Annotated in this window: 52 protein-coding genes, 1 tRNA gene and 4 pseudogenes (1 of these 57 running past the window's edge); 34 read left to right on the top strand and 23 right to left on the bottom strand. The window is 54.1% G+C overall.

The window, feature by feature from the left end:
- Positions 1–234 carry the 3' portion of a winged helix-turn-helix transcriptional regulator gene (locus ACYX34_RS12935; RefSeq protein WP_462076980.1) on the top strand. The gene continues 207 nt to the left of window position 1, outside the view, so 234 of the gene's 441 nt are visible here — the last part of the coding sequence; the start codon falls outside the window, past its left edge; it ends in the stop codon at positions 232–234.
- 56 nt (positions 235–290) lie between these two features.
- Here the strand turns inward: ACYX34_RS12935 and ACYX34_RS12930 are convergent, their stop codons facing one another.
- Genes ACYX34_RS12930 through ACYX34_RS12920 form a run of 3 tightly spaced genes read right to left on the bottom strand, consistent with a single transcriptional unit; the run spans position 291 to position 3,592 of the window.
- Positions 291–1,058 (bottom strand): DUF3047 domain-containing protein, encoded by a 768-nt coding sequence (locus ACYX34_RS12930; protein ID WP_462076979.1) that lies wholly within the window; start codon positions 1,056–1,058, stop codon positions 291–293.
- 56 nt (positions 1,059–1,114) lie between these two features.
- Positions 1,115–2,698 carry a mercuric reductase gene (locus ACYX34_RS12925; RefSeq protein WP_462076978.1) on the bottom strand — a complete coding sequence of 528 codons (1,584 nt, stop codon included), beginning with the start codon at positions 2,696–2,698 and terminating at the stop codon, positions 1,115–1,117.
- Positions 2,699–2,740: 42 nt separating this feature from the next.
- Positions 2,741–3,592, bottom strand: coding sequence for a TVP38/TMEM64 family protein (locus ACYX34_RS12920; RefSeq protein ID WP_462076977.1), 852 nt, complete (start codon positions 3,590–3,592; stop codon positions 2,741–2,743).
- A 242-nt stretch (positions 3,593–3,834) separates the two neighbouring features.
- Here ACYX34_RS12920 and ACYX34_RS12915 point away from each other — a divergent pair, with 242 nt between their 5' ends.
- Entirely contained in the window at positions 3,835–4,536 is a 702-nt protein-coding gene (locus ACYX34_RS12915; RefSeq protein WP_462076976.1) for a Crp/Fnr family transcriptional regulator, read from the top strand.
- A 97-nt stretch (positions 4,537–4,633) separates the two neighbouring features.
- Here ACYX34_RS12915 and ACYX34_RS12910 read toward each other — a convergent pair whose 3' ends face one another.
- The 9 genes and pseudogenes from ACYX34_RS12910 to ACYX34_RS12870 form a co-directional block, all read right to left on the bottom strand.
- Entirely contained in the window at positions 4,634–5,731 is a 1,098-nt protein-coding gene (locus ACYX34_RS12910; RefSeq protein WP_462076975.1) for a transporter, read from the bottom strand.
- Between the two features lie 689 nt (positions 5,732–6,420).
- Entirely contained in the window at positions 6,421–6,606 is a 186-nt protein-coding gene (locus ACYX34_RS12905) for a DUF2934 domain-containing protein (protein WP_462076974.1), read from the bottom strand.
- Between the two features lie 276 nt (positions 6,607–6,882).
- Entirely contained in the window at positions 6,883–7,743 is an 861-nt protein-coding gene (locus ACYX34_RS12900; protein WP_462076973.1) for a TVP38/TMEM64 family protein, read from the bottom strand.
- Positions 7,676–7,870 (bottom strand): NAD(P)H-hydrate epimerase, encoded by a 195-nt coding sequence (locus ACYX34_RS12895; protein WP_462076972.1) that lies wholly within the window; start codon positions 7,868–7,870, stop codon positions 7,676–7,678. The genes ACYX34_RS12900 and ACYX34_RS12895 overlap by 68 nt, the downstream gene beginning before the upstream one ends.
- 113 nt (positions 7,871–7,983) lie before the next feature.
- Complete coding sequence (locus tag ACYX34_RS12890; protein ID WP_462076971.1) at positions 7,984–8,664, bottom strand: tetratricopeptide repeat protein; 681 nt, start codon at positions 8,662–8,664, stop codon at positions 7,984–7,986.
- Positions 8,665–8,919: 255 nt separating this feature from the next.
- Positions 8,920–9,912: a DUF3179 domain-containing protein gene (locus ACYX34_RS12885; protein WP_462076970.1), complete on the bottom strand. Its 993-nt coding sequence runs from the start codon at positions 9,910–9,912 to the stop codon at positions 8,920–8,922.
- Between the two features lie 34 nt (positions 9,913–9,946).
- Positions 9,947–10,462 (bottom strand): hypothetical protein, encoded by a 516-nt coding sequence (locus ACYX34_RS12880; RefSeq protein WP_462076969.1) that lies wholly within the window; start codon positions 10,460–10,462, stop codon positions 9,947–9,949.
- Positions 10,463–10,727: 265 nt separating this feature from the next.
- Positions 10,728–11,249 (bottom strand): annotated as a pseudogene (locus ACYX34_RS12875) (IS3 family transposase); the annotation flags it as partial.
- 63 nt (positions 11,250–11,312) lie between these two features.
- Positions 11,313–11,534: pseudogene (locus ACYX34_RS12870) on the bottom strand (transposase); the annotation flags it as partial.
- A 798-nt stretch (positions 11,535–12,332) separates the two neighbouring features.
- On the opposite strand from ACYX34_RS12870, the gene ACYX34_RS12865 reads away from it, so the two are divergent.
- The 23 genes and pseudogenes from ACYX34_RS12865 (at position 12,333) to ACYX34_RS12755 (ending at position 33,600) form a co-directional block, all read left to right on the top strand.
- A complete protein-coding gene (locus ACYX34_RS12865) occupies positions 12,333–12,839 on the top strand; it encodes a JAB domain-containing protein (protein WP_462076968.1) in 507 nt (168 codons plus the stop codon).
- 691 nt (positions 12,840–13,530) lie between these two features.
- The gene (locus ACYX34_RS12860; protein WP_462076967.1) at positions 13,531–14,139 is read left to right on the top strand and encodes a type IV toxin-antitoxin system AbiEi family antitoxin domain-containing protein; all 609 of its coding nucleotides are present in this window, start codon (positions 13,531–13,533) and stop codon (positions 14,137–14,139) included.
- Complete coding sequence (locus tag ACYX34_RS12855) at positions 14,139–15,053, top strand: nucleotidyl transferase AbiEii/AbiGii toxin family protein (RefSeq protein ID WP_462076966.1); 915 nt, start codon at positions 14,139–14,141, stop codon at positions 15,051–15,053. Before ACYX34_RS12860 ends, ACYX34_RS12855 begins: the two co-directional genes overlap by 1 nt.
- A 374-nt stretch (positions 15,054–15,427) precedes the next feature.
- The gene (locus tag ACYX34_RS12850; RefSeq protein WP_462076965.1) at positions 15,428–15,664 is read left to right on the top strand and encodes a hypothetical protein; all 237 of its coding nucleotides are present in this window, start codon (positions 15,428–15,430) and stop codon (positions 15,662–15,664) included.
- An 897-nt stretch (positions 15,665–16,561) separates the two neighbouring features.
- Positions 16,562–16,876 (top strand): hypothetical protein, encoded by a 315-nt coding sequence (locus tag ACYX34_RS12845; protein ID WP_462076964.1) that lies wholly within the window; start codon positions 16,562–16,564, stop codon positions 16,874–16,876.
- Complete coding sequence (locus tag ACYX34_RS12840) at positions 16,860–17,105, top strand: hypothetical protein (RefSeq protein ID WP_462076963.1); 246 nt, start codon at positions 16,860–16,862, stop codon at positions 17,103–17,105. Before ACYX34_RS12845 ends, ACYX34_RS12840 begins: the two co-directional genes overlap by 17 nt.
- Positions 17,106–17,391: 286 nt before the next feature.
- A complete protein-coding gene (locus ACYX34_RS12835; RefSeq protein WP_462076962.1) occupies positions 17,392–17,721 on the top strand; it encodes a hypothetical protein in 330 nt (109 codons plus the stop codon).
- On the top strand, positions 17,702–19,582 hold the full coding sequence (locus tag ACYX34_RS12830) for a type IV secretion system DNA-binding domain-containing protein (RefSeq protein WP_462076961.1): 1,881 nt from the start codon (positions 17,702–17,704) through the stop codon (positions 19,580–19,582). The genes ACYX34_RS12835 and ACYX34_RS12830 overlap by 20 nt, the downstream gene beginning before the upstream one ends.
- Before the next feature lie 12 nt (positions 19,583–19,594).
- Positions 19,595–21,253: a MobF family relaxase gene (gene mobF / locus ACYX34_RS12825; protein WP_462076960.1), complete on the top strand. Its 1,659-nt coding sequence runs from the start codon at positions 19,595–19,597 to the stop codon at positions 21,251–21,253.
- On the top strand, positions 21,187–22,290 hold the full coding sequence (locus tag ACYX34_RS12820) for an AAA family ATPase (RefSeq protein ID WP_462077007.1): 1,104 nt from the start codon (positions 21,187–21,189) through the stop codon (positions 22,288–22,290). The genes mobF and ACYX34_RS12820 overlap by 67 nt, the downstream gene beginning before the upstream one ends.
- A 159-nt stretch (positions 22,291–22,449) precedes the next feature.
- Positions 22,450–22,623 carry a helix-turn-helix domain-containing protein gene (locus tag ACYX34_RS12815; RefSeq protein ID WP_462076959.1) on the top strand — a complete coding sequence of 58 codons (174 nt, stop codon included), beginning with the start codon at positions 22,450–22,452 and terminating at the stop codon, positions 22,621–22,623.
- Between the two features lie 31 nt (positions 22,624–22,654).
- The gene (locus ACYX34_RS12810; RefSeq protein ID WP_462076958.1) at positions 22,655–22,873 is read left to right on the top strand and encodes a helix-turn-helix domain-containing protein; all 219 of its coding nucleotides are present in this window, start codon (positions 22,655–22,657) and stop codon (positions 22,871–22,873) included.
- Positions 22,864–24,009 (top strand): tyrosine-type recombinase/integrase, encoded by a 1,146-nt coding sequence (locus ACYX34_RS12805; protein ID WP_462076957.1) that lies wholly within the window; start codon positions 22,864–22,866, stop codon positions 24,007–24,009. The genes ACYX34_RS12810 and ACYX34_RS12805 overlap by 10 nt, the downstream gene beginning before the upstream one ends.
- Positions 24,000–24,076: transfer RNA gene (locus tag ACYX34_RS12800), tRNA-Arg, on the top strand. Before ACYX34_RS12805 ends, ACYX34_RS12800 begins: the two co-directional genes overlap by 10 nt.
- A gap of 267 nt (positions 24,077–24,343) precedes the next feature.
- Positions 24,344–24,424 (top strand): annotated as a pseudogene (locus tag ACYX34_RS12795) (hypothetical protein); the annotation flags it as partial.
- Positions 24,425–24,433: 9 nt separating this feature from the next.
- Complete coding sequence (locus ACYX34_RS12790) at positions 24,434–25,222, top strand: type I secretion C-terminal target domain-containing protein (protein WP_462076956.1); 789 nt, start codon at positions 24,434–24,436, stop codon at positions 25,220–25,222.
- A 643-nt stretch (positions 25,223–25,865) separates the two neighbouring features.
- Positions 25,866–26,975 carry a YecA family protein gene (locus ACYX34_RS12785; protein WP_462076955.1) on the top strand — a complete coding sequence of 370 codons (1,110 nt, stop codon included), beginning with the start codon at positions 25,866–25,868 and terminating at the stop codon, positions 26,973–26,975.
- Positions 26,976–27,311: 336 nt separating this feature from the next.
- A complete protein-coding gene (locus ACYX34_RS12780) occupies positions 27,312–28,952 on the top strand; it encodes an N-6 DNA methylase (RefSeq protein ID WP_462076954.1) in 1,641 nt (546 codons plus the stop codon).
- Positions 28,952–29,863 (top strand): XamI family restriction endonuclease, encoded by a 912-nt coding sequence (locus tag ACYX34_RS12775; protein ID WP_462076953.1) that lies wholly within the window; start codon positions 28,952–28,954, stop codon positions 29,861–29,863. The genes ACYX34_RS12780 and ACYX34_RS12775 overlap by 1 nt, the downstream gene beginning before the upstream one ends.
- Positions 29,864–30,029: 166 nt before the next feature.
- Entirely contained in the window at positions 30,030–31,058 is a 1,029-nt protein-coding gene (locus tag ACYX34_RS12770; protein ID WP_462076952.1) for a P63C domain-containing protein, read from the top strand.
- A gap of 548 nt (positions 31,059–31,606) precedes the next feature.
- Complete coding sequence (locus ACYX34_RS12765; RefSeq protein WP_462076951.1) at positions 31,607–32,404, top strand: hypothetical protein; 798 nt, start codon at positions 31,607–31,609, stop codon at positions 32,402–32,404.
- A gap of 150 nt (positions 32,405–32,554) precedes the next feature.
- Positions 32,555–32,992 carry a hypothetical protein gene (locus ACYX34_RS12760; RefSeq protein ID WP_462076950.1) on the top strand — a complete coding sequence of 146 codons (438 nt, stop codon included), beginning with the start codon at positions 32,555–32,557 and terminating at the stop codon, positions 32,990–32,992.
- A 14-nt stretch (positions 32,993–33,006) separates the two neighbouring features.
- Positions 33,007–33,600: a toll/interleukin-1 receptor domain-containing protein gene (locus ACYX34_RS12755; RefSeq protein ID WP_462076949.1), complete on the top strand. Its 594-nt coding sequence runs from the start codon at positions 33,007–33,009 to the stop codon at positions 33,598–33,600.
- A gap of 56 nt (positions 33,601–33,656) precedes the next feature.
- On the opposite strand, the gene ACYX34_RS12750 is transcribed toward ACYX34_RS12755, so the two are convergent.
- Both ACYX34_RS12750 and ACYX34_RS12745 read right to left on the bottom strand, forming a co-directional pair.
- Positions 33,657–34,946, bottom strand: a complete 1,290-nt coding sequence (locus tag ACYX34_RS12750; RefSeq protein ID WP_462076948.1) for a relaxase/mobilization nuclease domain-containing protein — start codon at positions 34,944–34,946, stop codon at positions 33,657–33,659.
- Complete coding sequence (locus ACYX34_RS12745) at positions 34,943–35,341, bottom strand: plasmid mobilization protein (protein WP_462076947.1); 399 nt, start codon at positions 35,339–35,341, stop codon at positions 34,943–34,945. The genes ACYX34_RS12750 and ACYX34_RS12745 overlap by 4 nt, the downstream gene beginning before the upstream one ends.
- Positions 35,342–35,937: 596 nt before the next feature.
- Between ACYX34_RS12745 and ACYX34_RS12740 the strand changes: the two genes are divergently transcribed.
- Complete coding sequence (locus ACYX34_RS12740; protein WP_462076946.1) at positions 35,938–38,892, top strand: DUF748 domain-containing protein; 2,955 nt, start codon at positions 35,938–35,940, stop codon at positions 38,890–38,892.
- A gap of 52 nt (positions 38,893–38,944) precedes the next feature.
- Here ACYX34_RS12740 and ACYX34_RS12735 read toward each other — a convergent pair whose 3' ends face one another.
- On the bottom strand, positions 38,945–39,307 hold the full coding sequence (locus ACYX34_RS12735; RefSeq protein WP_462076945.1) for a pentapeptide repeat-containing protein: 363 nt from the start codon (positions 39,305–39,307) through the stop codon (positions 38,945–38,947).
- Positions 39,308–39,530: 223 nt separating this feature from the next.
- Between ACYX34_RS12735 and ACYX34_RS12730 the strand changes: the two genes are divergently transcribed.
- Together ACYX34_RS12730 and ACYX34_RS12725 are read left to right on the top strand one after the other, a co-directional pair.
- Positions 39,531–40,166: a peroxiredoxin gene (locus tag ACYX34_RS12730; protein ID WP_462076944.1), complete on the top strand. Its 636-nt coding sequence runs from the start codon at positions 39,531–39,533 to the stop codon at positions 40,164–40,166.
- A 511-nt stretch (positions 40,167–40,677) separates the two neighbouring features.
- Positions 40,678–41,952: a hypothetical protein gene (locus ACYX34_RS12725; protein ID WP_462076943.1), complete on the top strand. Its 1,275-nt coding sequence runs from the start codon at positions 40,678–40,680 to the stop codon at positions 41,950–41,952.
- Positions 41,953–42,072: 120 nt separating this feature from the next.
- Here ACYX34_RS12725 and ACYX34_RS12720 read toward each other — a convergent pair whose 3' ends face one another.
- A complete protein-coding gene (locus ACYX34_RS12720) occupies positions 42,073–44,247 on the bottom strand; it encodes a B12-binding domain-containing radical SAM protein (protein ID WP_462076942.1) in 2,175 nt (724 codons plus the stop codon).
- Between the two features lie 133 nt (positions 44,248–44,380).
- Positions 44,381–44,734, bottom strand: a complete 354-nt coding sequence (locus ACYX34_RS12715; protein ID WP_462076941.1) for a flagellar basal body rod protein FlgC — start codon at positions 44,732–44,734, stop codon at positions 44,381–44,383.
- A 210-nt stretch (positions 44,735–44,944) separates the two neighbouring features.
- Between ACYX34_RS12715 and ACYX34_RS12710 the strand changes: the two genes are divergently transcribed.
- On the top strand, positions 44,945–46,876 hold the full coding sequence (locus tag ACYX34_RS12710; protein ID WP_462076940.1) for an ATP-binding protein: 1,932 nt from the start codon (positions 44,945–44,947) through the stop codon (positions 46,874–46,876).
- Between the two features lie 77 nt (positions 46,877–46,953).
- The gene (locus ACYX34_RS12705) at positions 46,954–47,541 is read left to right on the top strand and encodes a DsbA family oxidoreductase (protein WP_462076939.1); all 588 of its coding nucleotides are present in this window, start codon (positions 46,954–46,956) and stop codon (positions 47,539–47,541) included.
- A gap of 115 nt (positions 47,542–47,656) precedes the next feature.
- Here ACYX34_RS12705 and ACYX34_RS12700 read toward each other — a convergent pair whose 3' ends face one another.
- The 5 genes from ACYX34_RS12700 to ACYX34_RS12680 form a co-directional block, all read right to left on the bottom strand.
- Positions 47,657–48,571, bottom strand: a complete 915-nt coding sequence (locus tag ACYX34_RS12700) for an NAD(P)-dependent oxidoreductase (protein ID WP_462076938.1) — start codon at positions 48,569–48,571, stop codon at positions 47,657–47,659.
- 36 nt (positions 48,572–48,607) lie between these two features.
- Positions 48,608–49,774 carry a hypothetical protein gene (locus ACYX34_RS12695; protein ID WP_462076937.1) on the bottom strand — a complete coding sequence of 389 codons (1,167 nt, stop codon included), beginning with the start codon at positions 49,772–49,774 and terminating at the stop codon, positions 48,608–48,610.
- Between the two features lie 263 nt (positions 49,775–50,037).
- Positions 50,038–50,457, bottom strand: a complete 420-nt coding sequence (gene msrB / locus ACYX34_RS12690) for a peptide-methionine (R)-S-oxide reductase MsrB (protein WP_462076936.1) — start codon at positions 50,455–50,457, stop codon at positions 50,038–50,040.
- Positions 50,458–50,659: 202 nt separating this feature from the next.
- A complete protein-coding gene (locus tag ACYX34_RS12685) occupies positions 50,660–51,208 on the bottom strand; it encodes a hypothetical protein (protein ID WP_462076935.1) in 549 nt (182 codons plus the stop codon).
- A 286-nt stretch (positions 51,209–51,494) separates the two neighbouring features.
- On the bottom strand, positions 51,495–52,724 hold the full coding sequence (locus ACYX34_RS12680) for an NAD(P)/FAD-dependent oxidoreductase (protein WP_462076934.1): 1,230 nt from the start codon (positions 52,722–52,724) through the stop codon (positions 51,495–51,497).
- Between the two features lie 428 nt (positions 52,725–53,152).
- Between ACYX34_RS12680 and ACYX34_RS12675 the strand changes: the two are divergent.
- Positions 53,153–53,353 (top strand): annotated as a pseudogene (locus ACYX34_RS12675) (transposase family protein); the annotation flags it as partial.
- A gap of 315 nt (positions 53,354–53,668) precedes the next feature.
- The gene (locus tag ACYX34_RS12670; RefSeq protein WP_462076933.1) at positions 53,669–54,397 is read left to right on the top strand and encodes a hypothetical protein; all 729 of its coding nucleotides are present in this window, start codon (positions 53,669–53,671) and stop codon (positions 54,395–54,397) included.
- Between the two features lie 29 nt (positions 54,398–54,426).
- On the opposite strand, the gene ACYX34_RS12665 is transcribed toward ACYX34_RS12670, so the two are convergent.
- A complete protein-coding gene (locus tag ACYX34_RS12665; protein ID WP_462076932.1) occupies positions 54,427–55,533 on the bottom strand; it encodes a Rieske 2Fe-2S domain-containing protein in 1,107 nt (368 codons plus the stop codon).
- A gap of 213 nt (positions 55,534–55,746) precedes the next feature.
- On the opposite strand from ACYX34_RS12665, the gene ACYX34_RS12660 reads away from it, so the two are divergent.
- Positions 55,747–56,373, top strand: a complete 627-nt coding sequence (locus ACYX34_RS12660) for a hypothetical protein (RefSeq protein ID WP_462076931.1) — start codon at positions 55,747–55,749, stop codon at positions 56,371–56,373.
- 240 nt (positions 56,374–56,613) lie between these two features.
- Positions 56,614–56,945, top strand: a 332-nt coding sequence (locus ACYX34_RS12655) for a PAS domain-containing protein (protein ID WP_462076930.1), incomplete at its 3' end; no start/stop codon positions are given.

Genomic DNA, 56,945 nt, shown 5'->3' with positions numbered 1-56,945 from the left:
ATTGTGTCCAAACGGGTCGATCCGAAGGATCAGAAGAAGTATCTCTATCAGCTGACGAACAAAGGGGAGGATCTGTTACCGGTGCTCCTTGAGGTAATTCTTTGGGGAGCCACGTATGACCCGAAGACCGCAGCCCCCAAGGCCTTCATTGACCGGCTGAAGGCTGATCGATCAGCCGTGATACAAGAAACGCTGGCTCAGTTGCGAGCCAAAAAGCCCAAAGAGTCGAAGTAATTCCGGTGTGACATGCCGTTCGCAGCTAAAGACGCAGCGGAAGAACACGCTGTAGGTCAAGGAGACAGTTTCTTGAGCACGATGTCTCCGTAATAGGCTTCCGCCGATTCGCCGGTGTTGTCGGTATCTGTCATGATGGCGATGCCGGAAATCATCGGGGGCTCTTCCCCGAACGCACGCTTGTAGTCTTCATAGACGTTGCGCTCTTCGGTCATCCAGGTGTTGAGCTTAGTCGGTCCACTTTCCACCACAATCATGTGAACCTGTTCGGTGTAGGGGTTGGGCACAGCCATCCCCACCGGCGCCCGACTCTCCCAGATGTAATTGATGGCGCCGAGCGGCGGATAGCGCCCATAGATGAGTTTGGCTGCTTCATACTTCGCCTTGCCGAAAAGACCCACTTTCGCACTGTCGTATTGAAAGGTGACATAGATGCGAGCCGGATAATCATCGCCCTCTTTTTTCGCCACATTGCCGGCCTTCAAGATATTCGACACTTTCCACTGCCATTGGATGATGGGATACACCTTGGGATCGATCAACATTTCTTTCGTATAGCCCGACGAGGAGGCCTGACTGGCGGCCTTGACGGCGACGCGATCGCCGTCGTGTACGAGACTATACGTCGTGTGTTGGGCAATTTTAGGAAATGTGAGTGGTTTCCAGCCATCCGGCCACGGACCATTCGGATCCGCTGTTGAGAAGGGACCGATCTCTACGGTGGTGGGGGAAGCGGCCTGGAGCGGGTTCGGATCACCGAGGAGCATTCCACCCAGCTCAAACAACGCGAGAGCAACGATGACGAAAGAACGATATGGTGCCATATGTCTTGTCCTTTCAGCGCCACGTCGTGAACCCTCTTGGGTCCTGACGTGCCGCTCTATCGCCTCATCCAGGTAAACAATTTGATCAACAGATTCTTGGTCCTTTGCGTGAAATGCGCTTTTCGCCAGAGATTGACGACTTTTTTATTGACCTCAGCTTGTGTGGGATAAGGATGGATGGTCGCCGCGATTGTCTTGGCTCCGGCTCCCGCCTTCATGGCAACGGAGAATTCGCTGATCATGTCACCCGCATGGGCGGCCACGATCGTCGCGCCCAGGATCCTATCCGTCCCTTTTTTGATGTGAACCCTCGCAAATCCTTCGTTTTCCCCATCCAGGATCGCTCGATCAACCTCGTCCAGTTTGTACGTATAGGTTTCGACTTCGATCCCCTTCTCCTTCGCATCATGCTCATACATCCCGACATGGGCAACTTCCGGCTCGGTAAAGGTACACCACGGCATGATCAGCGAATCGACACTCGCATAGCCTAACCCAAGCGGGTGTGGAAACAGTGCATTCTGGATGACGATTTGTGCCATGGCATCAGCGGCATGAGTGAACTTGTAGTGTGAGCAGACATCTCCGGCCGCGAAAATCTTGGGATTCGTCGTCTGTAACCTAGCGTTTACCTTGACCCCGTTCTTGTCATAGTCCACTCCCGCTGCCTCTAACCCGACCCCCTCCACGATCGGTGCCCGTCCGACTCCGACCAGGATTTCGTCGACGGTCACGTCATACTGCTGGCCATGCGATCCGACGGTCAGACGCTTGCCGTTTTCTGTCTTCTCGACTTGCAACTGCTTGCCACAGCACAGTAGCTTCACGCCATCGCGCACCATCTGTTGCTCGACGATATCTGCCGCATCGCGATCCTCGTTCGGCATGATGCCATGCGCCGCTTCGACCAAGAAGACCTGGCTTCCGAAACGGGCAAACGACTGGGCCAGCTCGCATCCGATGGGACCGGCCCCGATCACAGCGATGCGTTGTGGCAGCTCCGTCAGGGAAAAAACGGTGTCGTTCGTCAAGTACCCGGCCTCCTGCAGCCCCGGTGTCGGAGGAGCCGATGCTCGCGCACCGGTGCAGACAGCGGCTTTCACAAAGGTCAGTACACGATTGCCTGCCGGTCCTTCCACCTGGATGGTATCGGGTCCGAGAAAGCACCCGCTGCCAACAAAGACATCCACGCCGAGTTCGGCATAGCGATGAGCTGAATCGTTGTGACTGATCCGCGCCCGGAGTTTCCGCATCCTGGCCATCGCCACGCCAAAGTCATATTTCACGCCGGCTGGGATCTCGAGACCGAACTTCTTGGCATGCCGGAGATCGGCCCAGGCCCTGGCTGCTCGGATCACGCCTTTGGACGGTACACAGCCGACATTCAGGCAGTCCCCACCCATCAGATGTTTTTCGATCAACGCAACCTTGGCTCCCAGGCTTGCGGCAATGACCGCCGTAATCAGTCCCGCCGTGCCGGCGCCGATGACCACGATGTTGTAGCGACCGGTCGGCTCAGGGTTGACCCAATTGGGAGGATGGACATTGGCGACAAGTTGCTGGTTGTACTTGTCATTTGGAAGAACCAACGATTGCTCGTGCTCACTCATGGCAACGGTTCCTGGAAGAGGCTTCATCATCGCGTCGCACCATTCGTTCTGAGTTATCGGTTGATCGATGACCTATGTATTTTCTGCCGCTGGTTTGTTGGGCGCAAATCGTTTATAGACGATCGGGACCAGAGCGAGGAGCCCCAATAGCACAAAAGCGCCGATGACGTTGGGCGATGCGATTTCCTTGAGTGAGCTAATGGTCACCAGCTGGCGTCCCGCATAGGCGTAGACGAATGAACCGGGAATGATGCCGAGCGCCGTAGCTCCGATGTACGTTCCGGCACTCACGCGGGTCAGTCCTGATACCAGATTGACCACGAAGAACGGAAAGAGCGGAATCAGTCGCAGCGTCAGCAGGTAGCTGAAGGCGTTCCTGGCGAAGCCTTCCTGAAACGGTCTCAGCGACTTCCCGAATTTCTGTTCCACGCTATCCCGTAACAGATATCGGGCGGTCAAAAACGCAAGGGTCGCGCCGATCGTCGCCCCGAGATTCACGAACAGCGTGCCAAGGGCGGCACCGAACATGAACCCGCCGGCGAGCGTCAGAATGACCGCGCCAGGCAATGACAAACCGGTAACGATCGCATAGGCCACAATGAAGATACCGACTGCAACGATATAGTTGGCGTCCGTAAACGCCAAGAGATGATCTCGATTCTCCTTCAGGGCGTCCAGCGATAAGAACCGGCCAAGGTCCAAATAGAAAAAGGCCCCGATTCCCAGTCCGATCATGACCGCGATGATGACCTTGCCGGAAGGATATTCCTTCGCAGAGGGATCAGGGATCGGATGGGTGGTATCACCCTGATGCCCGTCGTCACGCAGTGTTTCCATCGATGAGACTCCCTTCGTATGGCTGAGTGAAACCTGATGGAGGTTCTCCTGCACATCAGGCTTTCTGGAAGCATCTCCTCTCGACATGACGTCACGATACCTCCCTTGCCGTTGAGATTCTGTGAGCCAGGTCACAGTATGTAGATAGAGGACAGCCAGGAGAAAAGCCCCCTAACACGCCACGATTGCGTTGTTATTTCACGTGAATGCATAAGGTAATTAACCCTTTCTCGAAAAGACAGCGCGACCTAAAGACATGGCATCGAGAGACATATTGCCTCATGGGGTAGGAACCATTAGACTATCGCTCTGACTCACGGGGGAGTCTCATGGAACAACCTTCTTCCTCCACAAATAAGCTGTGGTACCTGAAGCACATTCGCTTGTTCGACGGTATCTCTTCATCCGATATGCAGGAGATGGAGAAGATTACCCGTATGGAGGAAGTCAAGAAGCGACAGCCGCTCTATCTTCCCGGTGATCCAAGCAGCAGTGTGTATTTGCTGAAAAAAGGGCGCGTCAAAATTGCCAACACCGCCCCCAGCGGGAAAGAAGTCACCTTTGAGATTCTCGAGCCAGGTGAAGTCTTCGGTGAGCTGGAGGTTTTGGAAGATGCTCCCCGCTCGACCTCAGCGGAAGCGCTCGATGACACACTCATCTGCGTGATCCCGCGCAAGGATTTCGACCAATACCTTGCGATGCATCCAAACGTGACGGTGAAGCTGACCAAGCTCATCGGTCTGCGGCTTAGGAAAATCCAGAGCCGCGTCGAAGATCTTGTCTTTCGCGATGTGCCGGCCCGCCTAGCGCACCTCCTTGGTGAGGTCGCGAAGACTGATGGCGTCGCGGACAAGCAGGGGATTCGTCTGAGAGCCAAGTTGACCCATCAAGAAATGGCCAACCTGATCGGCTGCAGCCGCGAAACCGTGAGCACCATTATGGGACAGTTTCGAGATCAAGGGCTCATCCACATGGATGGACGAACGATCACCCTTCTGAAACCGGACGCACTGTCTCACCTCGCTTCCTGACTCTTGTCTTCTGCTTCTCAGTCAGCCGACTTCTCGCAGGTGATGGGATCACAGTCTGCTCCCATCGCCTGCAAGGACGTGGGCCCGTCGCCCACGATTAGGATCGAGGTTTCAGAAGTTGAAGCGAACGGGTGATGCCAAAGACGAAGCTGGTTCCCTGCGCAAGGTTGTTGTTGGCATCCCGCGCCACGGGGATTTGGGCCATCACATACACCGACGTCCCTTCCGTATATCGAGACGTGAAGAGTTGCCCAATGTCGAGTTGGAATCCTGGCGTATAAGCAAAGTAGGTCGATCCGGTATTCGGCACTCGGCGATCGAGGATACGAGGATCGATCACCGTCGGTTCCTCCCCTGAAAACGGTGTGGCCGACTGCTCCAGATTGGCCGTGACGTTGTCCTGCGTGAGATAGCGGAAGTTGAATTGATTGATCAATACAAGCCAGGGGGTCGTGACCAGATTCACTCCCGCGTTGAACTGGTATTCGTCTCCGAATTGATACCCATCTCGATTGCGGAAGGTATGGCGATAGCTGGCGAAGGCAAACTGGCTCAACCGATGAGGGATCAACTCATAGGTCTGATAGATCGAGCCGATGAGACCAACCTGGCCGCGCCCCAGTTGCCCAGGGGATTCTAAGATCTGTCCTGAACTATCACGTGCCTGGGTGTCCCCGGTCGGTAATTCAAGGCCGAACCCCATGACCACCGTGTGGCGCAGCGCCGGCAATACGTTGTACTTGGCGGTAATCCGGACATCGCCGAAGCCGTTGTCCGAAAAGTTGACCGGCTCGCCAGCCTCGGTCGCCGACTCGCCCAGGCCATCGATGTGCAGATGCTTACGCTTGAGGTACGGCACAGTCAATTGAAGGGCAAGCCGGTCCGTGACGCCATAGTTCAAGTCGAGCGTATAGGTCTGTGTAATGGTTCGAGCTTCCTGGTGGTGATCTAAAATCAACCGTTGCTGGGCCTGATTCGCCGCCGGAATAATCCCTGTAGCGCCGCTGAGCAACCGCATCGGAGTATAGTTATAGATCCCACTCACCGTCAGCAGGCCTTGTTGTGGGATCTGTTGCTGTGCTCCGATGACCACAAAGCAGCTGACGGCACCACACGAGGCAGGCGCCTCGGATCTCATCAACAAAGTGGAAAGTGCCAGAAAGAAGAGAAATGACACGTGACGAGCAAATCGCATGGTATTGCTCCTTCAATAGTCGGCTGACGTCTTCCGTCAACACGAAGACCTACCGAGAGAATGACGAGAGCGCCCGCTGACGATCCTCTCTGTGTGGACGTGCCAGGGGCACGGATACGAGTCCATGCGAGGTCGCAATCGGGCTGATGAACAGATGTGGCTGAAACCGATCAGACCTCGGAGGGCGGCCCTCGGGTGAACGGGTGAGACGGCGGGACATTCCGCGTAGGGGACTGATGATTGGAGTCGAGAACCTCTGACTCTGCAAGCTGAGCGGCAATAGGGGAGAGGGAAGTATCCAAAGCCTGACCGGCTGCACAGAACCAGGCACAGAGTGGACTCGAATGGCTGTTCGAGTGATGGTTCCCGTGATCGAACTCGTGCACGATAAGGTGAGGACTGGCCAAAACGATCGATGTGAGCAGCACCCCTGCCAGTAGGATCATGAGAGGCAATCGGAATTGAGCGCGCATAGGCTGAGAGTCCCTTTATCAAAAGTGCGTGTTCACGAGAAGGGAATCCATTGGCTTCTTATCGTTTCTGTTGCTGTTCTACGAGAGATAAAAGAAATGAACTGTGAGGTGGATTACAGTTTCGGACCAGCCGCAACCTATTTGCACACCCATCCATGAGCCAGCGGAGAGCGGTGCGAGTATTGTTTCGTGGGCGACGATCTGCGAGATTTCTCCTCAATTTCCCAGATGCTGTGAGAGAACCCGTCGTTCTGCTTCCAGCCAATGCTCGACATCGTGCCCATGGGCGCATCCACACTCACAGAAGAGTTGATAGGCGAGAGCGCGGATTTCTTCTTGAGTCGCCTCACGGTTTGTCTCGGACGAGTTTCCTTTGTTGGCTCCTTTTTTTTCTTTGCTCATACCCCCTCCTTCTTGGTGTCGGGTGGTCGGGATGTTTCCGCTTACTTATCTTTTTGCCAGCTTTTTCAAGCCACCGCTGTAAGCCACCTCACAACCACCACAAGATTTCACCAACGGAAGAGTTCGGTGCGCGCATCGAGGTGGCCTGCAGAACGGTTTGCCGAATCGATGGCTGTCGGGGGCAGGGTGTGCAGAGTAGGGAAGCGCCGACAGTGGAGAGGGGCGAGTGTAGTCAAGGACTGTCTGATGAAGCAGGAACGGAGCCCACCGACAACCTTAGCTCAAGGGTCCTCCGCAGGAGTCGCATCGTGAAGAACTGTCAGGACCAGAAGTTACTGGCTGAACGGGAAGAATGGGGAGGGGTGTCGCGACCGGCATATCGCCACGCAAGAGACGAACCCAGCGAGCGGTGGGGTATCGAAGGACCAGCTTTGGGACGAGCAGGAACACGACCACCATGCCCAGGCCCAGCACGATCAACAGCCACTCCCCAGAGATCACGGTACTGCCTGCGTAGGTCAACGCGAAAGTCGGTGGAATCATCCCAGCGAAAGTAACCAGGGCGAATGTCCTAAGAGACATGTTCGTCAAGCCGGCACCGTAACTGATCAGATCAAAAGAAAACAGCGGGATCAATCGAGACAAGAATACGAAGATCGCCAGATGGCGGTCCGAACATCGTTCGCAAAACACAACATTGGCACGCAGCAGTTTGGTTAGGATCTCCTGCCCCAGTGTTCGTCCGATGAGAAAGCTTACGATCGCGCCGATCTCCGCGCCGATCACCGAATAGGCCGTTCCCATTGTTGTCCCGAATGCGGCGCCGCCGGCGATGACCAGGGGCAGATCGGGAAGCGGGCTGATGACAACGGCGGTCACCATCAGCGCCATGAACAAGATCGGCCCGAAGGGGCCGGCTTTGCGTAATTGGTCGGCTACCTGCTCCGGCTTCAGCAGTTCTCCGAGGTCAAGCCAGGATGCCGCCGCGTAGGCGCCGGCAACGACGACAAGAAGTGCTCCCAGTTTCAGCCAACCGGTCTGTGTAGCCGCCATGCGCTCTACCGTATCCTCAAAAGACTCCAGTGGAGTCCAATCCAGACGGAACGTCGAGTGCCAGAATCGGCGCTTCTGTACCATTTGCCCACTGAATCAATTGAGCGACCGGACTCATGGTGGCAGAACGGAATCCGTACTCGATCAGGCTGTTGCGGATCAGATCAACTGGTTCCACGCTCAAGGATCGCTGTATCGACTTCTTTGCCATGTGTAGACCGAAAGCTGCGCCCCTGAAAAATCGCAGGCTGTTCACTCCAGCCGTCATTCGCTATATCAGCAACCGCGCGCCGATGATCAGGATAAGGATTCCCCAGGCTCGTGTCATTCAGATACCGCCGTTTCCGCAGAGATCGCCTGCCGCGTCTCTAGGAGATGCATAATGGCAACAGCACCCCGCAGTAGCCCTCCGTTCCAACGACGAATGAGACGAAGATAATTCACATCCCCATAGCTAGGATCCAAGCGAATCGCCTGGCGGTAGTTTTGGAGCGCCTTGTCGACGGAGCCAGAGGAGAAGCATCCTAGCCCCAGGCCAGCCCAGGCACTGGCGATGGAAGCATCCTGGCTCACCGCGGTCTGCCATTGCACGATGGCAGACTCCAATTCCCCGAGTTCGAACAAGGCGAAGCCGAGATTGCTCTTGGCTACGGCATTGTTCGGGCTCAAGCGGACGGCGGTGGAGAACTCCCCAATAGCACCAACGTAATTCCCTTGGGTATGCAGGACCATCCCCAAATAATTATGTGGGGTAGGGCTTTCTGGATCGAGTCGAATCGCCGCTCGAAGCTCCTCGGAGGCTTTGGGGAGATCTCCCAGCAAAAACAGCAGCGCCCCCAGTTTGTTATGCAAGTTGGCTACTTCGTGTGGGCCGTAGATGACGATTGTCTCCCCACGATGAATCACGAGTTGGTCGGGACTTGATACGTCCAAGCGGGGCGCACACCCGACACTGATCAGAGACAGTCCCGCAAACGCCGATGCGGCAATGTGAAATTTCATCATATCGAACTCCTGTCGGTCACCTGCCTGAAGTCGGTCAGGTTTCTTGGAGTTGCTCAACAATCGCGAATTCCTCAGTGGAAACAATGGCTCTTGTTCTGTGACATTTCGGCCAAATGAAAAATCTGATCTGCACTCCCGTTTCAAAATTTCTCACTCCGTTCGAAATGACAAAGCAGGTACGGCTGATCGTCTGATTTCTCAACGGGGTGATGCCTGGTGTCTGCTTTGGATGTCGTTTCAGCAGAGCTTCACTCCTCAAGGAGGAGTAAACACCTGTGTGCCCGGGTGAAACGCGTACCATGCAAACCAGAAAGCCATCACGGTGGGGATCGGCTTCCCCTGTTCGTCAATCACCGAAGCACTGCGGGACTGTGCGTTGAAGCGCACGGTTATCCGCCGCCCGTTCACCTGGTCGGCTACGGGTGACGACACTTTTATCAGTTCCGGAAAGGGATAGGCTTTGGTGACGCCGTCGATCTCGATGCCGACCACCCATTCCTTCGGGTGATAGCGCGAGTCGAAATGGGTCGTGTCGAAAAACAACTCGGAACTTTCGTCATATCCTGCGTAGGGATTGCGATCATAGTCTCGGACCGAGCCGGTTTGTGTCGATAGGACGACTGTCGAAGGATGGGTGGTACGCCATTCCCCCCACGTCGTATGTTCCAGGACAATCGGCGAGAGCTTCTTTCCAGTCAGCGGGCCTGCAACCGCATGCATGCCGACTTGTGACCAGAGGCTCTCCGTCTGATGGTCGTACATGAGCAGGTCGCTTTGATAGAGCAGGCCGGAGACACCGAAGGTATGTCGCTGCCCCTGTGCCTCAGCCTCGAAGGCCATGCCGGTACCGCAGAGAGGGCAATAGGTGACGACGACGGCCTTCCCGCCGATCACGTCGTTGACAATTTCATGCCAGTTGAGAATTTTTACCGGGTACGCCTTTGCCTCTGGACTGGCTTGGAGTCCCAGCACTCGATTGTCATCGCGGAGAAACGTGGCGTCTGTTGCCGAAACGAACTTCGGATTCAGGATGGCTGGTATCCCGTCCTTCCCGGGGCCCCCGTCAACGAGCTGATCCAGTGGGACGATATGACGTGTCAGATCGAAGGTAGTGGTCGGGATCTTTCTGAATCCCAGCCAGGCGGCGAGAATCAGTACGGCGCCTCCGGTGAGAAGCAAGACCCAGCGCCACTGTGGAGAGGTGAGGCGCAGCCACCAAGCATTCGTTAGGGACGAATTTCCCGTCATCAGTGCCCCACAATCTATTACTCAAACACATGACTCATTTCGGTCGTCTCGTCATATGAAGAGTGGGCACAACAGTCATTCCGGATGTTGGTATTGCCGGGGCGTGAACAGGCGCAACGTCGAACAGATAGCACTCGAAAGCGTGAATCATTCGAATGATCGATTCAATGGTCTCGCATCGTCTTGGGCCCACAGGACTCAGCCGGAAGGCATGCGGTAATGCGGCAATCTGGTACGTGCCACTCTCGTTCGTGGTGATGGCCAACGCCACGATTCGCCTGGTTTGAGCGTCAAGGGCTTCAAGACTGACCTCGTCCCTGAAGAGTTCCCAAGTCGCCTCGAGATAGGCTGGCTTTCTCTCCAGCCCGGCAAACAAGTCGGGTATGAACGTAGTTCCCAATGTCCCGGTAATCTCACTCAAGACCGTCTGTGCGGTCAGGTAGCGCGAGCGTTCAGCATCGTAATGGGACCGTTCTGACTGCTCGACTGCTGTCTGGGAACACGAGGAGTTGACGGACTCCACCCTCTGTGCATTTGCCGTCTTATTCATAGGTTGCACATCCGAATGGTCTCCAGGAGCCATTCCCTGCTCGGTGTGCCGAAAACAGTTGGCACACCGTTGATCGTGATAGCCGGCAGAGCGTTGAAGCCCATCGCCTTTACTTCATCATCCCAAAGGGGGTGAACGGTCACTGTCCATTCTGGATATGCCGTTTCCACCTCTCTCGCGAGTTGCATGATCGACTGCTGTGACAGGCAGCTGTTGTGGAAGTAGAAATCGACTCGCCGCATGAGCGCAGCATAGGCCGGTCTGTTCAGGGGAATCTGTAAGCTGGATCACAAGGCAGAAATTGGACTTCCCAGACTTTTGCGGACACCTCAGTAAGCTTGACTCGCAATGGCTTCAAGGCCTCCGGACTGACCTCGCGGAGATGGCTGTGACGCCGGGTGCGATGATAGAAGGTCTCGATGTACGCGTCGATCTCGGCCGTCGCCTTCGCCCAGGTGATGTAGATGCGCTTCTTGATCCGCTCCTTCTTCAAGCTGCTGAAAAATGATATGGCCACCGCGTTGTCCCAGCAGTTGCCACGTCGGCTCATGCTGGGCTCCAGGTGATGCGCCCGGCAGAAGCGCCGCCACGCATCACTACCAAATTGCGACCCTTGATCGGAGTGAATCAGGACAGGCTGAGGTTTGCGTCAGCGCACCGCCATGAGAAGTGCGTCCAGCACGAGCTCTTGAGCCAGCGTGGGCTTGGGAGCCCAGTCAACAATGCGGCGAGAGTACAGGTCCATCACGACGGCCAGATAGAGCCAGCCTTCCCAGGTGCGCACGTGACGCGCCAGAACGTTCTCCTTATTGCGTGTCTACTGCTCAGGGGAGCTTACACGCCGTCCTGGATCTGACAGATTGAACCACTGTTGCAGACAATGGAGGCGCAGCATGCGTTCGACGCCGACCGGTGGACGCCCGGGCCCCTCAGCCTTGGGATAGACCGGCTCAATCACCGCCACCAAGTCCGCCCAGGGCGCCACACGATTCATTTCGTTGAGGAACTGCTCGCGACGGGTGGGTTTGAGATACTGTTCGAATGTGACCTCGGCAAACGTCTGTTGGTGCATGGGGGCGCCCCCCGTTCAGTACTGCGCTACCGGTAGCACATCCCGCGAGAAGAATAAATCAGACCTTCCTTAGGTCAATTCTATCTTCCCAGCTCTGGTGGGTGGCCACTCCGTTGCCATTTATTAGCCTGAGAGGGAGGGGAGTTATTGGGGCACTTCTCGATTGCAAAATCCGATGGGAAGATAGCGATTTTCGGCGACTCAGTGACATTCGGCGATCTCTTTTCAAGTTATGAACTGAAGACGATCATGTCACGGCTCAAGCGACCAGAGATCTGCGGGCCGGAAACGTACCAAGAACTCATCCGGACACCCAATATGTAAGCGCGGGTGCTCACGTTGGGGCTCTGGAAAAAACCTATCAGTGATCCGGAGCGACGAAAGGACGAAGTGGCACGGCTCTTGAGGGGCTATGATCGGACAGCCCTCTACGATCAAGTGCGGTCCAGACCGGTCTCTGAGGTCTCGAAGTCGTATAGCATTTCGGGTGTGATGCTGGGAGAGGTCTGCCGAAAACTCATGGTGCCAGTCCCGCCGCGTGGTATTGGGCCCGTGTCAAGAATGGCCAGAAAAGAAAGAAGCCCTCCTTGCCCAAGCTGAGTTGAATATCACGTAGCTTTCTCCTCTTTAGCGTTCTCTGGTGGCTCGCCATCGCTGAGGAGCATCGGCACAGGCCTTCCCGCGAGAAAGCCGTCCACGCCTATCCGCTGCGAGAGCGCTGTGCTCGCGTTCTCCTTGTGTGTCCCACCCCCGGGTGTTGTGCGGGGTGGGACAACAATCAAGCAAGGAGAAACAGCGATGCAACAGACTCTGAAGCAGCAGACAGTCAAAGCGAAACGGCGTTTCGAACAGCCAGAATTGGCTCTTGCCTATCGAGCGCCTCGGTATCGAGTCACATTAGTCTGTGAAGAGGCAGGAGAAGAATATGTGATGGTTCACAATTCAACGGCTGCTGCGTCACTCTTGCGCCCACACCTTTCTGGCCTTGATCGAGAGCATTTCCTCGTTGTCGGGCTGGATGCAAAGAATCGTGTGATCGGGATCAACCTGGTGTCGGTTGGCTCATTGACAGTGGCGATCGTCCATCCTCGTGAGGTCTTCAAGCCGTTGATCCTGATGAATGCTGCGGGATGGATCTGTGCGCATAACCATCCGTCCGGTGACGTGACGCCGAGCCAAGAAGATCGTGCGCTGACGAAACGGCTGCGAGAAGCCGGTCAGCTGCTAGGCCTCAATCTGTTGGATCACCTCATTCTCGCCGAAGAGACCTGTTTCAGCTTTGCGGATCAAGGCTGGCCGATATAGTCAGCTCTCTATTTGCCGAAACAATTATCAGCTCATGAGGTGCTCTCCAGCTTGGGGAAACCGTATGTGTGCCCGTGATTTCTCCAGCAAATATCGGTATTCTGCAACCCGAGGCCTCGCCTTTATCCTGGACCGAAACCGCATCAACTTGACCACTGCGAGAAGCTTCTATCGCTTGATAGATAAGGTCAATAGCTCAACCTCTTCAGTGGTGCACAATCAATGGAGAAGAAGCAAAGGGTCCAAAAGATATAAAGGGTTGCCCATCTCGAAGGCTCCAGGGCAGAAAAATGGGACAGGCTATTTATCGGAAGTCAACATGTCCCGAATGGCATTCCTCTCTGCCGGATAAGCCGTGTGAGGGGGGGGCGTCATCAGAGCACGTGCCAGATGATGAACACCAGGGGTGTATAACAATATGTCCTAATGGACAACTCAAAGTGGTCGGGTACCTCTAGCAAGCACAAGCGACCTGCTGGCTGATCGGATGCTGTTTAGGGCGATGCAATGAGTGGTCAGAAAGGCAGAGCTTGTTGTGAGCCTCTTTCAACGTTGGGATGGGATTATTATTATCCAAGATAGCCAAGCTCGCGTGATCGCTCGCTTGATGTCATGCGACTTTCGGACGGGTGATTGGGCGGATACAATTGTTTGCATTTATCTGTAAGTGCATGCATAAGTATCCAGACATATGAAGCGCGTTGACCTGGAACGTCGAGCTGAAGCTGTTTTCCGCCGCCATCGAGGTGTGCTTCGGACCGCTCAGGCGCTGAAGCTGGGGATCCATCCACGCATTCTCTATCGCCTTCGTGACGCCGGGCGGCTTGTCTCTGTGACCCGGGGAGTGTACCGGCTGGCCGAACTGCCGGAGCCGAGCCATCCGGATCTCCTGGTCGTGGCGCGTCGAGTCCCTCAGGCGGTGATTTGTCTCATCTCGGCGCTGTCCTTCCATGATCTCACCACCCAAATTCCACACGAAGTCCACATTGCGCTGCCTCGGCGGACCCGGTATCCACGGCTCGATCACCCTCCGCTTCGTGTGTTTCTGATGACGGGTGCCGCGTACGCTGAAGGGATCGAAACGCATTCCATCGATGGGGTCTCGCTTCGCGTCTATGGCCCAGAAAAGACAGTGGTGGACTGCTTTAAGTTTCGGAACAAAATCGGCATTGATGTGGCCGTCGAGGCGCTGCGACTGGCTCGTGAGCGGAAGCGCGTGACGCCCCGTGGGCTGCTTCGGTATGCCCGCCTCTGCCGAGTTGAACGCGTCATGCGCCCGTATCTGGAGGCGTTGACATAATGGCCGGACCTCTGTCCAATCTTCCGGCATCGATTCATCAGCGGTTGCTCAATCAAGCCAAGGAGCAGGACCGGCCTCTTCAAGAGTTGCTCCAGTATTTTGCCATTGAACGATTCCTCTTCCGCCTCAGTCAATCGCCGCATGCCACCCGGTTTTATCTCAAGGGGGCGCTCATGCTTCGGCTCTGGGATGCGCCTCTGTCGCGTCCGACGATCGATGTCGATCTGATGGGGCGGCAGGCGCTATCCCAGGAGGAGCTGGCGCAGGTCATCAAGGACGTGTGTGTCCAAAATGTGCTGGATGACGGATGCCTTTTCGAAGCCGCAACCGTGCGAGTCCAGCCCATTCGTCTTGAGGATCAGTACGGGGGCATCCGTGTCACCTTCATTGCCCATATCGGAAAGATGCGGCTCAACATGCAGGTGGATGTAGGGTTTGGTGACGTCATCGTTCCAGGGCCGATTCCGATTGATTTTCCAGCGTTACTGGATTTTCCGTCACCCCATCTTCTGGCGTACTCTCCTGAGAGTGCGATCGCGGAGAAATTTCAGGCGATGGTGATTCTGGATTCAGCGAATAGCCGCATGAAGGATTTTTATGACATTTGGCTGCTGGCCAACGCGCGTCCATTTGATGGTTCTGTCTTGAGCCAAGCGCTCCAGGCCACGTTTACACGGCGACAGACGACATTTCCGGATGAAATCCCCACCGCTTTGACAGATCGCTTTGTGAAGGATCCCATTAAACAACAGCAGTGGAAGGCCTTTGTTCGGAAAGGCCATCTTGTGGCGCAACAGGTGTCACTCAGTGAGGTCCTGGAACTACTTCGAGGTTTTCTCCTGCCTCCCATGCGAGCGGTTGCCAAGAGGGCGATGTTTCACTGTCATTGGCCAGTCGGCGGGCCCTGGACGTGACGTCGTGGCTCAACGTTCGGGCCACACATCAGAACAGATCATGGAGACGGTGTCGGGCGAGAAAAGAGCTTCATACATCATGTAAGTGGAACGATAGAAGAGGGAGCCAGGTTGCAGGATTTCCAATCAGTAGTAGCTGTTCGTTGTGGTGATTGAGGGGCTGAGCAGCAGGGGCTCTGGCAGCAAGATGAAGACGGTCTGGCATGAGAATCTTTCACCAATCTTCGGTCTGCCCGTCAGAACACCATCCCGACCTCTTTTGCAATCCCCCTGGTCAACAGGCCGTACGGAGGTTGGCTTCTACAGAGAGACTATTGACGTCCTGCGTCGTGGAGAGGGGGCTAAAGGGTGGCCGGATTCAGCGGAATATGTAGGTGACTTCCAGCCTGGCGAAAATCGCCTGGAGCGGTGACACTCCGGCTCAAAAGTGGATGAATTTTTATACAAAAGTGCTGTCGAAATTCACAGCCGGCATGGGTCTGAAATTGACGCTATGGGTCGAAGTTAACTCCGAAGGCGGTATCTCAACTCAGAAGGTTGATGAGACCAAGGTTGTCCTTCGGGAGCTGGGATTGCCGGACACTATTGAATCGTCTGTGGCCAAGAAGTAGGGGCCTGGAGTCCCTCTTTCTCGCAGATAGCCCACTACGCTGGAGTACGCTTTCCCGGTTTGACTGCTTGACGAGGGAGAGCAATCTCGGCATCATGAGGCGCATGAAAACGTTGTTCGATATGCTCTTGAGAATTCTGCCAGCAGAGAAACCTGTCGGGCAGGGTTTCTCAATTGCCCAGCATGTTCTTTGGGTTTTGTTCTTCATCGCTTTCTACTACTTTCTTAACCATCACGCGGGTCATTCCATATTGGCAGAATTCATAGTGGAGGCTGGCCTTACCGGCCTCGGATTCGCTATCTGGCGCCCAGGAGTCTTGTTCTCAACTGAATTAGTCGATGATTACAAGAGCTTCCTGCCGCATTGTGCGAAACATTGCTATAGGGATCTCACCCAGTTCATCGCCCTTCTCCGCGATCACATTTCTCGTCTCCGCTGTTTATGTGTTTCTTCTCCCGGAAACCCTCTGCGCCCTTGCGTTTCATGTGAGGACGCCGCTCATGATTCCGTTCGATTACAGCACTTCATCCTTTCGACCACTCATGTGCTCCGTGCGCCTCCGTCCTTCGCCTAACCTCGTTCTCGCTTAGTTCCGCCACAACGAAATAACGCGAACGAATTCTCTAACGGAGGTGTCCGTATGTGTGCATCTGTGAGCTCGAGCCATTTGAGCGATGAAGAATATGACAGCATTAAACTGCTCGATAAGCGTGTTGTCGCTAGCGCGCTTGGTGTCAGTGTGAGGACTGCCGAGGGATGGGCGAACGGGCGCCCTGGAGGTCCGGAATGCATCAGAGTCGGTGGTTGTGTGAAATGGCCACTCACCAAAATCCGGCAGTACATCAAGGCTCGTCTTGAAGAGCAAAGGGCCGCACGCGACCTGCGACGGAGGCGGCGATGCAAAAGGAAATGACCGTGCTCCATGAAATAGATCTCAAAGTCTTGGTCGATTCTCTAGAACCACCAGCCTGGTTGGCCCAGTTATGGGTCGAGCACCCCGACATGATGACAGCCGTATACCTTCTTGTCATCGCGGGCATTCTTGGTTTGGTTGCGTCATTACGGGTGTTTGTGTGGCTCCTCACAACGGGCCGTATCCCAAATCTTGAACGCAAATTGAACGAGTGGGACAGGCGCCGAATGCAGAAAAAGGACCATGCGAACAAGCCAACTAAGACCGACAAGGAGACCCGCAATGATGATCCTCAATGAAGTGGTGCGTCAGATGGAACGGCAGAAAAAGAGCAAACGCATCAAAGTCGCGTTTGCACTCGATGGCGACGATGCCGAGACGTTTCTGGAGGCCTATCAGTCAACCGTGAAAGACAATGCGTTGAGTCAGGGACAGTTCGCGGGGCGGATTCTTATTGTCGCACTGGAGCGCGAACTGGGGGGCCGTCCACGGCGAAAACGATCGCAGGGAGAGAGCGCTAGCTCGTGATTCTCATGCGCGATTCGGAGCAGGCCAGGCTGGATAGGTACGCGGTTTTTCTATTCACACCCATGCAACCCATCCAGGCATGGGTGTGCGAGGGATGCGAGCCGGTCGGGCTGGATCAATGAGTAGGCCAGGCAATGAGTTCGGGGAAGAAATGGCTCCGCTCTGTGCCTGGCCCGCATCATGGAGATGAGCGTCTCACATGGTGGACGCTCCAACACAAGAAGCCAATGAATTGCCTGAACAATAGATGACTCAGATCCCGTGACAGAGGAAAGGAAGAATCGAAATGCAAATCAGAGTGAGGTTGAGTGAACAGATGGGCGCAGCCGTCAGACAGCAAGCCGGGCAGCGGCGAGTTCATGTGCATGATTATGTGCGTCATCTCCTGGAGCGGGGACTGTTTGTCGATGTGATCGCCTTGGCGCGCGTGGCCCAGGGACAATCACAGCCAATGTCTCAGCAGATTGTTGAAGCGATGTTTGAGACACGCAACCTCCTGCGCTCGCTCGTATCGGTGCGTGATCAACAGACGGTACATCGTGCGCAAGCTGAGGCCAAACGTGAGGCGGATGTGTGCTTCGAGAAAGGAGGGGGCCATGCCTCTTCTGCGTCCTAATTTTGGTGGAAATTTCACCAGAGGATCAGACACTGCCGCCACACACATGCGGCTCATGACGAAAGGCATGTTGTATTGTTTCGGTGTGTTTCTGATGACATCCGTGGCCCTGACCGTATGGCTGGTGCGTGAAACGGTGGATCGTGCGGAATGGAATTGGCTAACCGGAGTGTTCTTGGCGAATCGAGCCTGCCCTGTTGAGCACGATCCTGCCTGCCGACTGATCTTCGGCCTTCCCTCGTCCGATGGTCCGATCGCAATGACGGCTGAGGAACTCGTGAGGCTCTCTCGTACCCCTGAAGGCGAACAACGTCTGACTGGGGTGCACCAGAAGCTGCTCACCGCGGTTGTCTTCGCGATGATGGCCGGATGTCTCACCGCGACCGCAACCCTGTTGTATTTTGAGTTCAGGGGGCGTCGGTTGAAGAAAGCCGTGCAAGTCTCTGGGCTGTCTCTCGTTCCGTCGTGGATGTTGTCTGGGAAGTTACGGATCACCCGGCACGCCAGCCCGCATGTGATTGGAGGCCGATGGCCACGGGTGCCATGGAATTCTGGCGTCCCGATGGTGCGTGCCTCGGAGACGTTGCACAGTGTCTACATCGGCGCCACCGGTGCGGGCAAAACGCAACTCATCCATCAACGGCTTCAGACGGCCAGAGCGCATGGTCAACATGCCGCCATTTATGACGATGGAGGGATTCTGCTGTCGCATCACTTCAAGTTGGGAGACATCATTCTCAATCCGTTCGATGCCCGCAGTGCCTACTGGACTCCGTTTGCGGAAATCCAATGTGAGGCTGACTGTCGAGCCGTGATGGAAAGCTTGTTCCCCATCAGCGAGCGGACATCTGATCCCATCTGGATCAACTCTGCTCGTGTCTGGGGGACCGACATTCTCTGGAAACTGTATGGCGAGGGCTGTCATTCGAATCAAGCGATCTATCACACGATGAAGGCAAAGTTGGACGAGCTGATGATGCGATTCGAGGATACGGTGGCCGGATCCCAAATGGCCGTCGATCGTACCGGTGAAAGTATTCGCGCGGAGCTCTTGAGTCGAGCGGAGATCTTCAGATTCTTACCGGATCCGCCCCATGGTGTCCGTAGCTTCTCCATTCGCAACTGGGCGGCGAATCCAGAAGGCTGGCTATTCTTCCCGGTTCAAGAACGATGGCATGCGCTCCTGAAACCGCTCTTGAGCGTGTGGGTAGACCAGCTGTGTCTGTCTCTCTTTTCCCGTCCTCCCCACCGGCCAGGCCCTTGTACCTGGCTTGTGCTGGACGAAGTCGGCAGTCTGCAGCGTCTGCCGACTCTTGAACGACTCTTGATGAAGGGGCGGAAATTCAATTGTGCGGTGCTCCTCGGCATTCAGACATTTGCTGCCCTTCGAGCCGTGTACGGCGTTGAAGCGGCGACCAATCTACTGGGGAACTGTCACACCCGTGTGGTGCTGTTGCTCACCGATGCAGAAACTGCGGAAGAGGCCAGCAAGCTGTTTGGCGAGATCACGGTCATGGAACCGGATGAGTCCCTCTCGATGGGTCCTCACCCCATGCGAGACGGCATGACCTTGTCCCGTCGCGAGGTCCGCCGGCGACTGATTGCGCCGGAGCGCTTTCTGAGTCTTCGCCGGCTGACAGCCTACGTCAGGTTGCCCGAGGATATGCCTGCCACTCGTATCCGGTGCCAGTATCGGCAGTGGCCGATGATTGTCCCTGCGTGTGTTCCATTCTCGTCTGTTGACGAGATGTCCGATGGGTCTGGCCCTGGTGGTGTGGATACGGATCACGGCGCATTAGCTGAGCTTGCACGTGAACTGGCAGAACCGGTCACTCATTCACCTGAAGGTGAAGGCCGATAGGGTCGCTCGATCATGATGAGCATCACAAGAGTCACGCGTGCCAGTGCGCAACAGTACTATAGCCGTGAAGATTACTACAGCAAGGACGCCGAGACGCGCGATGCCTCGGCCTGGGTTGGGGAAGGCGCGCAGCGCCTGGGTCTCGTCGGACCCGTGGAGACTGAGCAGTTCCAGAATGTACTCGACGGACGGATGCCAGATGGAGGTGATTTGACGTGGAATGGAGGAGATGGCCGTCGAGCCGGATTTGACGCGACGTTTAGCGCGCCGAAATCAGTGAGCCTGTTAGCGGAGATCGGCCAAGATATACGGATCGTCGATGCCCATCGTGAGGCGACGGCAGTTGCGCTGACGTTTCTGGAACAGCATGCAGCCTATGGCCGGATCACGGAGAAGGGTGACACGCGGACTGAACACACGAGCAATCTGGTTATCGCCACATTTGATCATCACACCAGCCGGTCGGGCGATCCGCAACTCCACAGCCATTCTGTGATCATGAATGTGACCCAACGAGAGGATGGAGCGTGGCGAGCGTTAGCCGGAGAAAAGTTGTATGAGGCCAAGATGGCAGCCGGAGCCGTCTACCGTGCCACGCTGGCCCATGAACTCCAAGATCTCGGGTATCACATCCAGGTTACCCATGCGGATGGCAGATTTGAAGTGGCGGGCATCACAAACGCGCAGCTGGATGAGTTCAGCCAACGTTCGCAAGACATTCGCCAAGCGATGGCGGACTATGGTCTGTCTGGCGCGAAAGAGTCAGAACGAGCGACGCTGCTGACTCGCGAGTCAAAGCAAGACAGAGATCTGGACCAACTCCGACAGGAGTGGACGGCACGCGCTCAGGATCATGGATTGGATGTGAAGGGGCTGGTCCTGAGTGCTCAGGAAAGGGCGGACCTTGGAGGAGAACGAGCGGCAAGTAGCCTTTATGCTCAAGAAGCGGTTGAGTGGGCGATCGAGCATACAACGGAACGGCAGACCGTCGTCAAGAGTGTGGACCTTCAGCGGTTCGCGGCTGAGCGAGCGGTGGGAAAGGCGAGCTTCAGGGATGTTCAACAGGCGCTCGCTCGGGAAGAGCGGGAGGGATACCTCATCCGTGTCGGAGATCGCTATACGACCCTGCAAGCCTTACGGGTGGAGCATCAGATCATTGAGAAGCTGAAAGACGGTCAGCATAGTCTAGTTCCCCTTCTGGATCGGCAACAGGCGGAGCAGGCGCTTTCAGGCTATGGACTGACAGGAGGGCAAGAGCGGGCCGCGAATCACATTCTTACGTCCTCGGACCGATTCATCGGCGTTGAAGGATGGGCTGGCACTGGAAAGACCACGATGTTGCAGCGCGTGCGAGACGCCACAAGCGATAGCCGAGTGGAGTGGCGGGGACTCGCCGTCTCCGCCTCGGCCGCACGAACGTTGCAAACCGAGTCGGGAATTCCATCCGAGACCGTGGCGCAGTTCTTACACAATCCGAGAACTGCGCCGACCACTGCGGCACCGAATGGCGTGCAGCGTGTGTATGTGCTCGATGAAGCATCATTGCTTGGCACACGGACGGCGTATGCGGTGATGGAGCGGGTGAACAGGAGCATGCGCGCGCGATTTTTGTTGGTGACCGCAATCAATTATCGGCCATTGAGGCGGGAAAACCATTTGCGGTACTCGTGAATCACGGAATGGAGACGGTCCGTATGGATGAAATCCTACGGCAGCGAGATCCGGAATTGAAGTCGCTCGTCGAGCTGGTGGCCCAAGGGAAGACGGTGGACACCGTTGGTCACCTCGAAGAAACCGGCCGAGTCGTCGCCATGGCGGATCGGACGGAGCGGTTGAACTGGGTGGCGCACGAGTATCTTGGACAGAGCCCAGCTGCGCAACAGACGACCCTGGTCCTCACGGGCTCTCGCGCCGATCGCGCGGCGTTGAATGAGTTAATTCGAACCGGACTCAAAGAACAGGGCGTCCTCTCAGGCAGGGAGATTCGCGCGGACGTGCTCGTTCCGAAAGATCTCACCAAGGCGCAAATGCGAGAGGCGTCATCGTTTCAGGCGGGGGATGTCGTCCGGTTTGGGAAAAGCTATCAAGGATTGGGCATTGAGAAGGGGGAATATGGGTCCGTTGAAGCTACCAGTCTGGATCGCGGTACCGTCTCGTTGCGGATGCAGGCGGACGGACGTGCGGTGGAATGGCAGCCACAGCAACGTGTGATGGTTGAGGCATATCGGAATGAAGAACGAGGGTTGCAGGACGGCGACCTCATCCGATGGACGCGAAACGACCACGGGCAGGATCGACGCAATGGTGAACTCGCCAGAGTCAGCATGGATGCAGAACAGGGCACGGTGGTCGTACGTGATCACAAGGGGAATGAAACGGCGTTGGACCTTAAGGGTGAGCGACATTGGGATCATGGTTACGCGGTTACGGTTCATGCCAGCCAAGGACGGACGGCCGACCGCACCGTCTTCTTGGCCGAGAGTCAACAACTCGCCACAAACAAGGAGGGATGGTATGTGGCGGTGTCGCGGGCGCGGGACGATCTGCGTGTGGTGACGGATGATGTTGCCGCATTGAAGGAAGCGGTCGGGGAAAGTCGTGTGCAGAGTAGTGCGATTGAAGCGGTGGAGCGGTATCGGTCGGAAGAGGTACGGGAGCCTGTTTCGGACAGACTCAGTTCTGGTCGGCAGATGGAGATTGAACGGTAGGACAGATTGGGGGAAGTCTTTTGCTACGTGGAACCACGCCACGTCTGCAACGACATCCCCCAGGCCCCCTGGCAGAGCGCCGGCGTACGCCCGCGCAGGAAGGAGACTTATGACTGACAAAGGAAAGACACGAGCAGCCGTATGGTAAGGGGGCGGCCGTTGCTCAACATTCAAGAGGCGAGTCAGTACCTTGGGGTCTCGCCCCATACGCTGTATACCATGGTGAGTCAGCGTCGTGTTCCGTTTGTGAAGGTCGGGCGGTTAACAAAATTTGATGTGGTCTTGCTGGAGGAGTGGCTGAAGAAGCATACGGTGATGCCGAAGGCCTCTTGAAGCGCGTGCTCACATGTGAGAACATGCGCACGTGACGAGACTTCGAGTGATCCGCGAAAGAAAGGGGGTGAGTTTGCGGGCTCTTGCCGGGATGTCCGGTGTCGCCTTGGCGACCCTCGTGAGGATTGAGGGCGGGGGGTACGATCCGCGACTCAGTACGTTGAGGAAGTTGGCCAAGGGGCTTGAAGTCACTGTCACTGAATTGATTGGAGAGGAACGACGCACGAAAGGAGGGAGGCCGTGGGACTGACGAAACGGAAAGACAGTTACTACGTCGAGTTCCCAGTTATGGAAAGTCCTGACGGAAAGACCTTGCAACTTGCCCGAGGGGTTCCTGGGGCTCGACTGAAGCGCTGGAAGGTTGGTTGCGCGAGTAAGCAGATCGCGAAAGAAATGGAAGCCAAGATCAAAACCGATTTGTTGATGGACAAGGTGAAGAGTGAGCAGGCCAAGCCCCTGCTTTTTGGGGAATGGGCGCAAGTCTATCTCGATTTGGAAAGGATCAAACAGCTACGCTCCTATGTTGGCAGGTCCCATAGTATAGAGAAGCATTTAATTCCGTTTTTTGGCCGAAAGCTCATCACTGAGATCAAGCCGGAAGATATTGAGAAGTTTAGAGGGCAAAGAAAGCGAGCCGATGGCAAGCCAGCAAGTGTCCAAACCGTCAACCATGACCACATTGCCCTCAAGCATTGTTTGAACATTGCAATCCAGCGAGGGCTGCTCGGGACCAATCCTGCATCGAGGGTTCCGATGCCCAATCCGAACAACGAGCGTGACCGGGTGCTCTCTGCTGAGGAGTGGGATAGCTTGTACCGTTCGGCCAAACCCCATTTACGGCCGGTCTTACTCGTGGCGTATCAGTTGGGACAGCGATTCACCGAGATCACAGAGCTGACGTGGGATCGTGTCGATCTCAAGCGCGGATTCATCACGCTGCGAGCGATTGATACGAAGACCAGGGTTCCTCGGCAGGTCCCGATGACCCCTGATGTACGGATGCTTTTTCAACGGCTGGCAAAGGTCAGAAGTCTGGTAACGAAGCACGTCTTCTTGTATAAACAGAGGCCACTGAAGCGGATCAGTCGGTCCTTCAAGACCGCTTTAGAAGATGCAGGAATCACAGATTTCCGGTTTCACGATCTGCGACACTGTGCCTCGACCAATTTGAGGCGTGCGGGTGTCGATACGGCCACGGCCATGAAAGTTGTCGGACACAAGTCAGAGAAGATGTGGAAGCGCTACAATGCGATCGAGGAGAAAGACTTGACGCAGGCGGCACAAAAGCTTAACACATACCTCAAACTTAACACCGTAATAACACCTGGCCAGACCAGGTGTCAGGGCGGTGCTCCTAACTCATTGAAAAAGCAGACGCGCCCGTAGCTCAGTCGGATAGAGCATCAGCCTTCTAAGCTGAGGGTCGCTGGTTCGATTCCAGCCGGGCGCACCACCCTATAGTGTCCATCACTGAGGTTTTTTAGGTATCTAAACGGTAACGATAAATCCTCGATCTGAGCGGTTCGAAATCCCTCCGTCCGGTGATAAGACAATTTTTTGGCATAGACCAGCCTGAGAATGATCCGTTTGTCCTCCAAGCGGTCGGAACTCCAATAATGACAGGGGTTTTCTAAGAAGGTCATAGCGGTTCGAAAACAGTCCTCGAAGGGTTCGAGTGGACGCCCGCATTTGTCGATTCTTTCTTTGAGGCAGCACGGCAGCCAACACGATTGATGGCGGCAATGGTGATGATACTATCGAGGGTGGCGCTGGCAATAACACGCTGACCGGTGGTTCGGGTATCGACACCGTGAGCTACATTAACGCGGGTTCGGCGGTGACTGTAAATCTCGCCACAACAACCGGCCAGAATACGGCTGGAGCAGGAACAGACACTATCTCAGGGTTTGAAAACCTGAGAGGTTCTGCGTTCAATGACACGCTAACCGGTAACAATAGCGACAACGTTATTGAAGGCGGTGCCGGTAACGACACCATCAACGGTTCGGGTGGAACTGATACGCTGAGCTATGCTAATGCGGGCTCGGGCGTAACAGTCAATCTTTCAACCGCAACAGCGCAGAATACTGTTGGTGCCGGAACCGACACGATCAGCAACATGGAAAACCTGATCGGCTCGGCTTCCCACGATACGCTGACCGGAACATCAAACGTCAATATCATCCAGGGCGGGGCAGGTGCAGATACGATCAGCGCAGGCGGTGGAGCAGACTTCCTCTATGGCGGTGCAGGAGCCGATACATTAACCGGTAGCACGGGAGGGGATGCTTTTATCTTCGAAGCGGCAACGGCTCTCGGCGCATCGGACACAATTACCGATTTCAGCACGGCACAAGTAGACAAGCTGGATGTTTCCGACATTCTCAGTGCTTATGGCCCGCTCAGCCATGCGATTTCGGATTTCGTACGTATCACGGACAACGGCACGAATAGCTTTCTGTCCGTGGACCAGAATGGCGGCGGCAACAGCTTCACGCAGATCGCACAACTCTCAGGTGTGACGAATATTGCAGCCGGGGCTACCGCCACAGAAACCGAGCTCCAGGCGATGATTACCGCCGGGACGTTAGTGGGGTAGCCAAGGGACTAAACGTTTCTTGTGCTGCTGTCCCTGGAACATGGTGCAACACACCATGCATCCCTCATGACTTCGCCGGTCGGACAGAGTGGCGTCCGCTGTCACCCGAGACATACCGGAGAGTAGACTTTAGAGGCATGTTCACGGAAGACACGCAAGATGTGTGTTGTACTACAACACAATCTTGGCAAGGGGTGCGTGCCGCCCCCGTTGCATCCCCCTGCATACCGGCGCATTCAGGCATTGGGCCTTCTTGCGCCGCGCGGGTGAGCTAGGCCGCTCACCCGTGAACCGCCGCCGACGCTCCGGCGGTGGCAGGCAACCCCCTGGGGCTTTGCCTGCGTCATGACTCCTGCAGGGTCACGGGAGGGGAGAGCCTTCGTGCTGCCCCCTTAGACCCCCATGGCCAAGGGGACTTCGCTCCCCTGTGGAACCCTCGAACCGAATGGGAGGACCTTAAGCCATCCCCCGTGCTTTGCCGTGCTTCTCCCAGGAGAGAAAGCAGGCAGACATGCTTGCGTATGCTGGGTGTCCTGGCATAACCCGCACATCCGCCTGCGAGAGGTAAGGTCCCTGATTTGACGCCCTTGTGCCATATCAGCTATTACGGCGCATAATAAAATTATGATCCGCGATTAATAAGATGATGAAGAAAAAACCGGGGAGGAACGCGCCGTGTTGGTGCGGGTCCGGCCTCAAATTCAAACATTGTCACCTTGGCCGGGAGAGTGAGACGCCGCTTCCATTTCAAGCCGTGGCCAATGCCGCTCAAAAAGCCGGGGAGTTCAAGACCTGCTTACATCCGCATGCATCGAAAGTAACTTGCGGCAAGGTAATATCAGCCCACACTCTTCAGCGTTCCCGTGTCCTTAAGGAGATTGCCAATGCCCGCAATCACGTCTTTTCTTTTAACCCGCCGCGTATGGACAACGAAGGGCGGCTCCACTTGCAAGAGCGCGGCTGGCGCGAGGCGTCCACCTTTACGGCATTCTGCGACAAGCACGATACCGAACTCTTTTCAGCGCTTGAGACGGAAGATTTCACCGCGACGCCGGAACAATGCTTCCTAATCAGCTACCGGGCGCTTTGTTGGGAGCTCCACCGGAAAATAGCCGCTACACAATCAAATCCAGTCATCGCAGGCATGATTGATCGCGGCGCGCCAGACTTGATTCAGAGAATGGTTCAAGAAAGACTGAGTATTCAACAGGCTGGATTCACGAAAGGCATGGAAGACCTCAAGCAGACGAAAGCGGAAATGGACACCGATTTGGCCGCGGGAGATTACAGCCGCTACGCAATTCAGGAAATCGTCCTCGAAGGCCCAATGTTGGTCGCAAGCACCGGCGCAATAACACCCAACCGCTCGCTAGGAGGAAAGACATTACAAGTATTGCACGATGTGTCCGCTCGAACCCAGTGGCTATCTTTCGGAGTAGACGTAAGTACGCGGGGCGTCAGCGTCGCTTTTATCTGGAAGCACGATGAGCCTGCGCCTGCCGGTTACATGAAAGAAGTGATGGCGCTGAAGGATGACGAGCTCCCGCAATTCCTGATCCAATTTTTCTTTGCCCACTGTGAAAACACCTATTTTATAGATACATGGTGGAAATCGCTTTCCACAAACGACCGACTCTATTTGGAGGGTTTGATGAGAAATTCAAACCCATACTATTTCCCACCAGAGTACGATCTTCGACGTTCGCTAAGCGCAACGCGCCTGCTTTCAAGGCGAACGATTTCACCAGGATGAGCATGAAAATTAGGAACAAGCTGTGCCCATCGCGAACCCAAAAATTAGTGAGTAACTGGGGTTAAGAAATGGATACACAAACGTGTATCCATAAGGTACAATCGCGGGCATGAAGGAAGGTGGGTTCAGAGTACGAGTCGAAAAAGACCTCCATGAAGAGTTTATGGCCACCTGCCGCAGGCTGGGCAGAAACGGTTCGGAGGTCATACGGAATCTCATGCGTGATTACGTTGCCCGCGAGTATGGAGGTTTACAGGCTTCGCTGTTCGAACGCGCTGATAGCCAAACGGCAAACAAAGAGACCAAGGGAGGGGCCAGATCATGGCATAAACGCACATGACCGCTCCGCCTCTTATTCCCATCATCAGTGAATCCGAAAACGCCACGGTTACAACAGAGAGTGGCCTGTTATCCCTTGCCATAGAACTGGGCGCTTCCGACGTAAAAGGATGGTCGCGGGCCGAGCAGAAGCTGGCAAAATCCAGCATTCCTGTTTCCCGTAAGATCGTTTCTTTGATGCGTGAACAAATACAATCGGGACTAGACCCGCTTGGTGATTTGTTTACTGCCATCCGAACGCCCGAAGTTCGGCGCGATCAGGGAGCTACCTACACGCCGCACAGCATTGTCAATGCGATGCTTGCGTGGGCTGAGGAACAAGATACTCCGGCCCGAATCGTGGACCCTGGCACAGGGTCGGGACGCTTCCTTTCGCAAGCGGCGAATATCTTTCCGAAGGCTCAACTCGTTGGCGTTGAACTTGATCCGCTCGCTGCTATTGTTGCACGCGCTAATCTCTCGGTATCGGGTTTTGCTAATCGTGCCCGGATTGAACTTGGGGATTACCGGAGTATCGATCTCTGCTCTAACGCAAGAACGCTCTTCGTCGGAAACCCGCCTTATGTCCGTCACCACTTAATCAGTCCCAAGTGGAAGACTTGGTTAGTGAAACAAGCTGAGCGATATGAGCTAGAGGTAAGCCAGCTTGCTGGCCTTCACGTCTATTTCTTTCTTGCGACGGTTCAGAATGCTCGTGCAGGTGACCTCGGCGCTCTGATTACCGCCGCTGAATGGCTTGATGTGAACTATGGGAAAGTGGTTCGGGAGCTCTTCCTGGGTAAGCTCGGTGGTCAAGGCGTGGTTGTTGTTGAGCCGACCGCAAGACCTTTCCCAGATGCTGCGACAACAGCCGCAATCACGTTTTTCAAAATCTCAGATAAGCCTGCGTCCATTCGGCTCCGCCGCGTCAAAAGACTGAAGGACCTTAAAGACCTCTCCGGTGGTCGGGCAATTCGTCGCGAGCGGCTTGAGACCGAGCGTCGCTGGTCTCGACTGACATTTGGTACACGCGAGTGTCCTGAAGGATTTGTTGAGCTGGGTGAGCTTTGCCGCGTGCACCGTGGACAGGTAACAGGTGCGAATCGAGTGTGGATTGCCGGAGAACACACTGGCGGTTTGCCGGAGCGGGTTCTATTCCGAAGTGTTACAAAGGCACGCGAACTGGTTTCCGCTGGGAAGGTGCTTGCGGATGCAAGTGGCCTTCGCAGCGTTGTTGATCTTCCCAAAGAACTGGACGGCTTCGATATAGAGGAGAAAAAGGCAATCGACCGCTTTCTTAAGATCGCCAAGAAAGTCGGCGCAGATTCTGGCTATGTAGCGAGCCATCGCCGTGCGTGGTGGTCTGTTGGTCTTCGCGACCCTGCACCAATTTTGGCTACTTATATGGCCCGCCGCGCGCCTGTCTTTACACGCAATCTTGCTTCGGCACGACATATAAATATCGCGCATGGGCTCTACCCACGGGAACAGCTGAGCGAGGGCCAGTTGGTCGCGCTGGTTGATCACCTATCTACAGGAATCAGTGTTATAGATGGCCGCACATACGCAGGTGGACTTACCAAGTTTGAACCCGGCGAAATGGAACGATTGTTCGTGCCTGGTCCTCAAATCCTGTCTCAGCGAAGCCAAATTCAATAATGATCGCAGCACCCATATGGACGCCAGAAGAACTGAAGCGGGAAGCTCTGGTAGCCATCGAGGTATTCAGAAAGCGGCGAATGGAAGAGCCGCTCGAAGAATATCTTGAGGCATTCGACAAGTATCAGGGCATTATTGAAGACCTTCTGGAGCAAACGGTCGACCTGAGTGATGTGAATGGACCGCTGATTCAGGTTGTTACTAATCCCAATCTGCTCGAAGCCCTTCGCTATCTCGCAGGACCACCGATTTCGGCTGATGATCTCAAGACCGTGGCAAATGTTGTACTCACACCTAAGAAACTCGCAAAAGACCCAGAGATGGCAAGGACCATTATTAAGGTCATTTTTGATGGACTTGATCGGCGTCGGTTTCCTTGGGTTCTGGAGGAACGCGAACCTACTGAGGCTGAGCGAGGCGCGGCGGTACTTGCCTCCGCTGCATTGATGGCAACACGGCACGTTGGTACCAGCCGCCGCCATCTGGACAAGAAGGAACAAGAAGAAGATGTTCTGACCGCTCTCGCGGATGCGGGTCTCACACGAGTTGCGACTCGTAGCGTAAATGTTACCAACGAAGCTCCAAAAGCGGGAGAATTCTGTGGTGAAAGCTTGTTGGGAAAGCGCAAGGCAGACATTCTTGTCGGCCTTTGGGATGGCCGAATTTTGCCTATCGAATGTAAGGTATCGAACTCTGCTACCAACTCGGTCAAACGCCTAAACAATGATGCTGCAGCCAAAGCCGAAGAATGGCGCAAGGATTTCGGTGCGGTTCAGGTTGTTCCAAGTGCAGTCCTAAGCGGTGTCTATAAGCTCCGCAATTTAGAAAACGCTCAAGGTCGTGGTCTTCATTTGTTCTGGGCCCATAACATCGCTCAGCTTATCGACTGGATTGCCAAAACGAAGAAATAATCGGTGACATTCCCTCACCAGCCTGACGCAGCCATCAGTTAGAAGGCGACTTCACTTCCACTTTGTAATTACCAAAATCCCCAGAAATTGATTTGCGATCCCTGTGCTTGCAGAATTATCCGCAAGCATGTATGCTTGCACAACAATCTGCAAGTAGGAGGTCTATATGAAGGATGAAAGTAAAGTCGCAGGAGCGGTCGCACGGGCTAAATCGCTAACACCTGAGGACCGAGCAGCTATAGCACGCAAGGCCGCTTTGGTGCGCCATGGCAAGGAACTCCCAAAGGCGATAGCTGAAGGGGTTCTTCAGTTTGGGGATTTGAAACTGACTTGCGCTGTCTTGGATGACGAAAAGAACACCAGAGTTCTTACACAGGAAGGGTTCCTTGTGGCCATAGGTCGAGCCGGAAAAGCAAAAGGAGGAGAAGGAGCGTCGGTCGACGGAAAACCGGCTTTTCTACGCGCAAAGAACCTGGAACCCTTCGTTTCTAAGGAATTACTAGAGTCGACCATTCCGCTGGAGTTCATACCAGAGAAGGGCCCTGGCTATCAGGGACGAGCATTTGGTTACCGCGCCAGCCTCTTGCCAGATATTTGCTGGGTATATCAAGAAGCAATGTTAGCCGGCAAGCTTCTATCCGGGCAACAGCACATCGGAGACGCGTGCAAATTTCTTCTTAAGTCGCTAACAAATTATGCAATTGAGGACTTAATCGACCGAGCTACGGGATTTGATGACATCCGGAAGAAAAAAGCCGTTCTTAAAATCATTGAGCAGTTTGTCCGAAAAGATGCACTGCCATGGGTTCGAATGTTTGATGCTGAATTTTATCGTCAGATTTATCGTCTTAATCAATGGCCATTCGATCCCGAAAATACAGCCAGGCCAGGAATTATCGGACATTGGACGAATGACATCTACGATAGGCTTGCTCCTGGGGTAAGGCCAGCCCTGCACAGTCGTGTAAAGCGAAATGCTGATGGCAAACCGACTCAAAAATTGACGCAGTACTTAACGCCGGAGGAAGGGAAGCCAAGGCTTCGGGAACTGTTGGAAGGCGTCAAAGCCTTGATGCGGATTTCAAAAGATTGGGCTGATTTTATGATTAAGCTGGATGCAGTGTATCCGAACTTTAACACAACGCTTCAACTCCCATTTGATGGCGGACTAACTTCACGAAAGAAGCTCGGGTAGAACTGCCATTTAAGAAATGTTGGTTATAAACAAAATGATCACAATGGTTCGCATTGGTAAATGCACTCGTAAATTTTTCTCCTTACGATTTTACAACGGTCGTGAATTGATCTCGTCTTCGAGATTCTTGAGCGATGCCAGGCATGTACGTTGATCGGCGCTGTGCGGCTTACAGCTGCAAAACATATTGAAAGTGGCGCGGTAAAGTGTGTGCAGTTCATTTGTGCTGCGTGATGCCAGTTCAAAACGTGTGATGAGTTTCATCATTTCCTCCGTTTGTTGGAGGCCCCGACCACCGGAGCCTTTCCGGCCCCGGTCACAGAACATCGTAGGCGAAAGACCCGGATGGGCGGCGGATTGGTTAAACGGAAAGGAAGTGCGGAAATGACGCGAATTTAAATGCAAGGATCATGCAGTGATGATCTGTAGTTCTATCATATGTATCTAGCGTGATTGGGAATCTGGCGAACTTGCATGGACATATTGGCAGGAGTATCGTTGCCCGAGCCAAATCTTATGGGGTTTAGCAAGGATGGCTTGAGCGCAATATGAACTGCTATTGGCAGTTAAATGATGAAGAAGAGCTCTTGAAGAGCGGGTTTACGCAATCAGTGACCTTTCTCCGCAGTCCAGCGGGACCACAATATCAAACCGAGGAAGCAATAAAGAGGGACCTGCTGGAGTTTGGTAGGGCATTTCATAAAGGGTTATTTGAATTTCACTATAAAACCATCGAACACATTCTTCGCATAGAGGAATGCCTGAAGGGTGGAGGCAATAATCCATCTCCCGATGAACAATTGTCTAAGCGCGGATGGGACCGGGTTCGGCAAATTCTTAGGACTTTTAATGATTGTATACTGTGGACAACTTTTTCAGAACCATCCTTCGAGATTTCCCGCCTTTGCCGGAATCGTTCAAGAGGATTCTTATCCGATCAGAATCCGCAGTCGATTTTAAAGGTTCTCAGCGACCTCTCGGCGAGCGGGAATACTCTTGCGATTTGGAATGATGCGACGAGATGTATCGATCTACAAGATATTACAGCCCTATCTCTTAGTCCGCGCGCGAGGCGATTTTACGAGGTCAAAGAAGGTGTTGTTAACCTTGACATACTGGAAGTGTTAGAAGCAAAGGACTTTGAGACGATTTTATCACGAATGGAAGATTTCTTTTCACAGCATGGTTCCAAAGGTTTGCAACAGCTTGAACGGTGTATTAAGCAGGGCATGAATGCTGAAAAAACTCATGCTCTCGTTGCGAATGATTGTGTTATAGACCCTTTCAGCGGAATGAATCGAACGGCCTATGTTCCTAAGCAACCGTTGACGAGGTATGACGCGTGAGACTTGAGCGACCTGCTACGCCAGGTTAGGAGTCGAGAGTTTGCTTCTACCACTGTAGACAATTGTTTGCATATTCTAGCCATTAACCAAAGATACCGAAGAGACGGGGTTTCGATAGATGATCTAATTGATAGAGAACTAAAAACTAGAATGGTGAAGCCTAGCCTGGATGAACCGAACTGTAACGAGCTATTGATTTCCCTTCAGGATACAATCTATTCACCTATTTCCATGCCAGTCATGGTGCGACCGCTTGACCCTGAAGATATTGCGGACATTTGTATCGGCAACATCCTTGTCGTGTTCATGTTTGACATGAATGCCTGGGGGAAGCTCTTTCAGAAATGCCGGTTTACGTGGTCCACAGTGAAAGAGGGTCGCAGGGAAAAATCAAAGCCATTTCTTGAAAGACAAATGGTCGTTGATGATCGTATACCGATGATCACATCGATGACTAACGATCGTGTCATTAGACTAGGCGACAAGATCATACCTCGGTTGGTTTGCGAAGGGATTGCACCATCTTCCATGGCTCAAACGTATGAAGATAGAATTATTCACACCGAATGCGATGAACAGCCAACATAACGATTGGTAAACCAATGACGCATCAGCCTGAATTTGCGGTTACAAATATAATCACCTCCAATGACAAAGAGATACCACAGGATACTTTAATTAAAGTTGGGCTTGGTTCAGTGCCCGGTACGGTAAGCATCCATGTGCAGTTACCCGGTCAGAACGATTGGCGAGTATATACTGATCTTCCCATTGTGGGAGGGAAGGTGGTACTTCCGGTGAAATTGGTGTTCCTCTGTCATGCGAAGGAAGATGTAAGTTTCGTGAGAAATCTTGCAGCGAAACTCCTCCAGGACGGATTTCTTTGCTGGTTTGACGAAAAGGCGCTATTACCAGGGGATCACTGGAAATCAAAAATTGACCGTGCCATTGATCAGTCCGACTTTGTGATTGTGTTTCTCTCTTCTAATAGTGTGAATAAGATAGGATATGTCCAGCGTGAGATTAAATATGCTCTAGAAAAGCAAAAGTTAAGGCCAGAGGGGGCCAGATATATCATTCCACTCATCATTAATGACTGTAAAATTCCTATGAGCTTTGAGGATATTCACTGGCTTCGGGTTGAACCAAATGAGGAATGGTATCTCACCCTCAAAACATCCCTGGATACTCACTAACGACTTACCTAACCTGCATACCTGCATCGACGTTCCATAGACTGAAAACAAATGGGTTACAGTTCCGGTGTGTAATCGATATCGCGGTGTTTTTGACGTGGCGTAAATGCTTCCTGAGGCGCTTGGGAAGGTGTTCCGCCCATCTCTATGTATTTGGCGATTTCTTTCCTGAGGTCCTGAACCCTCTGCTTGTGATTCTCTATGACCGGCTGGATTTGCTGTTGCAGTTTTTGGCGATGGGTAATCTGCTGGTCTATAAGCAACTGCATTTCGTCCCTGTCGCGAATACGGCAGTTTTTCGTTTCGCGTTCGTTCTGTTCCCGGATTTTGGAATATTTTCCAGTGATCCGAAACCAAATGCCCTTGAAGCCCTTCGGTAGCCTCTGCGAGCGTTCAACGGATTCTTGGAGCCAGCGCTTCTCTTGCTTCTGCTGTAACTGGCTCCGCTCGTTTTGATGCCGATGCTGCAGGCTGCGCTTCTTTTGAGTGAAGGGTTGGACCTGTTGCTTAAGCCGGGCTTGTGTCTCCTGGATATAGGTCTTCAGCCTGTCGGTCATGCGCTTGGCAATCTGGGTGCTGACTTCCTTGATATCGGGGAGTAACTCGGGATCGCCCAGACGTTCTTTGAGGGCTTTGGTCTTGATTTTCGTCCAGCGGGATAAAGAGTACACTTCGCCCTTGTAATCCATGGCGACAAACCCGCGCCGGTCGCCCTTGGCCAGATACAGGCCGTATCCATTCAGGGCTTGCTCGAATGACGCTTTGTTATCTGAAGCCGCCCAGCAATCCTGAAACAGTTTTTGCAGAAGCTTGGGGTCTTCTCCGGCCCGCTTGGCCTGCTGCCACTGGGCCAAGGTGAAGTTCAGGGGATTGCGTTCCTGCTCGTTCAGGAGCCCCTTGGGCAGGTCCCAGCCATACTGGAAATAGAGCTGCCGGGAAATATCCTGTAGCTTCATTTTGTAATAGGGCAGATTGATCGCTTTCATCTCCTCGGCATCGACGCGCGACCAGACACAATGAGCGTGACGCCTGCCTTCTTTCTCGTGGAATACGACGGCACGGGGCTGGCCTTCCAGATCCAGCTTGGCTTCAATGTCCGCGATGGCTTTCTCGAAGTATTCGACAGGGACGGATTCGGTTTCTGGGGGATTGAGACTGACCGAGAACATGTATTGCTCACACCTGGTGCCACGGCTGATGGCGTAAATCTCCTGCAAGGCTCCCGGCAGGTCCTCGGCCACGAAGCCCTTCAGTTCATGAATCTCGATATGTTCGTTGTCTTCAGCCTTCAATAGGTGGGATGCCAGCCGGGAGGCCCCGCCACGTTGCGAGCCTTTGAGGATCATGGCCCGCTCCCTGACCCGGTCACAGGATCAATCCCAAGGCCCTCCATCAACATCTGGCGCATGGCCCGGATATCGGCGCAGGCGCTCAGAAGGGCTTTCTCGGTATCCGGGGAAACCTCCAGGGAACCGCAATTGGCGGCCTTGGCGAGCTGATTGAGGTTATTGGCTAGGCGGGATTGGCCCAGTTCGGCCTGAAGGCGGGCCAGGACCTGATGATCCTTGACCGGGCTTTTACGGGGTTTGCGCCGCTTTTTAAGCAAATCCTCGTCAAAGATGAGGGATCGCAGAAATGCCCCCAGCGGCATGCCCGCCGCAGCGCGGTCAAGCTGTTCCCGTTCCTCGGATGTGAAGCGCACCGAGAACGGCGAAAAAGGGGTATGACGGTCTTCGGCCATGACATTGGCACCCGTATCAACACATTACACACTCGTCCCCGGTCATCCGGGAAACGTCCCTTTTGTCGCGTTTTTTAGGCTCTTTTGTTCTAACGGCAGCAGTCCACACTGCCCGCACGGTCATAAACCGTGCGGATTCAACATCTTGCTATCAACTTGGAGATTGGCTACATATAGCGGAGAGCCTTGGAGGATGGCATTCCATTCCCCCAAGGTTTGAAACAGCCGGTTCGAAGTTTCTCCTCGGACCTGCACCAAACAGAGCTTCCTCATACGGCGTGCGTGTAGTGCTATATCGTGATTGCCCTACGCGGATAAACGCCGCTAGTCATTGACTCCTTCGATCATGCCAGCGCGATTCAGATCCCATTCCTCTTTTAATGGCCATGCCATATCTCAGGAAGTATTGCAGTTCATTGTAGTCAAACTCTCCCTCACGCCGCTTATCGGGATGTCCACTTCATTGGGACATCACCGACGAGTTGAACCCCCTACATAGATACCAACCCAAAGAAGGTATTTCACTAGTAGACATTCGAAGGGCTAGTCCCCTATAGTTTTACTCTCACTTTCACGTATCAAGGATTTGGTCTGGTATGCGTCGGCTGCTTCGTCCACGTGTGGTTATCAGTGCGGTAATTGGCCTCATCGCTTTTTACGCCCTCTTTGGATTCGTGCTGGTTCCCTACATCATCACGTCATACGTCATTCCCGCTGTCTCTGAACAAATCAAGCATCCTGTCGTGCTTCGCGAGGCGGCGTTCAATCCCTTCGCCTTATCGCTTCGTCTTACCGGACTAGAAGTGCGGGAACAGAACGAGACGCCGATGGTGGGGTTCGAGGAACTGTTCGTGAATCTACGCGCGGTGACGCTGCTCTTTCAGAAAGTGGCGTTCGACGAGATCCGCCTCGTGATGCCGTTTGTAGCTGCTCGGGTCAATTCTGAAGGGAAGTTGAATCTTCTGTCGTTAGTTCCTCCTGCGGAAGGAACAGCTCCCCCACCCCCTCAGCCGACCGGTGAACCCAAGAAACTGATGCCGGTGCAGATCGATCTTCTGGAGATCGGGCAAGGGATTGTCGAGTATCGCGATGACTCGAAGGCCAGGCCGATCGCCATTGACGTCGTCCCGTTTGAGATCAGGTTGCGAAACTTCAGCACGATTCCTGTTGAGGGAAGGGAGAATGCCCATGCCTTCACCGCGGAGATTGGAAAGGGAGAACAGATTTCTTGGGAAGGGACCATCTTTCTGGAACCGATGGAGTCGGATGGGCGCGTGAATCTCTCAGGGATCAAACTGAAGACGTTGCATCAGGTACTGCGTGATGTGGTGCAGTTTGATATTCAGGAGGGCGTCCTTGGTCTCTCTGCGTCGTATCATTTCGATCTTCGGGGTGAGGCGCCTCAGGCGACTGTTAAGAATGGCAAACTCTCGATTGACAATCTTGCGATTGTCGAGCGGGGCGGGATCGATCCGGTTGTGACGGTCCCGGTGTTTGGCGTGGAGGGGGTTCAGCTCGACCTCCAGAAGCAAACCATCGATGTCGCCAAGGTCCATTCGGCCAATGCCCGGTTTGAAGCCTGGCTCGATGCTAAAGGGGTGCTCAACTTTCAGCCGTTGTTTACACCGGTCGGAGGAGGTAGCGGGACAACGGCAACATCCGCTCCTGTGAAGAAAGAATCGGCCAAGGCTGCGAAGCCCTGGTTCATCACGATGGATGAGGTTGCGTTGCGAAATTATGGAGCGGCTTTTGAAGACCGAACACTTCCGCGACCTGGACATGTGGATGTGACCGCGATGAATCTGACGGTGAAAGATGTGGGGATTCCATTTAAGAAGCCACTGCCGATCGATCTGTCGCTGAAACTGAATGAGACCGGCTCGATCGGAGTGAAGGGAACGGTGACGGTCGAACCGTTGAAAGCTGATGCCGACCTAAAGTTGGAGCACATCGAATTCCATCCCTTTCAACCCTATCTTGATCGGTTCCTCAACGCCGATGTACGGGATGGTGCGATTGATCTTGATGGAACGGTGCATTTTGTCAAAGAACATACGAACGAGCCCATGCTGAAATTTCAGGGCAATCTGGGTGTGAATCAGCTGGCGATCGCGGAGCGCAATGTCCTTACCGATGCTGTGTCGTGGAAGGCGTTGAACATCAATCGCATTGCGCTGGACGTCGAGCCGACGGCAGTGAAGATCGCGGAAATCGTCTGGCAAGAACCGAATGCACAAATTGTGATCGGTGCTGACGGGAAACTCAATCTCTCAAGGCTCGCGGCTCCGCCTCCACCGACCGATCACGCATCGGCTAAGAAAGAGGCTGAAGGCGAAAAGCCGCAAACCAAATCGGCCGAGCCCGTGCCCATCACAATCGATCAGGTCAAATTGGTGAAGCTAACCACGACATTCGAGGATCAATCGATTGAACCAAGGGTCAAAACAGGTCTCACGGAGTTCGGCGGGACCATCAAAGGGCTGTCGTCCAAACAGCTCAAGAAAGCCGACGTCAACCTGGCCGGGAAAGTCGGACGAATCGCTCCGTTTAAGATCGTCGGGAAGATCAACCCATTGAGCGAGGACGCGTTTACGGATTTGGTCATCACCCTCGCCGGCATGGATCTCAGACCGACCGGTCCGTACAGCGGCAAGTACGTGGGTTACGGATTGTCGAAGGGGAAATTGTCGCTCGACTTGAAGTACAAAGTATCGCAAAAAGTGTTAGAAGCTGAAAACCTTGTCCACGTCGATCAACTCACGTTTGGCGAGAAAACAGATAGTCCCGAGGCCACCTCGCTGCCCGTCCCACTGGTCGTGGGACTGTTGAAGGATCGCAAGGGCCAGATCGAGATCGATATGCCGATTCGCGGTAACCTCAACGACCCGGATTTCAAGTACGGCAAAGTGGTGATCTCAACCTTGCTCAATCTCCTGACCAAAGTCGTTGCGTCGCCGTTTTCGTTAATGGGCAAGTTGGTACCTGGTGGCGGAGAGAGTGAGGACGGCCTGCAGTTCATCGAGTTCCAACCAGGCAGCACGTCGTTGACCGACGAGGATGTGAAAAAACTTGAGGCTTTAGAGACGGCGCTTGATGAGCGAGCCGGACTTCGGTTGGATATCAAGGGAACATTCGATACGACACTGGATCGGGCGGCCCTTCAGGCGATGAAACTCCACGATCAACTGTTTGAGATGAGTGGGAAGCCTCGGGAAGCAGCAGGCTCCAATCCTGATACGCTCTCCCCCAAGGACGAGCAACGGCTGGTCGAAAAACTGTATGCGAAGCTGCCGCCTCCTGATCCGTCTGCTGCATCAACCGAGCTCACTCAACCGACGCTGGAGGCGATGAAACAGCGAGTGGCGGCGGCCATCATGATTTCTGATGCCGAATTAGAGACATTGGCTCGGCAACGTGCAGAGGCGGTCCGCAATCTGCTTCTGGAGAGTGGAAGACTGACTGAATCGCGAGTGACTCTACTGGATTCGGGAGCTGCTGAGTCTGGTCATGAGAAGGTGCGTACTCAATTGGCACTCGCCGCCGGCTCCTAACATCATTTCCCAGAATTAGGGCAAGCAGGGCCTGATGCTGGAGCATCTGAGGCTACTTTACGCTGTACCGCATGCGTGTTCCGTGGAGGAGCGACAGCTCAATTTCTGAGGCGCTGAGTTCCGCAGGAAAGAGCACTCCTGAGATCTTGCAGGCATTGATGCTGGCTCCATCCATGTTGGCCTTGCTCAGATCGACGCCGCGCAAGTCGGATTGCCGAAAATAGCAATCTCTGAAATCCAGTCCATCGGCATCAAGCCCTCGAAGATCAAGCCCCCGTAGGTCGCATCCTCGGAGATCGCATTTGTCCCCCGCGGCTTTCTTGATATTGAATTCCTTAATGCAGCCTTCGCGGAGCATCAAGTACATTGGGTCTTTGGAAATGCGGAGCTTGGTGCGTGCGGAGTCCGAGTCCATGGTCCTACTCCATCAAGGGTACTCAGGAGTCATATCGGTTGGGAGCCAAGAAACTTGAGTGTGGGACTGGACCTGGTGCCGCAAGTAGGACAGTCGCGGTTAAGAAGGGCGTCGGCGCCCTCTCGCTGCCCCTTGAACTCGTCCATTACGACACAGTATGGTAACGAGACACGGTCGGGTGAGGCTCTATTTCATGACGATACGATTTTAAGGAGGTGTCATTATGGCGATTCGATTGGGCGATGATGCGCCGAACTTTACGGCGGAGACGACAGAGGGCACGATTAACTTTCACGAATGGCTGGGGAATGGGTGGGGTATTCTGTTTTCCCACCCCAAGGATTATACACCAGTCTGCACGACGGAGTTGGGTACGGTTGCCAAAATCTCTCCGGAATTCAAAAAGCGAGGGGTGAAGGTGATTGCGGTTAGTGTAGATCCAATGGATTCTCACAAAGGATGGATCAATGATATCAATGAGACTCAGAAGACGACGATGAACTATCCCATCATCGCCGATCCTGATAAAAAGGTCGCCACGCTCTATGACATGATTCATCCAAATGCGATCGACAATATGACGGTGCGGTCGGTCTTTATCATTGGCCCGGATAAGAAGGTGAAGCTGACACTGACGTATCCGGCTTCCTGTGGGCGGAACTTCGATGAATTGTTGCGGGTTATTGATTCACTCCAACTTACATCGAAATACAAGGTAGCTACACCGGCAAACTGGAAAGATGGTGAAGATTGCATCATTACCCCCGCAGTCGGTGATGCAGAAGCGCAACAGTTGTTTCCTAAAGGATTCACGACGGTGAAACCGTACCTCCGCTACACCCCTCAACCGAACCGATAGACTCTTGCCAGTCTACGTAGAGAAAGCCAGGCAGAGGATAATGAGCATCTTCTGCTTGGCTCTTATTTATCAGCATGTTACATGACAAGTCCGCTCTGTAAGAGACAGAAATCTCACCGCCGCCGCTCTCCTATTTCCATCGAACCGTAGACATCTTCACGTATGAATAATCTGAGGTACGAGGATTGCTCTACACGGAGCGGGACCTTCTGGCGTTACTGCCGTGGTCACGTGGCTCCGTGGACTAAACGAGTTGAAGCCTCTTTCATATGTGGAGCGTAATTGAGCTGTGTGGTGACCAGGGTCACACTTGTTCGTTTTCTCTATGTGCTTGGACAAGCAGAATTACTGATGTATAGTCGACACAGCTGAGCTACATACGAAAAGTTTCTTGCTTTGTTTCGATGACTTAGGCATATTCGGCGCCAACTTCCTAGGGGCAAAAGTTTCTACTTAATCGTTGTAGGTGGGCAGTGGTGGTTTCTTATTACTCACAAGGGAGGGCATCAGTATGAAGGGACATAATGTGAGGCGGTGGAAACAATTTGTAGTTGCTGGAGCCATGGTGGCACTGGTGGCTGGAATGGGATCCACGTTGCCCAGTGCCTTTGCTGGTGGCACGATCAAGGCCGATGAAGATAAGTGGATCTCGATCGGGATGGGTATCAGAACGAGTTTCAATTCCATAGAAAACGGAGCAGCCAACGGGACGCACTATAGCAATGAGTTTACGATCAACAATGCTCGTATCTACATCAATGGGCAGCTCCACAAGTACATTAAGTTCGAGTTTAATACAGACTGCTTCAACTGTGCCGTTCAGGGGGGGGCTGTAGGTGGATTGAATTTCGGAGGCAACTCGTCCATCGGGCTTCTGGACGCGATTGGAAAGTTTGAATTCAATGAGATGGCCAACCTCTGGGTCGGGCGTATGTTGCTGCCGAGTGAGCGTGGTGAGTTGAACGGTCCTTTCTACCATGCCACCTTCGATGGCTTCAGGACGCCGTTCTTTCCAGCAGACTTCAGCGGAAATTTTAATGGAGCGGCTGGGACAGGCGGTGGAGCCGGTCTCTATGGCCGTGATAATGCGGCAACCTTCTGGGGTAAGGTTCACCCAGGCGGCACGCATGTACTGTATGCCCTCGCGGTATCCCAAGGACAACGGAACGGGCCAAACGTTGGCAACAGCTTGATGTATACAGGACGTTTGCAATGGAATCTCTTAAACGATGAGCCGAATCCTGGGTATTACACTGCAGGGACCTACTACGGCACGGCTGGAGATATTATTGCAATCGCCGGGAGCGTTCAGCATCAGAAGGATGGGGCTGGCTCATCCACGGCCGGAACGAGTGACTTTACTGGAGCCTCCGTCGATTTGTTGATCGAGAAGGTTCTCCCGAATAACATGGGTGTGTTTACCTTCAATGGAGAATTCAAGCGCCACTGGGCCAATTACGGACTTGCAGCAACCGGGGCCGCGAACTGTTTTTGTCAATTTAATGGTCATTCATGGACGGTCTACGGTTTGTACCTGATCCCGAACGAAGTCGGTATCGGACGGTTCCAACCTTACGCGCGATTCACCAGCATCGATCCACTGTACAGCTCCATGCGGCAGGAGTGGGAATATGGTGTCAACTACATCATCTCGGGCCACAATGCTCGGATCTCTGCTTATGGCCGGTATGGTGATATTGAAAGCAAGGGCCTGTTTAACTATGGCGCGGGTGCAGCTGGAAACAAGGTCGATTCGTTCCACGTGGCCTTGCAGCTGCAATACTAGTTGCTCTGCGTAAGTTAGACCGGTTTGTTTCAGATAAGGGCCAGAATCCATCACATGGATTCTGGCCCTTGTTTTTCTCTCCTCGCGCTTGAGCCTGCCGTGTAGTTTTGCGTGTATCTGCTAGACGAGCGCTAAACCAGTAGATCTGATCCGTTTCCAAGCTAGAGAAGTGAGAAACCGGTTACAGCTTGATGCTGTTCCAGGAAATCCTTTTTCTACGTCGCGTATGTGCGGATAGATCTGAGCTGGCCGATGTGGAGTGGCCTCTGTGATTAATTGCGTCAGCCATTGGGCTTCTGGAGTCGGGAGTCTAAGAATCTGGTCATTCTGAGGACCTCTGAGGACCAGTCGTGAGTGTTTGCCAAGAGGGTCACTGGTTACGCTCCCACCAAGCCACACCAACCGCCGCTCCATGCGTGTTTCCTCATCGAGTCGTTGGTTCTTGAGCAGGCGTGAGAGCCATTTTGAGGATACTGCAGAGCACGGAACGTCTTCATCGAACCAGAAACGGACATCAAGATCTAGCCCCCGTCGTTCAAGGTAATTGAGGAGTGAGCGTCGAAGCCCTTCGCCGATCCAGCTTGGGGTGTTTCCGCAACGATCAGTATGCTCCAGATCGTTTTCTGCAAAACCTTGGAACGTGGGTCCAAGAACGCGCAGTCCATGTGCCGAAGGGTTAAGCCCTACTGGGCTATGCGCTGTGACGGTGAATCGGTGCCAGAAGGCCGATTGAATCAGATCAGCCGCGATCAACTGACGAATGCGCTCGAGTGAATCGATGGTCTCCTGTACGGTTTCTGATGGACAACCATACATCAGATAGGCATGGATCAGGATGCCTGCTTCTTTGAACCCGGCAGCAACCAGTGCAGTTTGGTCGACGGTAATCCCTTTCTCCATCTGATCCAGCAGACGGTCTGAGGCTGCTTCAAGTCCAGCGGTAACGGCGATGCATCCAGATGCAGCTAGAAGTCGGCAAAGGTCTGGAGAAAAGGCTGGTTCAAACCGGATATTGCCCCACCAGCGGATGGTAATTTGTCGCTCCAAGAGCCCCAGCGCCAGCGCTTTCAGTGCCGCAGGTGGGGCTGCTTCATCCACGAAGTGAAAACCTCGACATCCTGTTTCGGTAATGAGTTGCTCAATTTGCTGAATGAGTCGTTCAGTCGGCGTCATTTCATAGCGACTGATGTAATTCAGTCCCACATCGCAAAATGTGCACTGTTTCCAATAGCACCCGTGTGCCACGGTGAGCTTATTCCAATGGCCCTCCGACCACAGTCGATGCATGGGGTTGGTACTATCGAGAATGGTCAGATAGCGATCCAGATTCAGACCTCGGTAGGTCGGACACCCGATTTCATCCATCGAGAAATCAGTCAGCCTTGGATCGTCGATATACACCACATGATCTCGCTCGCGATAGATCGTTCGGCACAGTGCTCCGCGGGGGCGCAGTCCCAAGAGATGTTCAATCAATGACAAGAGGGGCCGTTCACCGTTGTCGAGTGTAATAAAGTCCACATAGTCAAAGACTCGGGGATCGGAGACACGGCGCAGTTCGGTGTTCACGTAGCCACCGCCGATGACGACGGGGAGGTCTGGACAGTGCTGTTTGATCGATTGTGCGATGAGGAAGGCCCCGTAGAGATTGCCAGGAAATGGGATGGACAGGCCAATGAGTGTCGGTTGGGTTCGTTGAACGTGATTCCAGAAGAGGTCCAGCAGCCACTCATCGATCAGGCTCCGTGTGTCTGCAAGCGCACCAACGATTTGATCAAATGATGACGCGCTGCGCCCAATATGCTCTGCATACCGACTCAAGGCGAAGTGCGGAGTAATGGTAGCCTGTACGAGATCAGCGAGGTCTTCCAAGAAGAAGGTTCCCCATTGCTTGGCACGATCGGAGGTGGAAACCGAGCGAGCGAATGTCCGCCGACCTCGGAATCGTGGTCCCTGAGGTAAAACTCCGGGTTGAATCAAGCGAGCCGCGAGATCGGGAGTGTGGCCTTGCATGAAACTGATGACAGGTCCGATCATCTCGAGGTAGTGATGTTCGGACTTCATCATTCGGAGAGCTTCCTTTGGAAGGGAGTCCGAGTTGTTGTGGAGTTGCTTGAAGACGGATCGTAGCCCCTCCGGACTAAAGAGGCGAAGCACCATTTCAATGCCGAGGTCAGCCTGGTCTGCCTGGATACCGCGTGATTGAAGAAAGCCGGTCAGATAGGTGATGGATGGATAGGGGGTATTCAGCTGGGTTAAGGGCGGTATGACCAACAATACACGTTGGGAAGTCATGAGCCGGACATAGCACAGTGATGGAGAAGAATGCTATGCCCAGGAAAAGATAACCGGCAGAAGACTCGTTGTGGAACGGTTTGTCGCAGATCGATGCTGCAACGCCATTCGAAAGGAAGAGAGCAACCTGGCACTATTTTTTGAGGTCTAGAATGCTGCCGAGTAAGGAGTTGCCAGTCTTGATGGTCTGAAGATTCGCTTCAAAGCTTCGTTGAGCCACAATCTGTTGGATGGTCTCCTCACCAAGGTCGACATTGGAGAGCTCAACTGGAAATTGATTTCCGCCAGTATCCCGTAGAACTGTTGGACCTGAGGCATCATCTTTCTTTACAACGGGGAGAACACCTCCGGTTTGAGCTTCGACAAACTCTGTTCTGGATTTCTTAAAACCATCGGTATTGAGGTTGGCGACATTGTGCGCCACGACTTCAATCTGTTTCCCAAAGGCAGCCAGGCCAGAGAGTGCGGTGTGTATGGCGGATATCATAGATACCTCCCATGGAGATTCTAGTATGCCCACTCGTGTGTCTTATCGGATGGTGCGAGGAGAACTTGAACGGAAGCAGAGAGTCGAAAAGTAATCTAAATCAACCGGTAGTAATGAGCACGTTGGTCCCAAGATGGCATCTATTGGAACTTTAGGAGGCTCTTGCTTCTGCCGATAGAATGGAGGTTCAAGGGTATCTCTCTCGTGGCCATGACTCATTCCATGAACAGCGCGACTTCCGACTCAGGGAATCGACCACCGGACTTCCCGATGGGAGATGATGCCTGCTTCCTTCTAGAAGCCGTCCCTGAGGCCATCTTTTTCTTAGATTGCGATAATCGCATTCGGTTTGTAAATGCTGCGGCCCAGCAATTGGTTGGACCAACACACAAGATGATCGGGATCGGGTTTCATGATCTGATGGGGTGTGTGACATTGGAGGAGGGGAACACAACCCAATGTCCGCTTACTCGAATGAGGAATACGGGCGAGTTTGTTGTGATTCCTTCTCATATATGGACTCGCGAAGATGAGACTCAACTCGAGTTATCACTTTCGTTCTGGCCTCGCTCCCAGCACGGTGTATGGGTCGGGGGTGTCGTGATCGTCCGTGACCTGACGGACGCGATGGAAGTTCAGCGAGATGTGCATCGTGCTGCGAGGCTGGCAGAGGATGCACCCAATCCCATTGTGGAGTTTGATGCGACGGGTGCCATGCTGTATGCCAACACGGGCATGTTAAATTTGATGGGACAGTGTGGACTGCTTGAAGCCGGGATTGAGGGCATGTTTCCGGACAATCTCTCGACGATGCTCCGCGAGTGTCTCGCCACCGATGCGTCATTATCAATGGTGGAACATGTTGTGTCGGACCGGGTGATTGCCTGGTCGTTCTTTCCCTTGAGAGAGCTGGACCTCATCCGTGCCTATGGGCTGGATATTACCTCGGACGTCGCGTTGCGCCGTGCGAAGGAAGCCGCGGAAGAGTCGGCCCGGGCGAAGGGGATTTTTCTCGCGACCATGAGTCATGAGCTCAGGACCCCCATGAATGGTGTGTTGGGATGTACGGAGCTCCTGAAAGACACTTCGTTAAGCGACCAGCAACGGGAATTGATCGAGACAATGCATCGATCTGCGGAAGCCTTGTTGACTTTGGTGAACGATATTCTGGATTTTTCAAAAATTGAGGCCGGTAAGATGACGTTGGAGGTGGCCAATGTCAACCTGCGAGCGCTCATTCGGGATGTCACGACATTGACGGAAGGGTTGGCTGCGCATAAAGGTTTGACTATCGGCGTAGATATCCATGCAGATGTTCCCGAGGAGTTTCGAGGTGATCCAATCAGGTTGAGACAGATCCTCTTCAATCTCGTTGGGAACGCAATCAAGTTCACAAAACAGGGGGGAGTCACGATTGCTGTTGCCGTGAAGCCCAGGGTGTCAGAGAACGCAGACACGGTCGTCTTGCAATGGAGCGTGCGTGATACGGGGATCGGGTTAACTCCGGAACAACAGGCTCAGCTGTTCAAAGCCTATGCACAGGCTGAGGCGTCAACTGCACGGCGGTTCGGTGGGACCGGACTGGGCCTCATGATTTGTCGCCAGCTGGTCGAGTTGATGGGAGGAACAATCTCCGTCGTCAGTCAGTACGGTGAGGGGAGCACGTTCAGCTATACCACGAATCTTCTTCCAGCGATTCATCGGGAAGCCGACACTGCTCCATTAGGAACGGATCCATCCAATTCAGGCGAACAGGGGATTCCGAAACGAGTGTTAGTCGCTGATGATAACGAAATCAATCAAGTTGTGGCTTGCAAGTTCTTGCAAAAGCTGGGTTGCCAGGTTGAAGTGGCTCGCACGGGGCGCGAAGCGGTGGAGGCGATTAGCCGAACAACATACGATATTGTATTGATGGATTGTGAGATGCCGGAAATGGATGGGTACGAAGCAACCCGTGAAATTCGTTGTCGTGAAGAAGGGGCGGTCAATCATCTTCCGATCATGGCGCTCACCGGTCATGCATCCGAAGAGGATGCGGAGAAGTGTCGTCAGGCTGGTATGGACAAAGTAATAATCAAGCCACTCACGTTGCCCGCTCTTCGGGCAGGTCTTGAAGAATTGCTACGACAGCCTTCCTCATAATTCCCTGGCATAGGAACCTCTCTGTGACGAGTGGAATGAGGTAGATTCTGCCTCGCTACTGCTGTACAGTGGCGTCCATGGTTGCGCATTCTACATCCGATCGCGTTCTGCTCTATAGTGACTTCAACTGTCCGTTCTGTTATGCACTGCATGAGCGGCTGCATGAGATGGGATTGCTTGAGTCCTGCGAATGGCGAGGTGTTCAACATGCCCCGCATCTTCCGAGGCCGATGAAACCGTGGCAGGGATCGTTGGGAGCCGAGTTGAAGCATGAAGTGGCGGTTGTCCAGCGATTGGCACCAGGTCTTCCTATTAACTTGCCCAGTGGGAAACCGAATACGCTGCCGGCTATAGCATTCGCGATTGGGCTTTTACACAAAGATCAGCTTGCTGGCATGGAGTTTGTTCACCGAATCTATCGAGCATTCTGGTGTGAAGGGCAAGACATTTCCGATCCAATGGTCCTGAAGCAGCTGGCTGGGGTACAGTCAGTTGAGGATGTGGATGGTCAGAACCAGGTGGTTGCTCAGAGGTGGGAGACGGCTTGGCACGCGACCGGTCAAAATGGGGTTCCCCTCCTTGTCTCTCCGGATGGCGATGTGCTCGTTGGCTGTGTGCCAGTCGAACAAGTAAGACATTTCTTTGCAAGTCTTCAGAAAAGCTGAACGAGATCCAGTCATTGTCAGCTATTCCCGCTGTCCTCCTTCAACTCAGTCATGTTCTCCTTGACTCCATGCTTATGCGATCCCTCCGACTTGTTTCCAGAGCCGGGGATGGGCATCAGCCACGCGTTGATGAGGATCTAAGCCGGTCAACGAACGTCAACTCGGCAATTACAGATTTGTCGAGCTCACCTTTCCCCAGTGCGATTAATCGTCGGTATTGAGCAAGGGTCGCCTGGGCGACAGGAAGCGAGAGTCCTGCTTGTTGGGCCAGATCGAGTGCGATGGCAGAATCTTTCGCCGCATGGGCTGCGGAGAAGTAGCATTCGTGCGCTCGTTGCTGCATGTCTTCTCCATCCGTTTCCAAGACTCGTGAAGCAGCACCTGTCTGACCGAACACTTCGCGCAGGAGGGTGAGGTCGATCCCAAGCGCTGCTCCGAGCCCCAGTCCTTCCGCCAATGCTGCGGTGTTACTATTCATGACCATATTCACCAGGGCCTTGACCTTCGCTGCTTCGCCGGTTCGACCTATGTATCGCACGGTCGTTCCAAGGGCGTCGAGAACGACCTTCGCTCGAGTGTAGGCTTCAGGACTGCCACCGCACATGAGGTATAAGGTGCCTTGCCTGGCCTGGGTGATACTTCCTGCCATACAGGCTTCAAGACATACGCCTCCCTGCGCCGTGACCAATTGTTCAATGTCGCGATGAACGTCTGGTGAGAGAGTCGCGCAATTAACAAAGAGTCGGTCTCGAGATTTACCCGCGAAGCTCGTTTGATCGTGCGCAGAGAAGATCGTACGCATTGCGGTATCATCGGACACTACCGTGATGATGACGGATGACCGGTCAGCAACCTCAGCCGGTGTGTGTGCCGGGTAGACACAGAGTTCATTAGCCAAGTCGGCAGCGGCTGCGGAATGAAGATCATAGACCGATGTCAGGTGAAAGCCACGTTCGTGGAGGCGACGGGCCATGTTGGCGCCCATACGGCCGATCCCGACGAATCCAATGTGGTCAGGTCGTTCAGTCATACGAGGTCAGTCCGGCATGAGAGATCGTTGCGCTTGCTAGAGTTGACGGGTTTCTGTGGATTGCGGTTGTTGTAGTTTGTTCCATTTGAGGTTGGTTTTTCCATCTGTCGTGGTAAACCCATGATCGTTGAAGGCAATCACGCTCACACGTTGTTGCTTTTTCTGTACCGGCTGTAGCTGAGGAAGGCCGTCCTTCGTTTGCACTGTTCCCTTAAGACTATCTACAATCAACAAATCCGTCGCAGCCGATGGTTGAATGGCCCACACGAAGGTGGCGGGGCCGCCGGCATAGGTGCCGGAACCTTCCCATTGTCCGACTAGGTCAGGGTCAACCGTCTTCAATTGGAAGACCGGGACGCTGGTTGCTTCGCGTCGGAGGTTCCAGAGTTCAGCAGGAATGCGGGAAGGGTTTTGATCGGTCATGAGCCTTTTCCAGTTGGCTTGAACGCTCCCGCTTGTGGCGAATGCATTCGGCGCGGTGATTCGATAGGTCCCTTTCCATCCAAGTCCTCTGAATGTGTTCGCTCGTTCCAGAGACCACAAGCCTGATTCAGCATTCAAGATGCCGTCGAACTCCATCATCGAGGAGAGGGACCATTCCAAGTTCGGTTTGATGACCAGGAGGAGATCATGCTGTGTCGTTCCACGTGAGACGCGCGTATGCCAGGTCCCGATTAGATTGCTTGGATCAATAGACGTGGACTTCTTGGGTCCGTCCTGAATGAGGTCAGGAGCAGGATGTGTGCGTGTAAGCGTCACGGGAGCTATGCGTGAACCAGCGTCGTGCGGTGACTCCTGTTCGGTGATAGGGCCGGATGGTGTGGAAGGGATGGTTGCGGTTAAGGGAGCGCCATATCGTTCGGCAACGGTCCGACTTAATTGGGTGACGGCGTCAGCGAGATGCTTCTGTTTGGTTGAGGCGACGATGACGGTGACGAGCTCCTCCTCGTGGAGAAAGGTCAGACGAGAAAGCGAGGCCGTGTCGACTCTGACGGCTCCCTCGCCAATCCCTGGGATCAGTCGACTATCGCGCCGAAGACGCTCCTTATTGAACCAGGCTCGTCGGTCCTGACCGGAGGTGTCATGAAGTTGAACCGTGACGGTATTGTCTTCGCTGCGGTGAGCTTTGAAAAGACAGGTCTTTGGTTCAGTCGGTGTCCCTTCCGCTACTGACTCCCCAAGCGCCTGTTGAGCATCAGCCACGGTGATCAACGAGCAGGGGTCGGTGTTCGACCCAAACAGACTTCCGACCTTTCCACATGAAAGGAGGAGGAGGGGAAGAAGAAGGCACGTGTAAAATCGTAGGGGGAGGAACATTACACCATGTACTCGGTCATTCCTGGGGAGGAATTGTACCGCGAACCGGATCATAAGCGCCAGAGGGGGAACGGGGATTGTGGAACGTCCCCTATGCGACCTACGTAGGGTCTGTTCACAGGCGCGGAACGTGCGGGAGCCCAACACATTCAATCTGCCACGAATTTCAGAGCCGCTCCGTTGATACAGTAGCGGAGACCCGTGGGTTTGGGGCCATCTTTAAAGACATGACCCTGGTGGCCCTCGCATCGAGCACAGTGGATTTCGGTCCGAGGGATGAAGAGGGTAAAGTCTGTCCGAGTTTCTACGACCCGAGGGTCGATCGGCTGCCAAAAACTCGGCCAGCCGGTCCCACTATCGAACTTATGTGCAGATGAAAACAGCGGGAGCTCGCACCCTGCACAGTAATAGGTGCCAGCCTGGTGATTCTCATGCAAAGGATTGACGAAGGCTCGCTCTGTATCTTCATGGCGTAAGACACGATAGGCCATAGCCGAAAGTTGCCGTTTCCATTCTTCGTCCGTCTTCGTGAGCTTCACGATGGGATCAATCTGTAGTTTTTGGGGCATGATCGGTCTCCTTTGTGTGCAGGCATCACTGCTTCAGAGTCGAGCAGGGTGCCATTATCTTACATGGTCGTCGATATGGTCACGTATAGGGTATTGGTGCTCAAAAAATGGTACGAGGCATGAGTCCGGAATGCAAGTGCCCAACCTGAGGTGTACATGAAATGCGCGTATCGACGGGGGCGAAGCTGATCGACTTGTTTGGTTAGTGATGGGCGGGAATTTTGCGAAGGAGTTTCCTCATGGTATTGACCGATGGATGCGGCTCGGTGAACTCCGGTTGAGTGAGATTGATCTGAATCCCGTAGAGACGGCTGTCCACGTTCGGGACTTGGAACACGGGATACCAGCATTCGTATCGCTGTGCCCAGCAATCGCGATAGGCTAATCGCAAGTAACAGCGGCTCAACAGTTTTGTACGGATCGGAGCATTCGGGCCAAGGACGATCGGGACGGAGTGTTTCTGATAGCCAGGACCTTGGGGGTGAAACGCTTTGACGGAAAAATTGCCATCCCACCCACTGAGCTGCAGGAGAAAATCGTACGCCACTCCAGGCCCTGTATTTTCCAACTCTGGTGTGAATGTGATGGTGTCTTCCGCTTTCAAAGTCGACAAGTTGGTAATGCGGACAGCAGGGAGATGCTGGTGATAGCGTTCCTTAGTTGTCCGACTGAATCGACGTACCCACGCGACGCAGGTGCTTGCGATGATGATGAGGGTAATGACGGAAATGATGAGCATGAGATGGTCCATGATGATCAAGCCGATGGTCTCCGTGATGAAAACGGAGAAACCCTACGCGGCAGAGCGGTGCCTGTCAACAGTTGGTCTGAGGGGTCGGCTGTAGAGCAGAAGGCCGGTTGCGGCAAGCAACTCCCAGGCTGGACGCGGTGTCGACTTAATCAGGTCTGCAACAGGGAATCCCAGTTGGTGAGCATTGTGTGATGATCAGGGACCAGCTACCAGGATGAGAAGGGATACAATTTTTACGGTGGACTTCCGGTATAGCGTTTACATATGGTGAGAGTTCTGTGACGCTTCAATACAGCACTCTCGCACCTGGTTTGAAGGTGAGGTAGTACCAGATCCATTCCGACATGACCCGCACTCGATTTCTGAATCCGATCAGAAAGAAAATATGGACCACGCACCAGAGGAACCAGGCCAGAAACCCTGATGCGTGGATTGGACCAAATTGCGCGACGGCGTGCGCACGCCCGATTGTGGCGAGCATGCCACGGTCGGCATAGACAAATGGCGACCGTTCCGCCGGAGGGAGATGGTGATTGATCAGGGCGGCAACATACCGTCCTTGTTGCATGGCGACCGGTGCCACTCCGGGCAGGGGGCTGCCGTCTCGTCCGAGACAATGGGCGGCATCGCCGATGACGAAGATCCATGGATCGTCAGGGATGGTCAGATCCGATTGAACCTTGATCCGACCAGCAGAATCTTGTGGTGCTGAGAGTGTGTTCAGCAAAGACGATGCTCGATTCCCTGCCGCCCACACAATGTGTGTCGATAGAATCCACTCAGATCCAACCTGCACACCATCGGGGGTGACGGCGGTGACTGGGCTGTTCAGTTTAATCGTCACACCCATATGGGTGAGTGCACCGGCAGCTTTGATTGACAGCGTGCTGTCAAACCCCGGGAGAATGCGTGGGCCTGCTTCCACAAGAATGATCGAGAGATCTTCTGTGCGGAGATGAGGATAATCCGGTCCCATGGCCCTTCTTCCGATCTCGGCCAGCGCACCTGCGAGTTCAACGCCTGTGGGACCTCCCCCGACAATCACGAAGGTCAGATGAGGTGAGGAGCCGCTTGTGGCTCGGTGCCGTTCGGCTTCCTCGAATGCCATCAGCATTTTCTCACGCAGTCGGACAGCATCCGTCATGGTCTTGATTCCTGGTGCATGGGACTCCCACTCATCATGGCCGAAATAGGCATGGCGGGAGCCTGGGGCGACGATCAGGACATCAAACAGGACTGGAGGACTCTGTTGCAAGCGAACCACGCGCGTGGTTCGATCGATTGCCACTACGTCGTCCATCATCACCTGGACGTTTCGCTGTCTGCGAAAGACCGTGCGCAACGGCCACGCTATGTCGCCGGGCGACAGCGCTGCTGTGGCGACTTGGTAGAGGAGCGGTTGAAAGAGATGGTGATTGGCCCGGTCGATTAAGGTGACGTGGCTGTCCCCTAGGCCGCGCGCAGCCGATAGGCCGCCGAAACCACCCCCGATAATGACGACGCGTGTACCGGTCATTCTCCTCCGCTCCGCTCGTGTCGTAGTTCAGGAGCAGCGTTACATATCGCTTGGGCTGAGTCAATCGGAGGGCTCACCACGAACCGGTGTGGAGAATGTCATTCGAACGGTAAGAGAAGGAACCTCCTGAAAGAACGATGCCCGAAGTTAGGCCACGCGACGTAAGGGGTTGCGATCTTCTCCGACGGTTGCATCGAGCTGCTTGTTCGACGACTTCTCGTGCCGAACGGCTGATTGCTCAAATAGTAATCGTGCTCTTGGTTTAATAGTGAGGTGGTACCAGGTCCATTCGGACATCGTCTCGCACAGGGTTTCTGATGTCGATGAGGAAGAAGTAGATGACACACCAGAGTCATCATGAGATGAGGCTTGATGTGCGGAAGGGCCCGAGTTGAGCCACGGCTTGGGCCTGACCCTGCCCAAAAAAACAGAGCAAGAAGAATCCCTTGAGCAAGCAAGACAAGCAAGGCAACTGCCTCATTTCCACAGACCGCGTCTCCGCCGAACACGTCATCGCCTGCCTCAAGCGCTTCAAGATCGTTTCCGACCGATACAGAAATCGAAGAAACTGTTTCGGATTCCGCTTCATCCGGATCGTAGTCTGCAATAACAGGGACCTGACGCCATGAGGTTATGCAAGTGGTCTAATGACCACATGTTTGCGAGTCATGGGATGGGCAAGACGGGCAGATGGATCCACCAATGTGTGTCCTCACATGATCCAGGGGGCCTACTTGGGCGGTCTGATGGCGGAGCAGGGGAAACGATGTCCCACAACCAGTCTAGACGTCGTCTCTTTCCTCATCGGTTGGTCTCAACATTTTCTTGAACGCAAGAAGTGGTCCGTCGCCAAACCTTGGCTTCATGGACGATCCTGCTACACTTATCTGGATGGTGTGAAGCAGAGGGTGATGTCTCTGAGAGCGAAGCAAGGAGTCCTTCTTATGGCTATCCATACCTGGTCGCGAAGAGTTGGTACTCTGTGGTGTGCCGCTGCCGGTCTTCTGATCGTAGGATGTGCGAGTAACTACCATACGGCCAATGTGGGCGGTGAGCAGAAGGTCTATCGCGTGGATCACCAGGGTGGCAAGACGCTCGTGTATGAGACCGATGTGCAGGGAAGGATCACGATCTATGATCCTGAAGATCCGATGGCCAAGCGACAAGCTGCCGCGCAAGAGGTCGCCATGAAGAAAGCCGAAGGGCTTGATCCTGCGAGCTCCGCAGGGAAGCGACAACCAAAAGAACCGATCTATGTGGATCTCGCACCGGCTGAGTTGGATGAACAGATGCAGAAGGCCGAACGAGCCAAGGGAGCGGTGGCAGACCAGATTCGAAGCGAGTTTGTCGCGGATCCGATCATTAAACTCGTCGAACGGAACCAGGAACGGTCAGGATTATTGAAGCCTCATCTTTCGGCTGGGGTGGATGTCGAGGTGGCGCCGAAGGTGTCGTTGAAGGAGGCCTATGGGATCGATCGGAAAACCGGGAAACCTGCCAAAATATTGGCAGTGGTGTTTGAAGCCACGATTACCTCACAGGCACCACCTGCAACGTATAAAGTCTCCGAGTCCGGTTATGCCCAGCGGAACCTCGAAGTCTCCAAGCGATTCGCCAAACAGGTGAAACAAGTGATCCTGGAGAAGATCGGTCCAAACATCCCGGTGCACTAGCAGGCCTTACCGCCTCCACGACGAGACGATTATCCTGTCGGTTCGCTGTCGAGCTTGTGTGCCTTGCGCCCTCCTCCAGTCAGCGGATGTTCCGGGACCTGCCCCGCTACCATCCATTGAGCCATATCTGCGGCACGGGTCACCAGTTGTTCCGCGGCCTCGCGCAACTCACGGCTATTCTGTACTTCACAGACATTCCGCTCCATATCCTCAGCACTCCAGCCGCGTGAGTGGGCGATAAAGGGGAACTGTGGAAATTGGCAACCGACCTCGGCCCAGAAGGTCATCAACTGTCCCGCCACGCCCTGTACATTGTCTTGACCACCCATAATGATAAAGGCCGCCACCTTGTTCTTGAGTAGATGCTTATTCGCAATGGTTTCTTGATTCTGGATGCAGTTCATCCGTTCGACCATCTTAAAATAGAGACTGCTGGCATTGCCCCATCGAATCGGCGTCGAGAGGAGAATCACATCCGCCCAATGCACGATCGCTTCGTACACACGATCCAATTGATCGGTGGGATCCATTTGCGTAATGGAGCAGGGCCAGGTACAGGCCTGCGCGGCTTTGGAGTAGAAGCCTTCACAGGCACGAAAGTTCAGATCTCGCAGCTTGATGGATCGTGTCTCCAGCCGCAGCGTGATGCGTGCATAATCCAATGCGATATCGAGTAACGCGTCGGATGTACTGTAGCGGGGATGGCCTGCCGTCATGGCTGTGGTGGAAATCCCGACGACGCGCACCGGGCCTGTCTGGCGAACGATGGGGCGAGCGAGTGGATGAGGTTGGTGTGCTTGCTTGGTACGTTTCGTGGTAGAGGACAGGTCAATGTACAGCCGACCATTCTCAATCTTGGTCGCATAGACCGGCACGCAATCCTGTTCATAGCCTGCTTCTCCTTGTCCGGTTTCACTATGAAATTTCCAGTAGTGCCAAGGACAGACGACATAGTCCCCGTCGAGAGTGCCCTTGCCCAGTGGCCCGCCCACGTGATTGCAGACACCGGAGATGGCAGAAAATTTTCCGTTTGTATACGTGAGGGCGATGCGTGTCTTCCCACACACGACTTCTCGTAGCGACGTCTGCTTGAGCTCTTCGACCAATCCGATATCCGTCCACTGAGTGTCAGGCATGGGAGACTCCTTGGGCTCATTCTGTTCGACTATTCATCGTAGTTCGGAAAGCTGTGTGAGCAGAGGCTACGACCAAGGCGCGCATGAGTCAAGCTTCAGACGCCGGAGCAGGTGGTGAGACAGATCATGGAGGCACTCACCTGTGCGATGAAGCGTATGTGAAGCCATTTGATCATTCGTGTCATAATGCCGACCATTCACAGGGGGAGGCTTATGGCAAAGCAACAGCCCACCGACTCTCGAATCTCTATCGCGGATACGGCGGCTGGGCTGCGCGTCATCATGCCTTGTCGCCGTAGCGTATTCGTGATTGCCTTCTTGGCGTTCTGGCTCTGTGGGTGGGTCGTTGCTGAAGTGATGGTTGCAAAGCAGTTTCTGACGGGGGATAGCCCACCTGAGGGCGAACTGTTCATGCTGGCCTGGTTCGGGGTTTGGACTATCGGTGGAGTGGTCGCGATTTATGCGTGGCTGTGGCAGATGATGGGAAAAGAGACTCTCACCGTGCGCGGACAGGCGTTCACCATTCGACGCGATATCGGAGGATTTGGGTTTGATAAAGAGTACAGCCTCATCCAGATGCGGGATCTTCGCACTGAGCCAGTTGGAACGAGTCCGGTGGAGTTCTCATCCAGTTTCCAGTTATGGGGAGTCGGCGGGGGAGTAATCGCATTCAACCATAGGGAGAGAATGTATCGATTCGGCGCAGGGCTTGATGAGGCAGAAGCCATACAGGTCGTAACGGCCATTAAGAAGCGATTCCGAATTCCGGAGAGCTCGCCTCCAAAGGCATTTTCGAAGCCGGTCGCTCATGGCGAAATGGATGTCCATTCCGGTTTCTAAACTGTGTAGACCTCAAAGATTCGGTAAGGGCTAGGTTTTGAGTTATTGAAGTGTCTCTCCTCGATCTGCCGCTTTATTACGCCACAATCAGGGAGTAGACAGAATGCATGGGTATGAAACTTGGTCGCGAGGGCGTTGCACGAAAGCGTGAGCGTTCAGGCTCAGTTGTGGCCATTTCAATGCCAGTGCTAGACCCTCGCGCAGGTAGCCTTCCACTGAGACCCCGTTCCAGGGGCATGGATGATGGCGCAAGCAGACCTCGAAGAAGCTCTCCGCCGCAGCGAAGAATTCTCAACGCGTCTCATTGAAAGTAGTCGCGACTGCATCAAGGTGCTGGATCTGGAGGGGCGTCTCCTTTCCATGAATGCTCACGGGATGAGGGCACTGGAGGTCTGTGACTTCGCCCAGCTCGTTGGCTCAGCCTGGGTGGAATTTTGGCATGGTGATGATCAGAAACAGGCAAAGGCTGCCATTGCGCAAGCCCGTCAGGGCACGGTTGGGCACTTCACCGGGTTTTCCCCCAGGACGCAACCACAGATGCCTAAATGGTGGGATGTCTCTGTGACCCCCAT

It is taken from the genome of Nitrospira sp. CMX1, from assembly GCF_054902215.1.
This window is presented reverse-complemented; position numbering and strand designations above follow the sequence as displayed.

What these genes read in the sequence shown, in the direction of transcription:
- ACYX34_RS12740 (WP_462076946.1), top strand. Translation starts at nt 35,938, where the DNA reads ATGCGTCGGCTGCTTCGTCCACGTGTGGTTATCAGTGCGGTAATTGGC.
- ACYX34_RS12925 (WP_462076978.1), bottom strand. Translation starts at nt 2,698, where the DNA reads ATGATGAAGCCTCTTCCAGGAACCGTTGCCATGAGTGAGCACGAGCAA.
- ACYX34_RS12745 (WP_462076947.1), bottom strand. Translation starts at nt 35,341, where the DNA reads ATGGCCGAAGACCGTCATACCCCTTTTTCGCCGTTCTCGGTGCGCTTC.
- ACYX34_RS12915 (WP_462076976.1), top strand. Translation starts at nt 3,835, where the DNA reads ATGGAACAACCTTCTTCCTCCACAAATAAGCTGTGGTACCTGAAGCAC.
- ACYX34_RS12685 (WP_462076935.1), bottom strand. Translation starts at nt 51,208, where the DNA reads ATGGACCATCTCATGCTCATCATTTCCGTCATTACCCTCATCATCATC.
- ACYX34_RS12760 (WP_462076950.1), top strand. Translation starts at nt 32,555, where the DNA reads ATGGTGAAGCCTAGCCTGGATGAACCGAACTGTAACGAGCTATTGATT.
- ACYX34_RS12830 (WP_462076961.1), top strand. Translation starts at nt 17,702, where the DNA reads ATGCCTCTTCTGCGTCCTAATTTTGGTGGAAATTTCACCAGAGGATCA.
- msrB (WP_462076936.1), bottom strand. Translation starts at nt 50,457, where the DNA reads ATGCCCCAAAAACTACAGATTGATCCCATCGTGAAGCTCACGAAGACG.
- ACYX34_RS12865 (WP_462076968.1), top strand. Translation starts at nt 12,333, where the DNA reads ATGCAACAGACTCTGAAGCAGCAGACAGTCAAAGCGAAACGGCGTTTC.
- ACYX34_RS12840 (WP_462076963.1), top strand. Translation starts at nt 16,860, where the DNA reads ATGATGATCCTCAATGAAGTGGTGCGTCAGATGGAACGGCAGAAAAAG.
- ACYX34_RS12910 (WP_462076975.1), bottom strand. Translation starts at nt 5,731, where the DNA reads ATGCGATTTGCTCGTCACGTGTCATTTCTCTTCTTTCTGGCACTTTCC.
- ACYX34_RS12835 (WP_462076962.1), top strand. Translation starts at nt 17,392, where the DNA reads ATGCAAATCAGAGTGAGGTTGAGTGAACAGATGGGCGCAGCCGTCAGA.
- ACYX34_RS12670 (WP_462076933.1), top strand. Translation starts at nt 53,669, where the DNA reads ATGGCTATCCATACCTGGTCGCGAAGAGTTGGTACTCTGTGGTGTGCC.
- ACYX34_RS12930 (WP_462076979.1), bottom strand. Translation starts at nt 1,058, where the DNA reads ATGGCACCATATCGTTCTTTCGTCATCGTTGCTCTCGCGTTGTTTGAG.
- ACYX34_RS12905 (WP_462076974.1), bottom strand. Translation starts at nt 6,606, where the DNA reads ATGAGCAAAGAAAAAAAAGGAGCCAACAAAGGAAACTCGTCCGAGACA.
- mobF (WP_462076960.1), top strand. Translation starts at nt 19,595, where the DNA reads ATGATGAGCATCACAAGAGTCACGCGTGCCAGTGCGCAACAGTACTAT.
- ACYX34_RS12860 (WP_462076967.1), top strand. Translation starts at nt 13,531, where the DNA reads ATGAAGCGCGTTGACCTGGAACGTCGAGCTGAAGCTGTTTTCCGCCGC.
- ACYX34_RS12660 (WP_462076931.1), top strand. Translation starts at nt 55,747, where the DNA reads ATGGCAAAGCAACAGCCCACCGACTCTCGAATCTCTATCGCGGATACG.
- ACYX34_RS12880 (WP_462076969.1), bottom strand. Translation starts at nt 10,462, where the DNA reads ATGAATAAGACGGCAAATGCACAGAGGGTGGAGTCCGTCAACTCCTCG.
- ACYX34_RS12710 (WP_462076940.1), top strand. Translation starts at nt 44,945, where the DNA reads ATGACTCATTCCATGAACAGCGCGACTTCCGACTCAGGGAATCGACCA.
- ACYX34_RS12680 (WP_462076934.1), bottom strand. Translation starts at nt 52,724, where the DNA reads ATGACCGGTACACGCGTCGTCATTATCGGGGGTGGTTTCGGCGGCCTA.
- ACYX34_RS12855 (WP_462076966.1), top strand. Translation starts at nt 14,139, where the DNA reads ATGGCCGGACCTCTGTCCAATCTTCCGGCATCGATTCATCAGCGGTTG.
- ACYX34_RS12780 (WP_462076954.1), top strand. Translation starts at nt 27,312, where the DNA reads ATGACCGCTCCGCCTCTTATTCCCATCATCAGTGAATCCGAAAACGCC.
- ACYX34_RS12770 (WP_462076952.1), top strand. Translation starts at nt 30,030, where the DNA reads ATGAAGGATGAAAGTAAAGTCGCAGGAGCGGTCGCACGGGCTAAATCG.
- ACYX34_RS12735 (WP_462076945.1), bottom strand. Translation starts at nt 39,307, where the DNA reads ATGGACTCGGACTCCGCACGCACCAAGCTCCGCATTTCCAAAGACCCA.
- ACYX34_RS12900 (WP_462076973.1), bottom strand. Translation starts at nt 7,743, where the DNA reads ATGGTACAGAAGCGCCGATTCTGGCACTCGACGTTCCGTCTGGATTGG.
- ACYX34_RS12765 (WP_462076951.1), top strand. Translation starts at nt 31,607, where the DNA reads ATGAACTGCTATTGGCAGTTAAATGATGAAGAAGAGCTCTTGAAGAGC.
- ACYX34_RS12665 (WP_462076932.1), bottom strand. Translation starts at nt 55,533, where the DNA reads ATGCCTGACACTCAGTGGACGGATATCGGATTGGTCGAAGAGCTCAAG.
- ACYX34_RS12705 (WP_462076939.1), top strand. Translation starts at nt 46,954, where the DNA reads ATGGTTGCGCATTCTACATCCGATCGCGTTCTGCTCTATAGTGACTTC.
- ACYX34_RS12755 (WP_462076949.1), top strand. Translation starts at nt 33,007, where the DNA reads ATGACGCATCAGCCTGAATTTGCGGTTACAAATATAATCACCTCCAAT.
- ACYX34_RS12885 (WP_462076970.1), bottom strand. Translation starts at nt 9,912, where the DNA reads ATGACGGGAAATTCGTCCCTAACGAATGCTTGGTGGCTGCGCCTCACC.
- ACYX34_RS12700 (WP_462076938.1), bottom strand. Translation starts at nt 48,571, where the DNA reads ATGACTGAACGACCTGACCACATTGGATTCGTCGGGATCGGCCGTATG.
- ACYX34_RS12845 (WP_462076964.1), top strand. Translation starts at nt 16,562, where the DNA reads ATGCAAAAGGAAATGACCGTGCTCCATGAAATAGATCTCAAAGTCTTG.
- ACYX34_RS12750 (WP_462076948.1), bottom strand. Translation starts at nt 34,946, where the DNA reads ATGATCCTCAAAGGCTCGCAACGTGGCGGGGCCTCCCGGCTGGCATCC.
- ACYX34_RS12775 (WP_462076953.1), top strand. Translation starts at nt 28,952, where the DNA reads ATGATCGCAGCACCCATATGGACGCCAGAAGAACTGAAGCGGGAAGCT.
- ACYX34_RS12785 (WP_462076955.1), top strand. Translation starts at nt 25,866, where the DNA reads ATGATGAAGAAAAAACCGGGGAGGAACGCGCCGTGTTGGTGCGGGTCC.
- ACYX34_RS12715 (WP_462076941.1), bottom strand. Translation starts at nt 44,734, where the DNA reads ATGATATCCGCCATACACACCGCACTCTCTGGCCTGGCTGCCTTTGGG.
- ACYX34_RS12920 (WP_462076977.1), bottom strand. Translation starts at nt 3,592, where the DNA reads ATGTCGAGAGGAGATGCTTCCAGAAAGCCTGATGTGCAGGAGAACCTC.
- ACYX34_RS12720 (WP_462076942.1), bottom strand. Translation starts at nt 44,247, where the DNA reads ATGACTTCCCAACGTGTATTGTTGGTCATACCGCCCTTAACCCAGCTG.
- ACYX34_RS12895 (WP_462076972.1), bottom strand. Translation starts at nt 7,870, where the DNA reads ATGGCAAAGAAGTCGATACAGCGATCCTTGAGCGTGGAACCAGTTGAT.
- ACYX34_RS12890 (WP_462076971.1), bottom strand. Translation starts at nt 8,664, where the DNA reads ATGATGAAATTTCACATTGCCGCATCGGCGTTTGCGGGACTGTCTCTG.
- ACYX34_RS12730 (WP_462076944.1), top strand. Translation starts at nt 39,531, where the DNA reads ATGGCGATTCGATTGGGCGATGATGCGCCGAACTTTACGGCGGAGACG.
- ACYX34_RS12725 (WP_462076943.1), top strand. Translation starts at nt 40,678, where the DNA reads ATGAAGGGACATAATGTGAGGCGGTGGAAACAATTTGTAGTTGCTGGA.